The organism is Nostoc sp. (assembly GCF_036917465.1).
Classification (GTDB): domain Bacteria; phylum Cyanobacteriota; class Cyanobacteriia; order Cyanobacteriales; family Nostocaceae; genus Nostoc.
On sequence record NZ_JBALDL010000077.1, the window covers coordinates 1 to 57,671 of the forward strand.

General features: G+C 42.0%; 51 protein-coding genes and 3 pseudogenes (1 of these 54 running past the window's edge). 29 read left to right on the forward strand and 25 right to left on the reverse strand.

Going from position 1 to position 57,671, the window contains the following annotated elements; all coding sequences use genetic code 11:
- Positions 1-253 precede the first annotated feature (253 nt).
- The 3 genes from V7K38_RS18405 to V7K38_RS18415 form a co-directional block, all read right to left on the reverse strand.
- A complete protein-coding gene (locus V7K38_RS18405) occupies positions 254-640 on the reverse strand; it encodes a type II toxin-antitoxin system VapC family toxin (protein ID WP_334859842.1) in 387 nt (128 codons plus the stop codon).
- Entirely contained in the window at positions 640-918 is a 279-nt protein-coding gene (locus V7K38_RS18410; protein WP_334859843.1) for a hypothetical protein, read from the reverse strand. Before V7K38_RS18410 ends, V7K38_RS18405 begins: the two co-directional genes overlap by 1 nt.
- A 139-nt stretch (positions 919-1,057) precedes the next feature.
- On the reverse strand, positions 1,058-4,660 hold the full coding sequence (locus tag V7K38_RS18415) for a helicase-related protein (protein ID WP_334859844.1): 3,603 nt from the start codon (positions 4,658-4,660) through the stop codon (positions 1,058-1,060).
- 661 nt (positions 4,661-5,321) lie between these two features.
- Between V7K38_RS18415 and V7K38_RS18420 the strand changes: the two genes are divergently transcribed.
- On the forward strand, positions 5,322-6,995 hold the full coding sequence (locus tag V7K38_RS18420) for an AIPR family protein (protein WP_334859845.1): 1,674 nt from the start codon (positions 5,322-5,324) through the stop codon (positions 6,993-6,995).
- Positions 6,996-7,033: 38 nt separating this feature from the next.
- Here the strand turns inward: V7K38_RS18420 and V7K38_RS18425 are convergent, their stop codons facing one another.
- Positions 7,034-7,285, reverse strand: coding sequence for an ImmA/IrrE family metallo-endopeptidase (locus tag V7K38_RS18425; protein WP_334859846.1), 252 nt, complete (start codon positions 7,283-7,285; stop codon positions 7,034-7,036).
- 116 nt (positions 7,286-7,401) lie between these two features.
- Between V7K38_RS18425 and V7K38_RS18430 the strand changes: the two genes are divergently transcribed.
- Positions 7,402-9,813, forward strand: coding sequence for an ATP-dependent helicase (locus V7K38_RS18430; RefSeq protein ID WP_334859847.1), 2,412 nt, complete (start codon positions 7,402-7,404; stop codon positions 9,811-9,813).
- A gap of 386 nt (positions 9,814-10,199) precedes the next feature.
- Here the strand turns inward: V7K38_RS18430 and V7K38_RS18435 are convergent, their stop codons facing one another.
- A complete protein-coding gene (locus V7K38_RS18435; RefSeq protein WP_334859848.1) occupies positions 10,200-10,430 on the reverse strand; it encodes a hypothetical protein in 231 nt (76 codons plus the stop codon).
- A gap of 279 nt (positions 10,431-10,709) precedes the next feature.
- On the opposite strand from V7K38_RS18435, the gene V7K38_RS18440 reads away from it, so the two are divergent.
- From V7K38_RS18440 to V7K38_RS18450, 3 genes are all read left to right on the forward strand, one after another.
- Positions 10,710-11,105, forward strand: a complete 396-nt coding sequence (locus tag V7K38_RS18440) for a (R)-mandelonitrile lyase (protein WP_334859849.1) — start codon at positions 10,710-10,712, stop codon at positions 11,103-11,105.
- A gap of 57 nt (positions 11,106-11,162) precedes the next feature.
- The gene (locus V7K38_RS18445; RefSeq protein ID WP_334859850.1) at positions 11,163-11,939 is read left to right on the forward strand and encodes an SDR family oxidoreductase; all 777 of its coding nucleotides are present in this window, start codon (positions 11,163-11,165) and stop codon (positions 11,937-11,939) included.
- Positions 11,940-12,209: 270 nt separating this feature from the next.
- Positions 12,210-12,953, forward strand: coding sequence for an SDR family oxidoreductase (locus V7K38_RS18450; RefSeq protein WP_334859851.1), 744 nt, complete (start codon positions 12,210-12,212; stop codon positions 12,951-12,953).
- A gap of 443 nt (positions 12,954-13,396) precedes the next feature.
- Here V7K38_RS18450 and V7K38_RS18455 read toward each other — a convergent pair whose 3' ends face one another.
- Positions 13,397-14,065 carry a DUF1345 domain-containing protein gene (locus V7K38_RS18455; protein ID WP_334859852.1) on the reverse strand — a complete coding sequence of 223 codons (669 nt, stop codon included), beginning with the start codon at positions 14,063-14,065 and terminating at the stop codon, positions 13,397-13,399.
- A gap of 358 nt (positions 14,066-14,423) precedes the next feature.
- Here V7K38_RS18455 and V7K38_RS18460 point away from each other — a divergent pair, with 358 nt between their 5' ends.
- The 4 genes from V7K38_RS18460 to V7K38_RS18475 all read left to right on the forward strand — a co-directional run bounded on the left by V7K38_RS18460 (position 14,424) and on the right by V7K38_RS18475 (position 15,836).
- The gene (locus V7K38_RS18460) at positions 14,424-14,663 is read left to right on the forward strand and encodes a hypothetical protein (RefSeq protein ID WP_334859853.1); all 240 of its coding nucleotides are present in this window, start codon (positions 14,424-14,426) and stop codon (positions 14,661-14,663) included.
- Positions 14,614-14,928, forward strand: a complete 315-nt coding sequence (locus tag V7K38_RS18465) for a hypothetical protein (RefSeq protein WP_334859854.1) — start codon at positions 14,614-14,616, stop codon at positions 14,926-14,928. Before V7K38_RS18460 ends, V7K38_RS18465 begins: the two co-directional genes overlap by 50 nt.
- Before the next feature lie 45 nt (positions 14,929-14,973).
- On the forward strand, positions 14,974-15,246 hold the full coding sequence (locus V7K38_RS18470) for a hypothetical protein (protein WP_334859855.1): 273 nt from the start codon (positions 14,974-14,976) through the stop codon (positions 15,244-15,246).
- Between the two features lie 149 nt (positions 15,247-15,395).
- Positions 15,396-15,836: a sensor histidine kinase gene (locus tag V7K38_RS18475; RefSeq protein WP_334859856.1), complete on the forward strand. Its 441-nt coding sequence runs from the start codon at positions 15,396-15,398 to the stop codon at positions 15,834-15,836.
- 82 nt (positions 15,837-15,918) lie between these two features.
- On the opposite strand, the gene V7K38_RS18480 is transcribed toward V7K38_RS18475, so the two are convergent.
- Positions 15,919-16,308: a DUF1499 domain-containing protein gene (locus V7K38_RS18480; protein ID WP_334859857.1), complete on the reverse strand. Its 390-nt coding sequence runs from the start codon at positions 16,306-16,308 to the stop codon at positions 15,919-15,921.
- A 164-nt stretch (positions 16,309-16,472) separates the two neighbouring features.
- On the opposite strand from V7K38_RS18480, the gene V7K38_RS18485 reads away from it, so the two are divergent.
- The gene (locus V7K38_RS18485) at positions 16,473-17,621 is read left to right on the forward strand and encodes an alanine--glyoxylate aminotransferase family protein (RefSeq protein WP_334859858.1); all 1,149 of its coding nucleotides are present in this window, start codon (positions 16,473-16,475) and stop codon (positions 17,619-17,621) included.
- Positions 17,622-17,681: 60 nt separating this feature from the next.
- Here V7K38_RS18485 and V7K38_RS18490 read toward each other — a convergent pair whose 3' ends face one another.
- On the reverse strand, positions 17,682-18,086 hold the full coding sequence (locus tag V7K38_RS18490) for a response regulator (protein WP_334859904.1): 405 nt from the start codon (positions 18,084-18,086) through the stop codon (positions 17,682-17,684).
- A gap of 803 nt (positions 18,087-18,889) precedes the next feature.
- On the opposite strand from V7K38_RS18490, the gene V7K38_RS18495 reads away from it, so the two are divergent.
- Positions 18,890-19,516: an EF-hand domain-containing protein gene (locus V7K38_RS18495; protein WP_334859859.1), complete on the forward strand. Its 627-nt coding sequence runs from the start codon at positions 18,890-18,892 to the stop codon at positions 19,514-19,516.
- An 853-nt stretch (positions 19,517-20,369) separates the two neighbouring features.
- Here the strand turns inward: V7K38_RS18495 and V7K38_RS18500 are convergent.
- The 3 genes and pseudogenes from V7K38_RS18500 to V7K38_RS18510 all read right to left on the reverse strand — a co-directional run.
- Positions 20,370-21,152 (reverse strand): annotated as a pseudogene (locus V7K38_RS18500) (hypothetical protein); the annotation flags it as partial.
- A 195-nt stretch (positions 21,153-21,347) separates the two neighbouring features.
- Positions 21,348-21,941 (reverse strand): annotated as a pseudogene (locus V7K38_RS18505) (hypothetical protein); the annotation flags it as partial.
- Positions 21,942-22,248: 307 nt separating this feature from the next.
- Positions 22,249-22,575 carry a hypothetical protein gene (locus V7K38_RS18510; protein WP_334859860.1) on the reverse strand — a complete coding sequence of 109 codons (327 nt, stop codon included), beginning with the start codon at positions 22,573-22,575 and terminating at the stop codon, positions 22,249-22,251.
- 278 nt (positions 22,576-22,853) lie between these two features.
- On the opposite strand from V7K38_RS18510, the gene V7K38_RS18515 reads away from it, so the two are divergent.
- Positions 22,854-23,627: an MlaE family lipid ABC transporter permease subunit gene (locus tag V7K38_RS18515; RefSeq protein ID WP_334859861.1), complete on the forward strand. Its 774-nt coding sequence runs from the start codon at positions 22,854-22,856 to the stop codon at positions 23,625-23,627.
- Between the two features lie 134 nt (positions 23,628-23,761).
- Here the strand turns inward: V7K38_RS18515 and V7K38_RS18520 are convergent, their stop codons facing one another.
- Together V7K38_RS18520 and V7K38_RS18525 are read right to left on the reverse strand one after the other, a co-directional pair.
- Complete coding sequence (locus V7K38_RS18520) at positions 23,762-24,193, reverse strand: hypothetical protein (RefSeq protein ID WP_334859862.1); 432 nt, start codon at positions 24,191-24,193, stop codon at positions 23,762-23,764.
- Positions 24,194-24,468: 275 nt separating this feature from the next.
- On the reverse strand, positions 24,469-25,596 hold the full coding sequence (locus tag V7K38_RS18525) for an ABC transporter ATP-binding protein (RefSeq protein WP_334859863.1): 1,128 nt from the start codon (positions 25,594-25,596) through the stop codon (positions 24,469-24,471).
- Between the two features lie 202 nt (positions 25,597-25,798).
- On the opposite strand from V7K38_RS18525, the gene mrdA reads away from it, so the two are divergent.
- Together mrdA and V7K38_RS18535 are read left to right on the forward strand one after the other, a co-directional pair.
- The gene (gene mrdA / locus V7K38_RS18530) at positions 25,799-27,646 is read left to right on the forward strand and encodes a penicillin-binding protein 2 (protein WP_334859864.1); all 1,848 of its coding nucleotides are present in this window, start codon (positions 25,799-25,801) and stop codon (positions 27,644-27,646) included.
- Between the two features lie 32 nt (positions 27,647-27,678).
- A complete protein-coding gene (locus V7K38_RS18535) occupies positions 27,679-27,942 on the forward strand; it encodes a hypothetical protein (protein WP_334859865.1) in 264 nt (87 codons plus the stop codon).
- Between the two features lie 285 nt (positions 27,943-28,227).
- Here V7K38_RS18535 and V7K38_RS18540 read toward each other — a convergent pair whose 3' ends face one another.
- A complete protein-coding gene (locus V7K38_RS18540) occupies positions 28,228-29,316 on the reverse strand; it encodes a RuBisCO accumulation factor 1 (RefSeq protein ID WP_334859866.1) in 1,089 nt (362 codons plus the stop codon).
- A 619-nt stretch (positions 29,317-29,935) separates the two neighbouring features.
- Between V7K38_RS18540 and V7K38_RS18545 the strand changes: the two genes are divergently transcribed.
- Positions 29,936-30,091 (forward strand): DUF2256 domain-containing protein, encoded by a 156-nt coding sequence (locus tag V7K38_RS18545; RefSeq protein WP_334859867.1) that lies wholly within the window; start codon positions 29,936-29,938, stop codon positions 30,089-30,091.
- Between the two features lie 39 nt (positions 30,092-30,130).
- Positions 30,131-31,084, forward strand: a complete 954-nt coding sequence (locus V7K38_RS18550) for an isoaspartyl peptidase/L-asparaginase (RefSeq protein WP_334859868.1) — start codon at positions 30,131-30,133, stop codon at positions 31,082-31,084.
- On the opposite strand, the gene V7K38_RS18555 is transcribed toward V7K38_RS18550, so the two are convergent.
- From V7K38_RS18555 to V7K38_RS18570, 4 genes and pseudogenes are all read right to left on the reverse strand, one after another.
- Entirely contained in the window at positions 31,075-31,497 is a 423-nt protein-coding gene (locus tag V7K38_RS18555) for a DUF29 family protein (RefSeq protein ID WP_334859869.1), read from the reverse strand. The two genes, V7K38_RS18550 and V7K38_RS18555, sit on opposite strands and share 10 nt — an antisense overlap.
- A gap of 661 nt (positions 31,498-32,158) precedes the next feature.
- Entirely contained in the window at positions 32,159-33,511 is a 1,353-nt protein-coding gene (glmU, locus tag V7K38_RS18560) for a bifunctional UDP-N-acetylglucosamine diphosphorylase/glucosamine-1-phosphate N-acetyltransferase GlmU (RefSeq protein ID WP_334859870.1), read from the reverse strand.
- Between the two features lie 517 nt (positions 33,512-34,028).
- Entirely contained in the window at positions 34,029-35,270 is a 1,242-nt protein-coding gene (locus V7K38_RS18565) for a two-component system response regulator (protein WP_334859871.1), read from the reverse strand.
- A gap of 643 nt (positions 35,271-35,913) precedes the next feature.
- A pseudogene (locus V7K38_RS18570) lies at positions 35,914-36,243 on the reverse strand (hypothetical protein); the annotation flags it as partial.
- A gap of 141 nt (positions 36,244-36,384) precedes the next feature.
- Here V7K38_RS18570 and V7K38_RS18575 point away from each other — a divergent pair.
- Complete coding sequence (locus tag V7K38_RS18575) at positions 36,385-37,206, forward strand: sulfurtransferase (RefSeq protein ID WP_334859873.1); 822 nt, start codon at positions 36,385-36,387, stop codon at positions 37,204-37,206.
- A 69-nt stretch (positions 37,207-37,275) separates the two neighbouring features.
- Here the strand turns inward: V7K38_RS18575 and groL are convergent, their stop codons facing one another.
- Both groL and groES read right to left on the reverse strand, forming a co-directional pair.
- Positions 37,276-38,910, reverse strand: a complete 1,635-nt coding sequence (gene groL / locus V7K38_RS18580) for a chaperonin GroEL (protein WP_334859874.1) — start codon at positions 38,908-38,910, stop codon at positions 37,276-37,278.
- A gap of 74 nt (positions 38,911-38,984) precedes the next feature.
- The gene (groES, locus tag V7K38_RS18585; protein WP_069071443.1) at positions 38,985-39,296 is read right to left on the reverse strand and encodes a co-chaperone GroES; all 312 of its coding nucleotides are present in this window, start codon (positions 39,294-39,296) and stop codon (positions 38,985-38,987) included.
- 667 nt (positions 39,297-39,963) lie between these two features.
- On the opposite strand from groES, the gene V7K38_RS18590 reads away from it, so the two are divergent.
- Together V7K38_RS18590 and V7K38_RS18595 are read left to right on the forward strand one after the other, a co-directional pair.
- Positions 39,964-40,134, forward strand: a complete 171-nt coding sequence (locus tag V7K38_RS18590) for a hypothetical protein (RefSeq protein ID WP_334859875.1) — start codon at positions 39,964-39,966, stop codon at positions 40,132-40,134.
- A 328-nt stretch (positions 40,135-40,462) separates the two neighbouring features.
- On the forward strand, positions 40,463-41,140 hold the full coding sequence (locus V7K38_RS18595; RefSeq protein WP_012407592.1) for a response regulator transcription factor: 678 nt from the start codon (positions 40,463-40,465) through the stop codon (positions 41,138-41,140).
- A gap of 76 nt (positions 41,141-41,216) precedes the next feature.
- Here V7K38_RS18595 and V7K38_RS18600 read toward each other — a convergent pair whose 3' ends face one another.
- Positions 41,217-41,444 carry an NIL domain-containing protein gene (locus V7K38_RS18600; protein WP_334859905.1) on the reverse strand — a complete coding sequence of 76 codons (228 nt, stop codon included), beginning with the start codon at positions 41,442-41,444 and terminating at the stop codon, positions 41,217-41,219.
- An 883-nt stretch (positions 41,445-42,327) separates the two neighbouring features.
- Between V7K38_RS18600 and V7K38_RS18605 the strand changes: the two genes are divergently transcribed.
- From V7K38_RS18605 to V7K38_RS18615, 3 genes are all read left to right on the forward strand, one after another.
- Positions 42,328-44,046: a serine/threonine protein kinase gene (locus V7K38_RS18605; RefSeq protein WP_334859876.1), complete on the forward strand. Its 1,719-nt coding sequence runs from the start codon at positions 42,328-42,330 to the stop codon at positions 44,044-44,046.
- Entirely contained in the window at positions 44,043-44,831 is a 789-nt protein-coding gene (locus V7K38_RS18610) for a hypothetical protein (protein ID WP_334859877.1), read from the forward strand. The genes V7K38_RS18605 and V7K38_RS18610 overlap by 4 nt, the downstream gene beginning before the upstream one ends.
- Positions 44,832-44,945: 114 nt before the next feature.
- A complete protein-coding gene (locus V7K38_RS18615) occupies positions 44,946-45,716 on the forward strand; it encodes an Rpn family recombination-promoting nuclease/putative transposase (RefSeq protein WP_334859878.1) in 771 nt (256 codons plus the stop codon).
- A 150-nt stretch (positions 45,717-45,866) separates the two neighbouring features.
- Here the strand turns inward: V7K38_RS18615 and asnS are convergent, their stop codons facing one another.
- Positions 45,867-47,258, reverse strand: a complete 1,392-nt coding sequence (gene asnS, locus V7K38_RS18620) for an asparagine--tRNA ligase (protein WP_334859879.1) — start codon at positions 47,256-47,258, stop codon at positions 45,867-45,869.
- A 2-nt stretch (positions 47,259-47,260) separates the two neighbouring features.
- Positions 47,261-47,623, reverse strand: a complete 363-nt coding sequence (locus V7K38_RS18625) for a hypothetical protein (RefSeq protein WP_334859880.1) — start codon at positions 47,621-47,623, stop codon at positions 47,261-47,263.
- A 44-nt stretch (positions 47,624-47,667) separates the two neighbouring features.
- Between V7K38_RS18625 and V7K38_RS18630 the strand changes: the two genes are divergently transcribed.
- Both V7K38_RS18630 and V7K38_RS18635 read left to right on the forward strand, forming a co-directional pair.
- The gene (locus V7K38_RS18630; protein WP_094328229.1) at positions 47,668-47,946 is read left to right on the forward strand and encodes a DUF6439 family protein; all 279 of its coding nucleotides are present in this window, start codon (positions 47,668-47,670) and stop codon (positions 47,944-47,946) included.
- Positions 47,946-48,098 carry a hypothetical protein gene (locus tag V7K38_RS18635; RefSeq protein WP_334859881.1) on the forward strand — a complete coding sequence of 51 codons (153 nt, stop codon included), beginning with the start codon at positions 47,946-47,948 and terminating at the stop codon, positions 48,096-48,098. The genes V7K38_RS18630 and V7K38_RS18635 overlap by 1 nt, the downstream gene beginning before the upstream one ends.
- Positions 48,099-48,376: 278 nt before the next feature.
- Here V7K38_RS18635 and V7K38_RS18640 read toward each other — a convergent pair whose 3' ends face one another.
- Together V7K38_RS18640 and rlmD are read right to left on the reverse strand one after the other, a co-directional pair.
- Positions 48,377-48,826, reverse strand: a complete 450-nt coding sequence (locus V7K38_RS18640) for an ATP-binding protein (RefSeq protein ID WP_322641715.1) — start codon at positions 48,824-48,826, stop codon at positions 48,377-48,379.
- 391 nt (positions 48,827-49,217) lie between these two features.
- Positions 49,218-50,624, reverse strand: a complete 1,407-nt coding sequence (gene rlmD, locus V7K38_RS18645; protein ID WP_334859882.1) for a 23S rRNA (uracil(1939)-C(5))-methyltransferase RlmD — start codon at positions 50,622-50,624, stop codon at positions 49,218-49,220.
- Between the two features lie 211 nt (positions 50,625-50,835).
- Here rlmD and V7K38_RS18650 point away from each other — a divergent pair, with 211 nt between their 5' ends.
- The 5 genes from V7K38_RS18650 to V7K38_RS18670 form a co-directional block, all read left to right on the forward strand.
- Positions 50,836-51,321, forward strand: coding sequence for an allophycocyanin subunit alpha-B (locus V7K38_RS18650; RefSeq protein ID WP_094348587.1), 486 nt, complete (start codon positions 50,836-50,838; stop codon positions 51,319-51,321).
- Positions 51,322-52,378: 1,057 nt separating this feature from the next.
- Complete coding sequence (purL, locus tag V7K38_RS18655) at positions 52,379-54,754, forward strand: phosphoribosylformylglycinamidine synthase subunit PurL (protein WP_334859883.1); 2,376 nt, start codon at positions 52,379-52,381, stop codon at positions 54,752-54,754.
- Between the two features lie 349 nt (positions 54,755-55,103).
- Positions 55,104-56,603: an amidophosphoribosyltransferase gene (gene purF / locus V7K38_RS18660; protein ID WP_334859884.1), complete on the forward strand. Its 1,500-nt coding sequence runs from the start codon at positions 55,104-55,106 to the stop codon at positions 56,601-56,603.
- 123 nt (positions 56,604-56,726) lie between these two features.
- Positions 56,727-57,293 (forward strand): Uma2 family endonuclease, encoded by a 567-nt coding sequence (locus V7K38_RS18665; protein WP_334859885.1) that lies wholly within the window; start codon positions 56,727-56,729, stop codon positions 57,291-57,293.
- Positions 57,294-57,363: 70 nt separating this feature from the next.
- Positions 57,364-57,671, forward strand: the 5' portion of a protein-coding gene (locus V7K38_RS18670) for a pentapeptide repeat-containing protein (RefSeq protein WP_334859886.1). The gene runs 181 nt beyond the window's last position; only the first 308 of its 489 coding nucleotides appear in the window; the start codon lies at positions 57,364-57,366; the stop codon falls past the right edge of the window.

Consider the following 57,671-nt stretch of genomic DNA (forward strand, 5'->3'; position numbering starts at 1 on the left):
CTGACGCAAGTCGAGAGAGTAGGCTTTCATTGCCACCAGTTATCAGTAAAATTGCTCTTTTCTATTGTACTGCACTAGACTAATAACCGCTATAACTATCCAATAAAGTAGGTAGATCCAAGAGCGATTACTCTGACAAAATTGCGTAGTTTACCGCCGTAGGCATCGCACCAAAAAACAATCAGCAAATGAAGTAAACCTGTAGCAGTTATTCTAGACAAAGCTAAAGTTCTGAAATTTTGGCATATTTGAGCTACCCGAAATCATCAGAGAATAATGGCACATCATAAAATTTAAACTTTTGGTCTACTGTAATTATTGTTAAACCTTCTACCAAAGCTTGAGCAATTAACATCCGATCAAAAGGATCTTTATGGTGTAGAGGCAAATCAGCAACCTTTATTCCATGTACCAATGTCATAGACAAAACTTCAAACCGACTGAACCGCAAAGCTTCCTCCAAATTACCAGGAGCAATTAACTTTCCTAAAGATTGTTTAATTGAAATCTCCCAAGCACTAATCGTACTGACGAAAATTAAATTCTCAGGATTAATAATTACCTCTCGTACCTGATCTGACAATTTAGAATCATTTTCTAAAAACCACAATAAAATATGAGTATCTAACAAAAAACTCACTACTCATCCCCATAAAATGCTGCAATTACTTCTTCTGGAGTCTCATCAAAATCATCAGCAATCTTAACTTTTCCCTGCCAAAACCCCGCAACTCTTGGCTTTAAGGCATCATTTAAATCAGCTTTAGGAACTGTCGGCTCCGATTGAGCCAAAGGCAAAACTTTTGCCAAAGGGACACCCTGATGGGTTAGGGTAACTTCAACATGATTTTGGATATCTGACAATAAATCAGCTAAATTATCAGATAAGTCAGCAATATCAAAAGTTTTTGGTGACATTTGGCTTATGCCCTACTGATTACCAGCATTATAACCAATAAAACCTACCCTTACTGAAGATGAAATTGAATAGTATTAGAGGATGAAGAATGATTAAAAAATATAAAGAGTGTAATCGTTAATACGGTAAATAATTATTTTAAATCGGCTCAGTTCCCTGTTGCCACAACTCCAGCCAATCATAATTAACACTTGTCACGGCAAAATCTGGCTCTTTATGGAACGGACTGCGTAAGTAGTGAATAGAACAATTACTTTCTATATCTTCTGCTAAAGGCACTTGCACCAATGCCAAAATGAAATTATCTGGCTTATTTAGAGCGGTAATAATTTCATTCTTCGTCACTGTCACAGTTTTAGCACCTGTAATTCGCCCTTTCACTTCAATAAATCGCAACTGTCCCGTTTCTGGAATACGCGATTCAATATCGTAACCGCACTTCTGAATACTCACATCTATTGCTTCATACCCTAAATTGTGTTCTGCTTCCATCACAGCCGTCATTGCTGCCTGTTCTACCCGTTCCGTCTCCCTAGCAAACATCGCTGTTGTTGCCTGTTGTTTGCCTTGCATTCGTTGCAGCAAGCCTACTGAAACTACCAACGCACCCCCAACGACCACAGGCGGTAATGGCGATAATCTACGTTCTTGCTCTAATTCCTCCAAACGTTGCATTAACCGTGCTTGCAAATCATCCGCTCGCTGACGTGCTTTACCTGAGTTAATTTTGGCATTAGGCTTGCCAGCTTCCTCTTGCATTTTCAGTTCTTCTGCCCGATGATCCCAGTAATTAATCTCCTTGGTTAATCTATCTTTTACTGCTGTCATCGTTTTAGCAATCAGTTCCTCCTTGCGCTGCTTAAGTTCTTGAAGATGTTGGGGAACAAGGTAAGCGATCGCATAACTCTTGGCTTTTGCTTCTAAATCTTCTCGTAACCAAGATTCTTCTAAAACTGTTTCCACAACACCCTTTTCCTCGTCTGTTAGCGGACGGTAATTCAGGTAAGGTGCGTAACCTGCATTGTAGGTATTGCCTTCTGGATTGATTTCTACATATTGCATCCGCCGCGAGACTAAACGCCTAGAGCCATTTAGATTTGTCCGTGCATCTTGTATGGAATGTTCTAGATAAACTAAGGCGCGGGTTCCTTCGCTGGAATCATTTTCATCCACTAAGATAGTCCCTTGTTTTAACAAATCCCGGTGTCGTTCCAAAGTCAAGTCAATTGTGGCATCAAGTAGAGAATGTCCAGAACAGATGAAAGCAGCTAGGGGTTTCCCAGAAATGCTGATCAAATCTTTTTCAAAACAGATGCGTTCGTAGCGTAGCAGCAACGGTTCTCCGACACCAATTTGCCGCCCTCGATTGCGAATAACTGCCGGAACATGACTGATTTCGTAACGTTGAGGTTCACGTTGACGCAATGTTCCACCTAATTGGGTAAATGCTTCTAGGAAGAAAGAAGCAATAAAATGAGGTTGCAACCGTCGCGCTTCTGCCCTTTCCATTTCTTCTCGAATTTGCTGCACTTTGGCGATATCCATCGAATCTCGTGCCAAAGCCCTTTCTTCTAAAAGTTCGCGTAGTCGCTGTTGGTCGAGTTTATCATGTACGACTTGATTGAGTCTGTCTCGCACTTCTGGTTGATCGCCATAGCGAATTGCTTCAATTAATAACTCTCGTAATTCCGTCCCTGCGATCGCTTTTCCCAATACATCAAATACTTGACCCCCCAGTGCCTTCTGCTCTGCCTCTATCTTTTTCAATAACGCCAAATAGACATCGCCTTCACGAGTGCCTTTTGCCACTAAATTCCATAAGTGACATACCTCCGTCTGCCCAATCCGGTGAATTCGCCCAAAACGCTGTTCTAGGCGGTTAGGATTCCAAGGTAAATCGTAATTAACCATAAGGTGCGCCCTTTGCAAGTTAATCCCTTCACCCGCAGCATCCGTAGCTATTAAGACTTGTACTTCAATATCTTGGGTAAACGCCTCCTGCGCTTTGCTGCGTTCTTCGCGTCCCATTGCGCCATGTATATTTACCACAGCTTCATTACGTCCAAGTAGCGTCCGAATCCGATCTGTCAAATAATTTAATGTGTCCCGGTACTCGGTAAAAATCACGAGCTTGCGCCGATGTCCTTGGGCGTTGAACATTTCGGCATCATTTTGCAAGAGATTCGAGAGTTCTTCCCATTTTTTATCTTTACCACTACGTCGCACTCGTAGTGCCAGTTGCTCTAATTCTTCTAAAAGCTTAATTTCTGTTTGTAATTCTGCGATCGTCCGTGATGCTGTAGCTAGATCAACTACTTCCTGTTCTGTTGCTTCTCGTTCTTCACCAGGAATATCCTCTAAATCATCTTCTAAGTCTTCCAGATCCAGAACCTGCTTAAATTCAATGATGATTGCATTACTTCCCCGCCTCAAAACTTCTTCTTGCCTCAGCCGTTTTTGCAACCTTTCTCGACGGCGTAGCAGCGATTGATATATAGCTTCTGGGGAAGAAGCAAGCCGACGTTGCAAAATAGTCAAAGCAAAGCCAACATTACCTTTGCGTCCTTCATTTTCTAAAGCATCGGCACGATTAAATTCCTCGCGGACGTACTCAGTGACTCGCTTATAAAGTACCGCTTCTAAATCCGATAGTTCATATTCTATAGTGCTAGCTTGGCGTTCTGGAAATAGCGGTTTTCCATCAAATTTCAGCAAATCTTCTTTAACCAATCGCCGCATCAAGTCAGAAGTATCTGCTACATGAACACCATCGCGGAAGCGTCCTTCAAATCTGTCACCATCCAACAACGCCATAAACAACTGGAAGTCTTCCTCTTTGCCGTTATGTGGTGTCGCTGACATTAATAAAAAATGCCTAGTTAAAGTTGAGAGTAACTTACCAAGTTTGTAGCGTTTCGTCTCTTTAATTTCACCACCGAAAAACGAAGCTGACATTTTATGAGCTTCATCACAAACAATCAAATCCCAGTCTGTCTGTGCTAGCTTTGCTTGTAATTCTTGATTACGGCTGATTTTGTCAAGTCGCACAATCACCAACGGCATTTCAGCAAAAGCATTTCCAGTCACTGCTGATTCAATGCGATCATTAGTAAGAATTTCAAAGCGTAAATGAAACTTTTGTGACAATTCATCTTGCCACTGCGGGGCTAAACTGCCGGGACAAATCACAAGGCAACGATGCAAATCACCTCGGATCAGCAATTCCCGCATCAGCAACCCCGCCATAATAGTTTTACCTGCACCTGGGTCATCTGCTAAGAGAAAACGCAGAGGTTGTCGAGTCAACATTTCCCCGTAAACGGCGGTAATTTGGTGGGGTAAGGGTTCGACTAGAGAGGTGTGAACAGCTAGCAAGGGGTCGAATAGATAAGCTAGACGGATACGGTGCGCTTCTGATGCCAGACGAAAATTAGCTCCATCAGCAGTGAAACTCCAAGCACCACCAGAGGTGATTATTTCTAGGGTAGGTTCTCTGTCTCGAAAGACTAACTCATTCCCTAGCGTGCCGCTAGCATCTTTGTATGTCAATTCCACAACATCAGAGCCATGCCATTGAGCATCGACGATGGCGATAATACTATTTGGCAGGATACCTTGTACTTGCGTACCTTTTGTTAAATCCTCAAGTCTAAGCATATTGCGGTGTTTTCCCTTTTGGCAGATGTCAGTAGCAATGTAGATACCAATGTTTTTTGGTCGGACATTGCTCCTTATGACCATAAGAGACACTAGGCTGGTTAATAGCTAGTATATTTACTGTTTTTGGCTGTGGTAGCTTGATGTTGCTTAGAAAATGGCGTTGCTTAGTTGAGAGATGATTTAAGCGATCGCTCAATGCTACTGGCTATAGGTAAAGTGAAATAGAGTGCGATCGCATCCATCGCAAACTCAACCTATTAATTCAGTTTTGCACTTGGGATGCGTAGGCGCAGCCCGCCGTAGGCATCGCCACTAAATCTTGGAGCAAATATTCCCAAATCCTTACAGGGAATTCGGTTGCAAAATTATACAACTTTTTTATTTGTTTTTGGATGGTAGCATGATGAAATTGTAGAACTTTATTTTTTCAAAACTTCTCAGTAGCTAACGATATAATACTGCTTGTAGCCGCGCAAATTGTACAACTTTTTTAGTTGTTTACATTTTAATGAAAATAGTTTCTGAACAAGTTATGTTACTTGCAGAAGCTATTTTTTATGATTAATTATTACAATTAATGTACGTATTAAAAATTGTTTTTTGTATAAAATTTTACTACAAGAGTTAAATTATCCAAATGCGATCGCATAAACCCTAATGTATTAATGTATATTAATACATTAATACAAGCTTGTAATAATTTGCTCCCATAACATCAAAGTTAATTAAATTTATCAATATTATGAGTGAAATCCATCTACGTCAAATTAAGGCTTACCTTCAAAAAACATTTAATGGTTTAGTTGACGTGTCAGATTATCAAAACAAATCTGAAACAGACAGAGAGTTGATTTTCTTAACAAGAAGTTTAGCTGCATTTACATTGATGGTTTTGGCTGATATTTCTCCTCAAGAAGCATCAAAATCAATAATTGATGGTGGACAGGATAATGGAATAGATTCGCTTTATTTTGACAGACGAGAAAAAATAATGTATGTATTACAATCCAAATGGAAACAAGACAGTAAAGGAAGTGTTAAAACAGATGAGGTAATGAAATTTACTAGAGGCTTTAAAGACTTGGTAAACGCTAGGTATGACAGATTCAACTTAAAATTTAACAATAAAACTCCAGATATTGAAGAAGCACTAAATGATGCAGGAACAAAGTTTGAAATAATTCTTGTCTATTCAGGCCAAACTCCCTTAGCAGATGAACCGAAAAGAGAATTTGATGATCTCTTAAATGAGATGAACGATTCATCAGATATTGTTAGTATGAGAGTTTTTAACCAGGCAAATATATATAATATTATATCTCAAGGAGCATCTGGTAATCCGATAAATTTAGATGTTTGCCTGTTTGAGTGGGGACAAACAAAAGAACCCTATCAATCATATTATGGGCAAGTTTCTGCTAGGGAAGTAGCTGATTGGTGGACTAAACATTCTCCTAAACTATTCTCTTCAAATATTAGACTTTTTGTGAAAGATAGTGAGGTTAATGAAGGTATTATCAATACATTAAAAAAAGAACCAGAAAAACTTTGGTATTATAATAATGGCATAACAGCTTTGTGTTCTAGTATTGGGAAAAAACCCCTCGGAGGGAGTGCAAGAGATACAGGTATATTTGAATGTAAAGATGTCAAAATAGTTAATGGCGCTCAGACTGTTGGATCGATAGCAAGAGCATATCAAAATTCTTGTGAGCAGGTTGAAAAAGCAAGAGTTCTTATCCGTTTTATATCTCTAGAGAACTGTCCCGAAGAATTTGCTACAGAAATAACTAGATTCAACAATACTCAAAATAGAATTGATCGTCGGGAATTTGTGGCTCTCGATCCTGAACAAGAAAGAATCAAAAATGAACTTCACTTGGAGGGAATTATTTATACTTATAAGTCAGGCGAATCAATTCCAGATGGACAAAAAGGTTTTGATTTAAATGAAGCTACGATTAGTCGAGCTTGTAAACAGAATGAGGTTTCTTTTGCCACACGAGTTAAAGATAAAATTGGTGTTTTATGGGAAGACATAGAAAAACCTCCATATAAAACTTTGTTTAATAAATCAGTAAATGGTTCTAACCTTTGGAAATTAGTTCAAATATTAAGAGTGGTAGAGAATAAATTATCAGAAGTACAAAAACAACGAGATGGAAGAGAAAAGTTATTTGCAACTCATAGTAATCGTTTGATATTACACCTTGTTTACAAAGCTTTGCCAGATAATTTTTTTACCATATCAGCTGATTTAACGCCAGTACAGACTGATGATATTCAATCTATGTCCTCAAAATTTTTGGGAAGTATTATGAGTGAAAGTAGTAACCTATTTCCAACTTCTTATCCGGCAAATATCTTCAGAAATGTAACAAAATGCCAAGAAATTATAGAAAGAATTTTAAATTGACATTAGTTTCATAAAAAGCAAAATTTTTTATACAACATTTATCCAATATTTACTCCAGTGACATCGCTACAGAATAGCACTATTTCCTCACTTGCATTAAAATGTACCGCTATTTCTGTCTGTGTCATTTGGCGTTGAACCGCCCAGAGTAGACCCCGCCGAGGAATCTGAAGGCATCCACCTAAATAAGTTGCTTCATTTTCATCGCTCTGTCGGCGCACAGTAAGCCCGGTATTTGAATCAAAGCGGACAATTTTATGACCCAATAACAGGTGTCCAAACTTGTGCATCAATTTTCTGGTTAGTTAGAGCTTAGAAAGATATCAAATTAAGCTAATCTAGCATTAAGATGCCTGAATTGTGAATTCTTACTTAAAGAATTCTTCTTCCAAATATAAAATTTGATATGTCAGACTCTAAATTTAATACTCCTGTGGCTCAAGAATTACTCCACTCAGAATTGTCTGAGCGATCGCCTGTTCCTAATCTGCGAGATAAAATTCTCGCAATCCGCAACAGTCTCCGCCCTGGACAACAACAAATGGCTGACTGGCGATCTGGCCCTTTGGCTATTTCTGCAGTTCCTGGCGCAGGTAAATCTACTGGGATGGCGGCGGCAGCAGCGATCGCGATCGCCCGTCAATATGAACGTTCATCTTCCCGCCGTCACTTGGTAGTTGTTACTTTTACTCGTTCAGCAGCTGCCAATATCAAAGCGAAGATTCGCAAAGATTTAAAGAAATTATCTTTACCTCAGACTGGGTTTTTTGTCTATACTCTACACGGTCTAGCGTTGAACATTGCTAGCCGCCATTCTGATTTATCGGGTTTGCAGTTAGAAAATGTCACATTAATTACGCCAACCCAAAGTCACCGCTTTATCCGAACAGCCGTAGAACAATGGATTGTGAATAATCCCGGAATATATCTGCGGTTATTAGAGGGTCATCAATTTGACGGAGAAGAGACAGAAAGGTTGCGTCGTCAATCGGTGCTGCGAACAGAAGTATTACCAGAATTGGCGAATACAGTAATTCATGAAGCAAAAAGTTCTGGGATATCGCCAGAATTATTACGGGAGTGGAGTAGACAAACCACAGATGAATATACAATTTTGAGCGTAGCGGCGGGATTGTATGAGCAATATCAAAAGTTAATGCGATCGCGTGACTTCATCGATTACGATGATATGATTTTAGCCGCACTGCGCGTTTTAGAAAACGGCAGCGCCCGTCGCATCGAGCAAAACCAAGTTTTCGCCGTCTTTGAAGACGAAGCCCAAGATTCTAGCCCCCTACAGACGCAGTTGTTAGAAATTTTGGCGAGTGATGCGGGAGCAAGGGGAGATGAGGGAGATAATTCTTCACTCCTCACTCCTCACTCCTCACTCAATCTAGTCCGAGTTGGCGACCCGAACCAAGCGATTAACTCTACTTTTACCCCAGCCGATCCAATTTATTTTCGGCAATTTTGCGAAGAGTGCGATCGCATCAAACAATTGGCAACGATGGATCAAGCTGGTCGCAGTAGTAGAATTATCATTGAAGCCGCGAACTTTGCTCTGAAATGGATCAATAATCAGTCTTTAGCAAAAACGAATAACGGACAACAGATTCCTGAGAATCGACAAGTACCATTTCGCTTCCAGACAATTCGCCCTGTTGAAACTGGAGATCCACAAAAGAACGCCAACCCAGCACCAATAGGACGGGGATTAGAACTTTATACTCCACGTGACATTCATCACACCGTTGAATTGTTATCTAAAAGAGTCATCGAGTTATTTGGCGAAGATCCAACACAACATAGTGCAGCAATTTTAGTGCGAGAAAATCGCCAAGGAAGATGGTTAGGAGAAGCTTTAGCACCTGTGTGCAAAGAGCATAACATTACACTTTACGATGTGGGAGAACGCGATCGCCGTTCTCATGTTCCCCAAGAGATTTTAGCATTGCTGCAATTTTGCGATCGCCCCCACTCCCCCGATTACCTCAAAGCTGCATTAGAAGCATTAGTACAGCGCCAGTTAATTCCTACCCAAGACCTCAACGCCCTTGCTAGTCTACCAGAAGAATTTTTGTATCCTGGGCCCCTAGCAGCACCCCAAGTAGAAACAGTCCAAAAAGCCGCTCGTTTGTGTCGCAATTTACTTCGCGCCCGCTTGGAATTGCCTCTATACCAGCTAATTTCCTTTCTCGCCTTAACCTTAAATTACGACCAGGCAGAATTGGCAACTGCTGACAAACTTGCAGAAAGGGTAAACCAGCAAATAGCTGGCAATAGTTCGATGGGAGGAATGCTATCAGCTTTAAGTGAAATCGTCAGTTCCGAACGGTTTGAACCAGTGGAAACCGAAGATTCGGAAGAACGTTATACTCGTCGCGGTCAACTGACTATCATTACCATGCACAAAGCCAAAGGGCTAGATTGGGATTATGTATTTCTTCCCTTTCTCCACGAAAACTTGATTCCTGGGAGATTTTGGGTTCCTCCCCAAAGCCAGTTCTTAGGAGATTTTACCTTATCAGAAGTAGCCCGCGCCCAAATTCGTGCTGCTCTCCACGGAGAATCTACCATCCCAGATGTTACACAAGCATGGGAACAAGCAAAGCACTTGAAAATATCTGAGGAGTACCGTTTACTGTATGTTGCGATGACACGAGCAAAGCGTTTGGTGTGGATGTCAGCAGCGCAGAAAGCCCCCTTTACTTGGAGTAAACCAGAGAATTTGCAAGAGCAAGCACCTTGTCCAGTTTTTCCAGCGTTAAAGCGCCAATTTCCTGAATGTGTGGTGAATTTAGCGGTGATGGCTCGATAAAGGCGATCGCAATTTGATTATTGAATCAAGGGTAGCGGCCAACTGCCTGAATCTTCTGGTATCCAAGCAATCGTACTATCTATATATAACCCTGACCAATGGTAATTGGTTTATTTGCCGCTATTGATCGCTATGCTCAAATGTCCTTTCTTGCAGTGTTACTGCATCCGGTAGCGACCAGTTAGTATGGTCTCCTGCCAACAATGGTCGCCCCTCTACTGGCATTTGTTTGATATATAACTGCATCAATTTCTGTCGCTGTGGTCTGCTATCTTCTAGGGAGCAATGCTCTAGCAGTGAGGTACAAAAAATAGGTAATATAAACTACCTAAATTCTTAGCGATCGCTACTTAGAAAAGGCAAAAACAGGGAACTTCTACATCGGTTTATTGGGAATAAGCCCTGGTAATTGAGAGATAAAATCCAATCTCACATTTTCGCATTGCTCCCGAAACAGCATGACAGGCTTCCATAGGCGAGGAGAATCGATGAAGATGCAAGCCCTTCAGAGGCTCGATCGTCCCATCATGACGAATAGCCTGTGAGATGCGTTCAACCAATTCGTCTCGGTTGGCTTGCACTCTGGAAGCCTCGCGCTTTGCGTGCTGCTCGTTCATTAAATCCATATTGGACTTCTCATTCGTTTTAGTAGCGTTCATTTCTAAGTTTGCAGGATTGTACAACAAACTTAGACGATCGTTTTATTGCTTACCCTTGAAAATTCTTAGAATGAAACTAAAGCAATGAAAGTGATTCCGGCTTATTGTAAGCATTCTGGATTTTTATCTAGGAGAAAACGCTGTTTTGATTCGGCAAGAGATTTACTTCCTGGCAACCATGCAGAGTATCAAGGCTAACCTTGCTTCTTAAAAAGTCTCAAGTGAAGGAATAAAAACATGGACATCAAACGAAGTGGCTCACAGCCTTCCGCCAAAGCACCGGACGAGTATTTTACCGGCACTGTCCGCATTGACCCCCTGTTCGAGGCGCATGATCCAGCACGCACGTCTGGCGCCAGCGTCACGTTCGAGCCAGGCGCTCGGACAGCATGGCACACCCATCCATTAGGACAGACTCTGATCGTGACGGTGGGCTGCGGACTTGTACAGCGATGGGGCGGCGCGATCGAGCAAATTCGTCCGGGAGACGTGATCTGGTTTGAGCCGGGTGAGAAGCATTGGCACGGTGCCACGCCAACCACGGCGATGACGCACATCGCCATTCAGGAATGGTTCGATGGTAAGCCTGTCGATTGGATGGAACAGGTCAATGACGAGCAATATCCCAACTGATCTCCGCATCTGGTGGTTTTAAGACCTTGTTAGGTGAAAAATTGAAGGAGAAAAATAATGACGACAAACGAAAATGGAAACTACACAGGAAAAGTTGCGTTTGTGACCGGAGCAGCGAACGGTATCGGTCGAGCTACGGCGCTGGCGTTTGCACGTGAAGGCGCTAATGTGGTGGTCGCTGACATTTCAGAACAGGGCAATCAAGAAACAGCCCGCATGATCGAGGAACTCGGCAAACAGGCGCTCGCCGTCAGGTGTGACGTGACGCAGTCCGAGGATGTGAAGGCGGCCCTAGCCAAGACGGTTGAGGCTTTTGGGCGGCTGGACTTCGCCTTCAACAACGCGGGCATCGAGCCGAGGAAACCAGCTCCGACCGCGGAGTACGAGGAGGAGGAGTGGAACCGGATCATCGATACCAACCTTCGTAGTGTTTTCCTGTGTATGAAGTACGAGATCCCGCTAATCCTCAAGCAGGGAGGCGGCGCGATCGTTAACACGTCATCGGGCGCGGGAATCATCGGCATCAAGGGTAGCCCCGCGTACACTGCCGCGAAGCACGGCGTGATCGGTCTCACCAAGTCGGCGGCCCTCGACTATGCCGCGCAGAACATCCGCGTCAACGCCGTCTGTCCTGGCTACATCGAGACCCCGATGATGGATCGCTTCACCGGCGGCACGGCCGAAGGGCGCGCGAAGGTGATTGCGGAGGAGCCGATCGGACGGATGGGCAAGCCCGATGAGATCGCCGCAGCCGTCGTCTGGCTGTGCTCAGACGCGGCTGCGTTCGTCGTTGGGCACGCTATGGTTATCGACGGCGGCCAAACGGTGCAGTAATGGTCGGAGCAAAAGAACCTGACTTAGCATATCTGGAGAGAGGAGGAGGAAATTATGTAAAAAACTGAGACAACAATCCTTAATCCAGACCTTTCGGGCAGACTTTTACACATGACATGGCGAAACTTGTTAAGTTGTTTTCTCAATCTTTGGAGTATTACCAGAAAAGTTTTTGCTGATGCCAGATGGAACCGTCGGCCTGCCTTTAGCCCCTGATTGGCAAGTCCGCTCTTGCGGAACTCAGAGTTACTCAACAATAAGAGGAATAAGATGATTAAAGACAAAGTTGTGATTATTACCGGCGCATCATCAGGGATTGGTGAAGCAAGTGCGAAATTGCTTGCAAGCAAAGGAGCTAAAGTCGTATTGGGCGCGCGACGCGAGCAGCAATTGAGACAACTGGTTGATGAAATTCAAAGAGCTGGCGGACAAGCAGTCTATCAAGTGATGGATGTAGCTAATCCATATGATAACGCCCAGATCGTCAAGCTTGCCAAGGAAACATTTGGAGGCGTTGATGTTATTTTCTTGAACGCTGGCATCATGCCCACTTCTTCACTTTCTGCATTAAAAACGGATGAATGGAATCAAACGGTTGATATCAATATCAAGGGTGTACTAAATGGTATCGCTGCTGTGTTGCCAACGTTTATTAGCCAAAAGGCTGGGCATATTATCACAACTTCATCGGTTGCTGGATTAAAAGCTTATCCAGGTGGTGGGGTGTATGGTGGGACGAAATGGTTTGTACGCGATTTCATGGAAGTTCTACGCATGGAGTCTGCTCAAGAGGGGACTAACATTCGTACTGCGACAATTTACCCTGCCGCAATTAACACTGAGTTGTTAGATCAGATTACCGACCAAGATGCGGCTGAAAAAATGACAGCGTTGTATAAGCAATATGGCATCTCACCAGATCGAGTAGCCAATGTTGTGGCGTTTGCAATTGACCAGCCTGAAGACACAAACGTAAACGAATTTACGATTGGCCCAACCACGCAGCCTTGGTAAGGATAGTGCTGGCGGTTAGACTGAGTGCGATCGCTGTCTGATGCGACGTGACGTAGTCCGAGGACGTGAAGGCAGCCCTAGCCAAGACCGTTGAGGCTTTCGGGCGGCTGGAACTTCGCCTTCAATAGGCGATAAAGCCAGGGAACTGTGACGCTGTTGCAGTGAACGCGACGGGCGTGGAGATCCGGACGGAGTGGCGGCGTTTATTCAAGACGCAACAACGTCGCAGCGAGCAGGGATAAGCCTTGCCTCTATGACGATACACAACCCTATTTTTGAAATCTTTCTATTTTTTTAGTTTGCTTCTTTTCAACTCAGCTTCCCTGAGTCATTTCGTGCTGTTTAGTCTAAAGTCCAGTTAGGACTGCTATATATTTTTATAGCCACTAACGCGGTAGGGGAATTTCATAAATTTCCCCTACAGAAGCTGAGTCAAGTGATTTTTAAATCAGCGATGCAATGATATTGATGCTCATCGCTAAAATTGTGGTATTGAAAAAGAAGGATAATATGCTATGTAACAGAGTCAAGCGCCTCATAGCAGGTGATGTCGTCTCCACATCTGAAACTTGACTAGTCATGCCAACTACAAATGAATAATATAAAAACTCCCAATAGTCTGGATAGTCGTTATTAGGAAAATTTAAACCTTTGGTGATTTCTTCACTATTATTACGATTAATATATTTGTAATAACTGTGTGCATATTGCACTGCAAACATCGTATGCACTAGTAACCAGGAACCGACAATGGTCATAATTGCAAGTATGACATGTAAGGTAAGCAGAGTTGTTGACAACCCTTTTTTATCAGTTAGCAAAAACCCAATGGCTAAAACACTCGCACAAGCCGCAGCTATCACTAGCAAGAATATAGCCAAATGTCCTTCATATTCATTCTCTGCATAACGACGAATTTTTTCTGGCGTAGCCTTGCTCATTTTCCACCATGTTATGGCTAAGAAAAAGTCAATACCGGAGTTCCAGGCGCAGAGAATGCGAGTCGGTAAATGTAGCCAAGACGGAAGAATTATTGAAACTAATCCAGCGAGTCCGATAGCAACTATCAGTCGGGGTCGAGAGTCAAAGTTTTTAAATAAGTTAAGTTTCACAGATATCTTGTACCAAGTAATAGAGATTATAAATCGGACTCCAGTTGCTACGCTTTGGAGAACCCGAACCCTTCTTTTCACGTTTTTCCACAAGTTTGTGGCTTACTGATTTTTTGATTGAGTAAGTTTTGACATTATCATCTCCGTTAGAATACAAGCCTTTTTGGGTAACTTAAATAGGAAATCAAACAAATAGTATACTGTGGCGCAAGTTTGCCTACCTTTAATCAGGGGATTTTGCGGTAGGTGGATTTTTACCAAGCTGTACAACGATGACTCACGACGGTGTTTGAGACATCTATAAAAGCTCTTACACCTTTGTTTGTACCTAAAATATTACTTGTTTAAAGGGGACATAATGAATGATCCTACCCATGAATGGCGTTTAGCGATCGCTAAAATTATCCAACCACATCGTCCTAATATCATCCAACGACGGCATTTCCTTAAGCTTTCTGGCTTGGGTGGCTTAGTTTTTTGTTCATTAAGTGCTTGTCGTCCAACAACCAAACCAAGATCATCAGCTACCCAAACCCCTGCAAGCAGATATGTTATTAGAAATACTCTGCGAATATCTCAAGTTGGAATGGGTGTATGAACAACAATCTGAACAAAAAAATCCCGAATCACAACCGTTGATTGAAACATCCTACAATCAACTGATGTCTCCTCCTCCTGAAATCCTCACACAGCTTCATCAATTCAGCGAAGAAGGTGATTTTGATGCGGTGGTAGCAGTAGCAGAGCAATTACAGCACTCCTATCCAAAATCGATCGAATTCACACAAAAATTAATTCAGTTAACCGAAGATTGTCAAATAAAACAAGTGCGGGAGTTAATTTCGCAAGCTCTCAATCCATAAAAATGTCCATTAGCACGAGTCCGTGTACATTTGCAGATGGGAAATATGACGAAAACCTTACAGCAAATCACGGCAACTCTGGAGCAGAAAGTGGCAGAACGCAGCGCTTCATGGCAAAAAGCGCAAGTACAACTGGTACAGCAAGAAAAACTCTCAATTTTGGGTGAATTGGTAGCTGGGGTAGCCCATGAAATCAATAATCCCATCGGTTGTATTAGTAGTAATTTGGCTCCGGCTCAAGAGTATGTCGCCATCCTAGAAAAAGCTTTACGCCTCTATCAAGCAGAGGTAATTCACCCATCCGCTCAAATGCAGTAAGAACTTGAGGAGTTAGATGTCGAATTTGTCCTCGAAGATTTACCAAAGTTACTCGATTCCATGAAATTGAGCAGTGTCCGAATCAAAGACATCTTGTTTCGCTGCGAAACTTTTGCCGTGCAGATGTCGTTGGTAAAGTGCTTTTCGATGTGCATCAAGGACTTGACAGTACGCTTTTGATCCTCCAGCATCGACTTAAAGGCTTGAGCGGGCGATCGCCAATTGAAGTGATTAAAGAGTATGGAAAGCTACCAGAGGTTCAGTGCTATCCCGGACAACTCAATCAGGTGTTGATGAATTTACTTGCTAATGCTATTGATGCGTTGGAAGAATCAAATCAGGAGCGATCGCCAAAGGATATTAAAGCTAATCTAAATCGGATTGAGATTCAGACTCGACTGGATGATTCTCAAAAGTATATTGTGATTTGTATCCGAGATAATGGTATGGGGATGTCACTAGAAATTCAGCAACACATTTTCGATCATTTGTTCACAACCAAAGAGGCTGGGAAAGGAACAGGATTAGGATTAGCGATCGATCGCCCGTCAGATTATAGAGGATACCCAGAAAGGTCAGTTAAGTTGTAATTCTCAACTAGACAAGGGAACGGAATTTGCAATCGTCCTCCCAATTTAACCTTTTAAGAAATTTAAATCCCCAGGATGATAGTTACTTTAACTTGGCTCTAATCGCCTCTATTCGTTGGCGATTCACACCTAAATCGCTTTGACCTAAGCGTGAAGCTGAACGCACTTGGATTGCATTAGCATTCCGGTCTAGATAGAATTCTACATCATCTACAAATCCCAGTAAAGCACTTTTAAATTCTGCATATAAATAATCTTGGCTTTCAGTAATGATTTTAGTTCTTGGTAAAGACTGAATAATTTTTTTCAGATTAGCAATCGCTTTCTCTGGGGTAGATGTAAAAGTCAACGGTGCAATTTTGTGGGTTGCATCTCTACTCTGACTGGAAACACAGTTAGGAGAGTTAGGACAAGATGCTAATTTACCGTTGCTAATACCCAAGTTATTTGGTCGTTTGCCAGCAAAAACCATAATTATCTATCCAGCTAAGGGAATAAATATACTTTCGCACATTTGTTTGAATCACTGTAATACTTTATAGCGCTGACATCTTCTAGCAAATGACAGATTCACTAAAACATCGGTGATGCGTTCGCTCTATGATCCGGTAAGTATCGTCTAGGCGAAGACAAATTATGACGCAAACAATTTCAATCAACGACTCTGGACGGTTGCAACTTACACCGCTAGAAATCCCATCCCGTCTACTGTTAGGGCCAGGGCCATCAAATGCCCATCCCACAGTTCTCCAAGCGATGAATACCTCACCAGTTGGGCATCTTGATCCAGCTTTTCTCGCCCTCATGGATGAAATTCAGTCGTTGCTACGCTACGTATGGCAAACAGAAAACCAACTCACCATTGCAGTCAGTGGTACGGGAACAGCCGCAATGGAAGCAACGATCGCTAATGCTGTTGAACCTGGTGATATAGTTTTGATTGGTGTAGCTGGTTATTTTGGTAATCGCCTCGTAGATATGGCTGGACGTTATGGTGCTGATGTCCGAACCATTACCAAACCTTGGGGACAAGTTTTCAAGCTTGATGAACTCAAAACTGCCCTAGAAACTCATCGTCCCGCTATTTTAGCTCTAGTTCATGCCGAAACTTCCACCGGCGCACGGCAACCTTTAGAAGGAGTTGCTGATTTGTGTCGTGAATTTGGCACTTTGCTGTTGGTGGATACTGTAACAAGTTTGGGTGGTGTCCCCATATTTTTGGATGCTTGGGGAGTTGACTTAGCTTATAGTTGTAGCCAAAAAGGATTGGGTTGTCCGCCTGGTGCTTCGCCTTTTACTATGAGTGCGCGCGCAGCTGAGAAATTGCAACAGCGCCAAACAAAGGTAGCAAACTGGTATTTGGATATGTTGTTACTGGGTAAGTATTGGGGTGCTGAACGCACCTATCACCACACAGCACCGATTAATTTATATTATGCACTGCGGGAAGCATTACGTTTGCTGGCAGAAGAGGGATTAGCCAACTCGTGGCAGCGACATCAGAAGAATGTAGAATATCTCTGGGAAGGGTTGGAGAATTTAGGACTGAGTATGCACGTCGAGCTTGAGTATAGACTACCAACCCTTACCACTGTCTGCATTCCCACAGGAGTAGATGGGAAAGCGATCGCACGGCAGTTACTCAATGAACATAATATTGAAATTGGCGGTGGTCTTGGCGAACTAGCTGGTAAGGTCTGGCGCGTTGGATTAATGGGCTTTAATAGTCGAAAGGAGAGTGTTGACCAACTTTTAGCAGCACTGCGGCAAGTTTTACCTAAATAGTCTATCGGATAAAATAGTGCGTTAACAGTAGCTTAACGCACTTATCAGCTACTACAATCATTACCAATTACAAGAAGCAACCAAGCTAGCTACTATCTCAACTAATTCTTCTGGATCAACGGGTTTAGATACATGAGTGTCAAAACCACCTTCCAAGGCACGGATACGAGCCTCACTATCAGCATAAGCTGTTAAAGCAATAGCTGGGACTCGTCCACAATTATTTGGTTTAAGCGCACGAAATTTGCGGATGAAAGTGTAGCCATCCTCTCCAGGCAATCCAATATCAGAAATTAAAACATCAGGCTGCAATTCAGATAATACTTCGCGTGCCGCATCTGCTGATATTACTGGTATAACTTTTGCTCCATCCATTTCCAACACAGTAGTGATGAAAAAGCGAGTATCGTTATCATCCTCAATTACCAGAATATCTAAACCAGCAAGAGTTCCAGAAGGTTCCATAAATAAAATTTTATCGTAAATTAAAGGGTTAAAATCCCCTTTGCAAATGTCTTTATCGACTTCCAACAAATAAATTATCCAATCTTGTGGGCTGGGCATCTTGCCATAGGTGTCAACTTAAGGTGAAAGCCCTGTACGATCTACACACAAGTTGAATTATCCCCCTTGGAAAGAGTGGAAATAGAAAATCCAGTTCCCTCCCCTTTATAAGGCTACGGTGTACACACAAGTCTTTGAGAGTGGCCTCATAGGCTTTTGATCCCCCCAACCCCCCGATAAATTGGGGGGCAAAAGTCTCTCAAAGTCCCCCAATTTATCGGGGGATTTAGGGGGATCTCCAACGATTTTGGGTTTGTACAAAGATGTATGTACACCGTAGCTACGGTACACACACAAGTCTTTGAGAGTGGCCTCATAGGCTTTTGATCCCCCCAACCCCCCGATAAATTGGGGGGCAAAAGTCTCTCAAAGTCCCCCTTTTTATCGGGGGATTTAGGGGGATCTAAAACAATTTTGGGTGTGTACACTGTAGCTTTATAAGGGGAGGGTTAGGGTGGGGTAAAAGGTATGTGGAATAAGCGTTTGAGCTTAACTTGACACCAATGGCAAGATGCCGATCCCATGATAAGTAGTTGAGTATTTTTTATTTGGAAGTCGGCTTCTATGTATGGCGCATCCAAAAGACCGATTCCTTATTGTTCCTGTTCCTCGACTTCCCCCAGAAATTCCTGGTTCTGATATTGAATAACAGATTAAAGTCATTCGCAATAGAATTGATTGATCGAGCGAGTAATAATGAACTCTTGGCTGACAAAGAAGCGATGCAGCTGCTTTGTGAAATTGTCCCAGATCAAAATATCATCACCTACGCGTTTAATTTCAAAAATACTGACGGTTCTCTCAATACAGATTTAGCTCTAGCTAACCGCCTGAATAGAGCTTTTTATAGCAAATTAAGTATTAAGCCAGGTGAAGATATCTCAGGTTATAAGCTCATCGTCAGTACCACAGATTTTGATGCTGCTCATTACGGAGAAGTTTTTATTGAACATTATAAGCAACATCTTTTAGGAGTATCTGGAGCTAATGGTTCTTCAATCACGGTACTACGGTCTACTGTACTCGATCCGTGGTTGGCAGAAACATCAAAAGGTTCATTTCTTAATGTTCTCCAACATGAGTTTCGTCAGGCAGGATCTGATTCTCTATTCCGCAATGCTCTTGTTCAAGTGTTTGAAGATATTGACAAGAATAAAGATGGAGTTTTGGAAGTAGCTGAGATTGAAGCAAAATTCAAATCATTGGGTTATCAAGATGAGGAAATAACTATGTTCTGGGATATGAGCGATGTTAACAAAGATAGTATCTTGTCGATGGAGGAATTTATTCAGCACTTGTCAGAATTTTTAGTTATGACATCTCGAAACTAATAGACAAAATCCAGTCAGAGCGATCGTTTTACAACCCCACACTTAATTCACCTCTCAAGCAGTTATTTTGACTTTATTTATAGTTTAATAGGACTCATATTTGATTTTTGAAATATACGTAGGGTGTGTTAGCGAAGCGTAACGCACCATCTGAAGGCTTTGGTACGTTACGCACTCCGTCCTAATGCACCCTACAGGTACTTAGATTTTTTCAAGAATCAAATCAGACTCCTATATATATAAGACTTAGGCAAAATATCTCTCAAACTCTCATTTCTCCGTGTCCTCTGCGCCTCTGCGGTTCGTTATTCCGTGACTATTGCGTAAGTCCTAATCTTATATTATATATTTGGTATTCCTCACCAAACAAGGCAAAAGTTAAAAGAAAGATGAATTTAATATTTTTACTTTTTAATAGCTCACTGCGAGAAAAAACCAACAAACAGTAGGGGCAATAGTATTAGTAGGGACACAATTAATACCAGGGTTGCTGGCTCGATTTTAATGTGGTTCTTTTGTGGATCGCGCATTTGGCTTTCTCTCGAAAAATAAGTATATTAATTCAGGCTAAAGGATGTTTATTGATTTTTCCAAGCCTAATCAGGTTGAAAAATGTAAATTTTTAGACCTTTATCGCCCTATCAGCTTATTTCTTCCAAGGCAATTTAGTTCCCATTTCAGTCAATGCTGAGAAGATGAGATAGAAAATGAGTAACCCAGCACCTGCAAGGAAAGCGAGTAAATCGTTATCCATAAATGCTATTTGCTAAAACTTCGCTAATCATAGCGAAATCTACTAATCTTTGGCATTTTTCTGAGTCTGCAATCTTCGATCTTCTGGATTAAAACTGTACTAGCCATACCAGTGACGAACTGCTGAAAGCAAACCCGCTAGGCTGAGGGTGAGGCCGCTAAAGGGTACTAATAATCCAAAGATGGGTAATACAGCTCCAGAAATAGTACAGATAATTGCAGCTAAAGAAGCACTGCGACTGGCTCCCAATCCCCATGTCAAAAATAGTAAAATGATGGAAATTAAAGTCCAAGCTAACTGAGCATTGATGACACGAGCCAGATAGGTCAAAATCAACAGACAAGCAAAGAAAATACTAGCAGCGATCGCCACATTTCTAAAACTCATTGGCAGCGACAAATATAACAGCAAGATCCACCACAAAAATATTGCTGGTGCTAGTAATAAAAGGCGCGGAATTATCCCCGTATGCTGAATCGGTTCGGTATTGGTAAAGACTCCAAATGGATTTTTGACTGAAACATTCTCGTCAAATTTCCAAGTAAATTGCGTACTGCGTCCGTCAGATTTAATCTCATCAGGTTCAATACCACTGACAAAATTAGCCGGAGCAAAGTTAGCAATGGCTATGAGACGGAAGTTAGATAGTATCTGTCCCCCTGCACTATAAACCCAGCGAGGCCCACCTCTAGCCTGATAGGTGACTCGAAAGGTAGTTTCTTCCCCTGGTTGCAGCCGGAAGGGAAAACCATAGTCTCCTGGATTAGTTTGTTGCAACCTTGTCCCGTCACGCTCGATTTTGTAGCTAGAAAGCAATGTGTAGCCATTGGGTGGCGGTGCTTCAAAGAAAAAATTATTAATATCCTTAAGTTGGTTAATTACTTAGGACTTAGGCACTGTACAAATTAGTCATAGTATGCTTTCACCGAAATAGCTTGTTTCAGACTTTGACTAATTATATTTTTACCGAGAAATTAACCCTGGAGTAGGGGTTTAGCATTGCTAAACCCTTACGAGAAATATGGTTTTTCCGCGACATATATTTATTGTTTTCTGTCAATGCGTAAGTCCTATTACTTTATAATCGGCGGTATAATTAGCCCGATAAATTGAGCTACGATCTGGAACATCTACGCTTTGGTCAAGCTTGACTTGAATTTGCGAACCAGCCAACGTCAAGAAGCGGTTAATTTGTCTTGTCTCATTCACCTTAACTATTTTGCCACCGACTTGAGTGTTATATGAGTATGGCTCTTGAATAGAGTAGCAGATTTGGGGGGCAAGTTGTTCGAGCTTTTCACCTGCAACACTTTCAGCCACTTGAGCCACTTTTGCTTGTTCCCAGTAGTGGTAACGATTGCTTAAAGTTGAACAGAGAAAAAATCCTGGTACTAAGAGAATTAATACTAGAGTTAAATGCTGTAATCCCCGCAATAGTTGAGAATAATCAACAGCCCATTCGCCAATGAATATAAGTTGTTCCGGCTGGCTGCGACGCAGAGAAAAACTTATCAGTGCGATGCCTACGGTGGCAAGCTACGCAATTCCTAAAGCTACGATCAAAAACACTAATAAAAGTGAAGCTTTGAGCGCCTGGGTTCCAAATTGAACAAGCTCAATCGGATGCGTCAAATCGGGTAATCCGGGAATACCTTGAGCAGAAGATGACATTGGCTAATTTTTGCAGAGTTTGCAGAACCAGACCGATAAAATCTCTTAAAAGTTTCTGCAAAGGGGTATAAATTATTTCCCAATCTCCAATTCAACTTTGTGTTTTTAGAATTTTCTTTAATTTTTTCTCATATAAAAATTCTTTTTCTCCCATAGCTGGAACAAGCCACTGGTAGCATCAGCGTGTAGGATTGAAAAATATTGATTTTCCGGCTTTTGCTGATGAATAATGCATTTGGTAGCTGGCAAGAATGGTTAACAGTATTCGCCTATCTAGGTTTCACCGCCTTTATTATCTGGCGCGTGTTTACCGCCGAGAAGAATTAAAGAAGCTACATATCATTTCACCAGGGTCTTTTTGCTCAAAGGGCAAAATAGTCCCATTATTTTGAACCTTAACTCGCTCACGACAATTGTAAACCTCAGTCGGTCTTTTTACCCCATCGACACTAACGGCTGCTCTGTATTCCCAATAATTTTTAGCACTTCGGTTTATGCTGATAATGCAAATCTGGTGTTGGTGTAGTCTGTCGTCAACATCGTAATTGCGGCATACAGATGCAAAAGCCGGATATGTTGCGGATAAAGTAAGTATTAAAACTAACATTAATGCTACTGATTTTATCCCGGTCATAAAAAATTATTTAAGAAAATTTAGGGACTCACGTAAAAATAAAATACCAGTTAGACACTTTGTATTTAGCAGAAAAGTCTCAAACTTGATTGTGTTCATGTACCATACGCTAATACCAATTCGTAATATCCTGCGGGAAGCCGGACTTCGTGCGTCTACGTAATTGAGAAAGTCAGATTACATCTGGCTGGGTTGCCACCATTTGTATCTGTAGTCTTATTTTGGAGAATTGATATAAAAATATTTGCACAAAAAAGCCAGTCTTAAGGACGATAAAATTGCGACTAAAAACAAATTTTGAGCAATCTCACATTGCACGTTGTTGTGCGGCATTACTGCTTTTCGGTCAAGTATGGCTGCATTTACTCCAGGGAAAAACTTACTACCGTAAAATTATGCAACATCTGGTGACTGCTGGGCCCGGTTCTATCTCACCAGTTCTCCTTGTTAGCGGTTTTGCAGGAATGATTTTTACTATTCAGACGGCGAGAGAATTAGTCAAATTTGGGGCTGTCAATGCTGTGGGAGGTGCTTTTGCCTTAGCTTTTTGTAGAGAATTGGCTCCAATTTTGACTGCTAGTATTATGGCGGGACAAGTAGGCTCTGCTTTTGCAGCAGAAATAGGTGCAATGCAGGTAACAGAACAAATTGATGCACTTTATATGCTCAAAACCGATCCCATTGATTATCTAATACTTCCTAGAGTAATTGCTTGTTGTTTGATGGTGCCTTTAATGACGATTTTGGCTTTAGTTACTGGCATTATTGGCGGAGTTTTTGCCGGAGCGTACTTTTATCAAATTCTTCCCGAAACATTTTTAGAATCAGTCAGAAATTTTTTAGAACCATCAGATTTGTTTATTATTTTGCTAAAAGGGTTTATTTTTGGACTGCTAGTTGCTGTCATTGGTTGTAGTTGGGGTTTAACTACGAAGGGGGGAGCCAAAGAAGTAGGAGAATCGGCAACAAAAGCAGTTGTTACTAGTTGGGTATCCATTTTTATCATGGATTTTTTCCTTTCTATACTGCTATTTGACCAGCCTGCATTTTGAACCAAAGCAACTATTTAAAAAGATTCCTGACTTTTTCAAAAAGCTGGTAATTTTAACCAAAAAGAAATCTTTAGATAATACCAATTATGCATTAATAAGTGCCAACCTTTAAGTATAAGTAACGTTAACCTAATTTAAGAATATATTAACTTGTAGATTAGTCCACCCAAAGCTAAACCTGTCAATGAAAAAATGGATGTAGTCAAAAAAGCTAGCCCTTCCCTAAGACCTGCTCTTTGAAAGTCTATTCTGACTAATATAGTTGCCGAAATGATGAGTAAAGTATCGAGAAATACCCGAAACCAGGCAATCATAATAAAAAAGAAGAAAGCTGCTAAGACGGCAATGCCGAAAGACCTAGTATTTGATTTAAATAAAGTATTCAAATAATATGTCATTTTTACTCCAGGGATGGTCAACGTTACTATTAAAAGCAAGATACCAACTACAGTTAGTAGCCACACAAACAGAGGAGTATGTGTTTCAGATATTACCCAGCCCAAGGTACTGTAACTAAGCAGTACTAGCGCCAGGGACACCCAAGGAACTGTTTTCAAAATGGGCATGGGTTAATATTCCTAATACAGGGTTCAAGGTATAGCGATTTCCAATTGCGTGGAATACAGATAATTTGTAGGGGCGTACAGGTGTGCGCCCCTACTATTCATTAAAATGAAAATCGCTATATTATTCCATTATTAAATTTTATATAAGAATGCGCTTTGATTTCTAAAATTACTTGACTTAAAAGGCAAGAGGCAATGTAAAAGAAAGCATTTTGAGTTGTACTGAGTTTTTCAGGCAACAAAATATGAGTTATATAGAAGGCGGATTATTATAACTATTGACTAATAGCTAAACAATCATTTTCTGCCCACCAAGCGTAGATGGGGGTGTCGCGGTCTGGTAAAGCGCCAAAAGTATTAGGCTGCAACACATTTATCCTAATGCCATTTGTTAATTCCACAATGTAATTAACGTGTGTGCCCAAGTACATGACATTGAAAAGCCTTCCTTCAAAGCAGTTAGCCTGTAAATTGGGTGGATAAAGCGAAAGCTGTATTTTTTCTGGGCGCACACTCACTACTACCGCTTGTGATAATTGAGACGGTGTATCTTCGGCGCGGCTAATGACAATTGAGAGTCCGGTTTTGGTTGAAATTTTAACACTAGAAGAGTCTACTGCTACGATTTCACCACTGAATAAATTAGTATCGCCAATAAAATCAGCAACAAAAGATGTCTGGGGACGTTCGTAAATTTGGCTGGGAGTGCCAACTTGTTCAATTTTGCCTTGGTTCATGACGGCAATGCGATCGCTCAAAGATAATGCTTCTTCTTGGTCGTGTGTCACCATCACAAAGGTTACTCCCAAATCTTTGTGTAAATTTGATAACTCAACCTGCATTTCTTTACGTAGTTTTAAATCTAACGCCCCTAAAGGTTCATCCAGTAATACGACGGTGGGACGGTTGACTAAAGCCCTTGCTAAGGCGACTCGCTGCTGTTGACCACCAGAAAGTTGACTGGGAAAGCGCGATCGCAAACTTTCCATTTTCACTAGTTTTAAAGCGTCTTGGATTCTAATTTCAATTTCCGGTTTGGGGATTTTTTTTAACCGCAGTCCAAAGGCGATGTTATCCCAGACATTCAAGTGGTTGAATAGAGCATAACTTTGAAATACAGTATTGACGGGTCGGCGGTAAGGCGGCACATTAGTCATAGACTGACCCTGAATCAACACTTTGCCAGCATCAGCGATTTCAAAGCCAGCAATTAAGCGCAGTGTTGTTGTTTTACCACAACCGGAGGGGCCTAAAATACTAAAAAATTCTCCCTGTCTGACATCCAAATCTATTCCATGTACTGCTGGTTCTTGGTTAAAAAACTTGAACACGTTACGCAGTTCAACATCAAGTGGCTGAAAATTTGTTATCCCCCTCTGATTCTGCATGACGATTTGGGCCATAATCCTTAGTAGAATGCCGTGATCTTACGTAATTTTGTCAGTAGTCTATTGGGCAGACTAGATTTGACACTTTGGTTTATTGTATCCGCCAAAAACAATTGTTCAAGAATATACTTGCCTAATTATTTCATACCCAGTCTTGGGCATGAGTTTAGGGTAATTGTATACAGATAATACCGCTCTTAGAATCATTATTTGTCTTATGTCTTTATTCCCATCAATTGGCAGCAAAAAAGATACACGTACAGTTGGACGTGGTTCCCAATCAATATTTTTAATTGTATTTACCCTATTAATGACTGCTGGTATTGGGGCGCGTTTGGCTTATTTGCAAATTGTTGAAGGGTCAAAACTCCGAGAACGAGCCGAAGCAAACCGTATTCGGATGATTTCTAAACAACCGGAACGGGGTAATATTTTTGACCGCAACGGTAAACTTTTAGCCAGTACTCGCTATCCTAGCTCTGTATATTTGTGGCCGATGGCACATACTAAGCCTTCCTGGTCTGTAGTCGGGCCGCGTCTAGCGCAAATTCTCAATATCCCGCAAGATGAAATGGAAAAAAAATTAGAACAAGCGGGTGCTAATTCTTCTTCACTCATCCGAATTGCTCGCGATCTCAATGAAGCAGAAATCACGGCATTAAAGGAGTATAAAAATGAACTGCCGGAAGTGGAAATTAATACAGATTCTGTCCGCTATTATCCTCACGGTAGGGGATTAGCTCATGTATTAGGTTATACGCGAGAGTTGACCGCCGACCAGTTAAAGGATAAGAAGCAGCAAGGCTACCGACTAGGAGATGTCATCGGTCAGATGGGGGTAGAAAGAGCTTATGAGAAAGTGCTGCGGGGCGAATGGGGCGGTCAGCAAGTGGAAGTGGATGGTGCGGGTAGACCAATCCGGGTTATAGGGGAGAAACAGGCAAAAGCTGGTAATGATTTGCACCTGACTATAGATTTGGATGTGCAGAAGGCAGCAGAAAAAGCTTTGGGAAATCAAAGAGGCGCGATCGCAGCACTCGATCCCAATAATGGTGCTGTTTTAGCCCTGGTATCCTACCCCACCTTTGATCCGAATATCTTCTCCAAACAAAAACTCTCCCAGAAAGATTGGGAAAGCTTGCAAGGTAAAGATCATCCCTTGGTTAATCGGGCTTTGAGTGCCTTTCCACCCGCCAGTACTTTCAAAATTGTCACCACGACAGCCGGACTCGAATCAGGTGAATTCTCTCCTGATTCAATATTACAAACCTTTGGTTCTCTTACCGTTGGTAGGGTGACTTTTGGTGAGTGGAACCACGCCGGATTCGGGCCATTAGGATTTCCCAGAGCGATCGCTATGAGCAGTGACACTTTCTTTTATCAAGTTGGTAGAAAAGTTGGTGGCCCAACTTTAATCAAATGGAGCCGCAAATACGGATTTGGGCAAAAAACTGGTATTGAATTTCCCAATGAAGAATCAATAGGCTTGGTTCCAGATGAAACATGGAAGCAAAAAGTTTTGAAGACACCTTGGACTGTAGGCGATACCATTAATATGTCAATTGGTCAAGGTGCTTTACAAGTTACACCCTTGCAATCGGCGATTATGTTTTCTGTCCCTGCTAATGGCGGGTATCGAGTTCAGCCGCATTTACTCAAAGACAACGAACAAGCAAAAAGTTGGCGAGAATCTTTAAATATGAAGCCGGAAACTATCAAAGTTCTCCGTGATGGATTGCGGAGGGTGGTGAGTGAGGGTACTGGTAAGCGCTTGGATGTTCCCACAATTGCCCCAGCGTCTGGAAAAAGTGGCACTGCTGAAGCTGGTGTTGGTCGCCCAAATCATACTTGGTTTGGTGCTTATGCCCCTACTAATAAGCCGGAAATTGTGGTTGTCGCCTTTGGTGAAAACTCCGGCGAACATGGCGGTACTGTTTGTGGGCCTATGGTTTTACAAGTGCTAGAAGCTTATTTTCAGCACAAATATCCAGGTAAGTATAAAAAACCTCAGCCCGATCCATCAGAAGCTAAAACTCAGAATTCAGGACATGGTACTGGAGACTAGTACCGCAAGGCGGAATTCAAAATTAAAATGATTTGATGTGGACTCCTCATTTTCCCAATCAGGGCGATGATTGGGAAAATTTGAGATATGTTGCAGGTTTAGGTTGGTGGGTATTCAATTATGGCGATCGCCGAGTAGTTGGTCATAATGGTTCGATACTAGGATTCGCAAGTAACATTACCCGCTTTATTGATGACAAAATCACCGTGATTTTACTTTGCAATCTAGATAAAATTTCCCAACCAGACGCGATCGCTAAGAAAATTGGTGAATACTACTATCCAGTTCTCACGTAACTAGCGCTTCAGCCTCCATTAGTGGTGAGGGAGTAAAACTAATTACTCCTGACTCTGCTAACCCTCAGAACTAATTAGACAGACTACTAGTGTGCAAAGTTCAAAATTAAAAAAGCCTTTGGGCGATATTAGGTATGATTTTACAAATTATGGAAGAATATTTTCAGCGCAAGTATCCAGCTAAGTATTAGAAACCAGTGTCTGAGAAACCATGAAATTGGGCATTGGGTATGATTTTCTTACCCAGATCCCAATCCCTAATTCCCAGTCTCTAGTTCCTTTTACTTATTCATCAATCTGCCAGGAATCCTTAGTTAATTCTTCATCCAGAATTTTCTTAGGACGCACAATGATAATAATTTGTCCTAATAAGGGAATTTCTGGCTCAGTTTCAAACCACTGAAACTCTAATTCACCACCATTTTCAACCACAAAATAGCTTGAGGCATCCCATTCTCGTTTGGCACGATCTACCACAACGACAACGGGCCCCAGTTGGTTTTGGGTTTGCATGGGGAAGCGATCGCTTTTCGCTAAAATCACTACTGGATCTTCTGCCGCTAACAGCACTTGCCAACCTGGTAATGGAACCCAAGCTTGCTCTCCAGAAAACTTAACCAGGCGAAATGGTTCAATTTCTGTCAAAATCGGCACAGATTGCAAATCTTGTCGTGATAATGGCAACTCGCCTACTACTGGCAAAATTCGGGGTAATTGTTCTTCAAATTCCAGGCGGTAAAAGGGTAAAATTGGCGCTGGACGCTGGGGAACGGTAGTAAAATCAGTCAGTAGCTGTTCGATTTTTTGCCTTGCTGCTGGCGTGTGAGCAAAACGCAAACCTTTAGCGATCAGACGCGATCGCTGTTGTAAATCTGCATTTTGGCGTGCCAGTTTCCAAACTTGGTGAGCAACGGCATCTCCAGGATGGGCAGAAAACCCTTCTGGCAAAGTGCGGAAATAGGAGAACTCTTTAATTGCTTTTGCCACTTCCTTCACCTCATCAGCATCGATTTTGTGGAGGAAAATCAGTTCGGCGGCGGCGGCGCGTTCTTCTTGGGTGAGCAAACGTAGTTCGTATAAAACATCACTACCACGTGTTGCGTAGTGCGATTGCGTTTCTGCCGATACTCCAGAGTTTTCCAAAGAATTGTAAACTTGGGAACCAACAACCACCTGATTTTGTTGAATTGGCTCAAATCCAGTCGCCTCAAAAATTTCTTGGGGATTGTAACCGGTTTTTAGCAACGAGGCGATCGCTGTTCCCCATTCCACCCAGTTGCCTTGTTTTTGCCTCAGTCTTCGCAGTAACTCTTGTGCTACATCATTGGTAGCATTTTCTTCGGGATTCTGAGCGTTGGGTGGTAGATCAGTCATAAGAATACGCAGTATGCAAGAAACTCAGCGTCTTTAAACCTGAGAGGGAAGCGACATGAACGGTTTTAACCGCAGTTAATTTTAGGACTTACGCAAAACCAAGCGCTGTAGAAGCAATTCATGAATTGCCCTAAGAAGAAAATCTTTCTTTTCGGCTATTGTTTGCGTAAGCCCTGAATTTGAGAAGTGGATTAACACTTCATCAGCAAGTTTAATTCTAATCTAATGCAATTAGTCATTAGTACCAATGACTAACGCTCTTCTATGACTCTCACGAGATAAAAATCAGAAACCTTTGTTGTCACTATTTTCTATAAATCTATGGGTAGGTTGGGTTGAGGAACGAAACCCAACGCCAATAATCCCTGCTTCTGTTGGGTAACACGAATGTTCAACCCAACCTACAAATATTTTATTTTTTCAAAGTAATAAAAGAGCGCTAATGACTAATGACCAACTAGAGTTTTGTATTCCCAGATACATAGAGAAAAAATAAATCTTAGGAGAGATTGACATTACATTTTTTCTGTGAAACTTTACTTCCTTTGTAGGAAACTGGTTATAATTATTTTCCATCTCTCTCAGAAATCAAATTTTCATATACACACACAGTATTTATATGGCACGTGTTCGTTCTAAATCTGACCTACCGACAAAAATATGTCCGGTATGTCAACGTCCTTTCACATGGCGTAAAAAGTGGCAAGATTGCTGGGACGATGTGAAATACTGCTCAGAACGTTGTCGTCGTCGCCGTTCTGATAGCTCAAAATGAAACTAACCGCAACATAGACGCAAATAGCGCAGGGGATTAATGGAGTTACAGGTGCAACCTAAATTAATTATTCATGGGGGGGCTGGTAGTTCTCTCCACGGTAAAGGAGGATTAGAGGCGGTGCGCCGATCGCTCCATACAGTAATAGAAGAAGTCTATTCTCTGCTATTATCAGGAGCAACTGCTTCTGAGGCGGTGGTGCATGGTTGCCAAATGCTCGAAGATAACCCCCGTTTTAATGCTGGTACTGGTTCAGTACTACAATCCGATGGGCAAATCCGCATGAGTGCTTCTCTGATGGATGGCGCATTAGGACGGTTTAGTGGTGTGATTAATATCTCGCGCGTGAAAAATCCCATTGAGTTGGCACAATTTTTACAAAACTCGCCAGATCGAGTGTTATCAGATTTTGGATCGGCTGAGTTGGCGCGGGAAATGCAACTTCCTAGCTATAACGCTTTAACTGATTTGCGGTTGCAAGAGTGGATACAAGAGCGCCAGGATAATTTTAAAAGTGCAATGGCTGGTGTGGTAGCAGAACCGGAACTGGTAGAAACCAGTAATGTCGGACGCGGGACTATTGGTGTCGTAGCTTTAGATGTATCTGGTAGCCTAGCTGCTGGCACTTCCACTGGTGGTAAGGGATTTGAGCGGATTGGCAGAGTAAGTGATTCGGCGATGCCAGCAGGTAATTACGCTACTAGTAATGCTGGTGTTAGCTGTACTGGGATTGGAGAAGATATCATCGATGAGTGTTTAGCTCCCCGGATTGTAGTGCGTGTGACTGATGGGATGTCCTTACAGGAGGCTATGGAGCGATCCTTTAGGGAAGCGCACCAGAATAAACGGGATTTGGGAGCGATCGCTTTAGATGTGAGTGGAGCGATCGCTTGGGGCAAAACTAGCGAAATTTTACTCGCTGCTTACCACAACGGCGAAAAAGTTGGTGACACCTTGGAATGGACTGGTAACGAACTGATTGGCTATTGTTGAATCAGTTTCAGCGCTTCGGCTAAAGTTTCTTGCTGATTAACTATTGCTGCTAATTCTTGGGCTTCATAACGCCCCTCAAAAGCTTCTAGCGCCGCTCTTTTCAGTGCCACTTGATATCCTTGTTGCAGAATATCAATTAATTCTGCTTGATTCAAGTAAAAACCACCAGATTTGCGGCGCTTGTTTATTTTGTTGATTTCCCGCACTGTATTTTCTATCGAAACATCCCAAGAGCGAGTAGAACGTTTTTCAGCGTTTTGTTTAATTAAATGGATGAGCAGAATTACACCATAACTATCAATTTTATTGATTTTGTCACCGAGGCTCATTTCTTCTAACTCATCCACCAACAGTAGCGCTTCATAGATTTTGCCTTGTTCTAGAAGTTGCCTAAGTTCTAGCAGTTCTTCCATACTAAATTTTGTCTTACAGTTTATGTCCCTCGCTTACCTCACCCTCAATCCCTCTCCTTATAAAGGCTATGGTGTACACACAAGTTATCGAATCACTACCAATCCTTGAATTACCCCACCCTGACCCTCCCCTTAGAAAGGTGAGGGAAAGAAATTCTCTTGTTTCCCACCTTTCCAAGGGGGGATTAAGGGGGGTAATTTGACTTGTCTGTACACCGTAGCCTTATACAGCACTTACGGCAGCTATGAGGTACATTCTCAAAGCTGAAAGCTATGATAGAAGAGGGGCAAGAGGAAAACTGTATTGCATAATAGCCGGAAGCGCTGTAAAGGAGAGGGAAGCTAGAGATAGGATGAAGTTTTGCATTTTATTTAATCCGCGTTCCTTACCCAAAACTTACCTCTAAGCGCGTAATAAATACTTCTGTAATTAGCCTATCTTGGACTTCAGATGGGTCATCTGTCTCAAAAAATAATTCCAACGCCTCAACTAAATTACTGCGTGCTTCTTCGATGGTGTCACCTTGGCTAGCAATATCGAATTCTGGACAAAGCGATACATAGCCATTTTCCTCACGCTCAATAATCGCGGCCAGTTATTTTATTTTCCTCATCTTTTACCTGTACTTGAATCAGCTAATCTGATGATTTAATTATCGCTTTATTGGCTCTTCTTGCGCCAACCTAATTTCACTACCTGACGACTACGGGCAATCACCAGAGAATCATCAGGAACATCTTCTGTGACTGTAGAACCAGCTGCGATGTAGACATCATCTCCCAAGGTGAGTGGAGCCACTAAAACGGTATTGGCACCGGTTTTTGTGCGATCGCCTATTTTGGTACGATGTTTCTTCACGCCGTCATAATTGGCAGTAATTGTCCCTGCACCAATATTTACCTGATTGCCGACAACGCTATCACCTATATAAGACAAATGTGCTGCATTGGTGCGATCGCCTAATTGAGTGTTTTTTAATTCCACAAAATTCCCCACACGGCAATTAGCACCCACTTGTACCTGACCGCGTAAATGGGCATAAGGGCCAATTCGGCTTCCTGCTTGCACACTACTATCTGTTACTACTGAATACTGCACCATGACATTTTCAGCTAACTGACTATTTTCAATTAAACTCCCCGGCCCAATGTGACTTCCTGTTTGAATCACTGTATTTCCCCGCAGGTGAGTTTGGGGTTCAATAATTACATCCGGTTGCAATTCTACAGTTTCATCAATGGTGATGCTTGTAGGGTCGATGAGGGTGACACCTGCTAACATCCATTTTTCCTTAACTCGTTTTTGCAAAATTTCAGATGCTGTTGCTAGTTGCAGGCGATCGTTGATGCCGAGAATTTCTTGATAATCTTCCACATCCACGGCCATCACTTTTCCCACTTGAGTTACGGCATCAGTAAGATAGTATTCTTTTTGGGAATTGTTTGCCTGGAGGTGGGGCAGCACCTTTGCCAAATCTGGCCAGCGAAAGCAGTAAACTCCAGCATTAATCCGGTGATTTTGTCTTTGGGCAGCAGTACAATCCTTATGTTCAACCATAAGCTGCACAATATTTTCATCGTTACAAAAAACCCGCCCGTAGCCTGTAGGGTCGGCTAGATGCGAGGTCAGAATGGTGGCAGCATTCTGATTTTGGGTGTGAGTTTGTAACATCTGCTTGAGGGTTTCGCTGCGTATCAACGGTAAATCGCCGTTAAGGATCAGCAAATCTCCAGTGTAGTCTTCCAAGTGTGGAAGTAATTGCTGGATAGCATGACCTGTCCCTAATTGCACAGTCTGTTCGACAAACTCCAAACTAGGAATTGAATGCATGGCGGCTTGCACTTCTTCGGATTGATATCCCACAATTACGATTCGCCGTGAGGGGGAAAGTGGTTCTACACTTTCGAGAACTCTCTCCACTAGCGTGAGCCCACCCAAAGAATGTAAAACCTTGGGTAAGCTTGATTTCATCCGTGTGCCGCGTCCCGCCGCTAGAATTGCTACAACTACCATAATTAGCTATCAGCTATCAGTGAAAGTGTGATTAATGCTGTTGGTACTTTAAGATTTAGGCTCAAATCATACCAGCTAATCATAGAAGACTGAAATATACAATTAATCAGGAAAATTACTTTGGTTCGTAATAGGTGGAGACTATAGTTTGAACCTCGCATTGACGTGAAGTCACGCGATTCCTGCTTCACAGATCCCTGCCTGAATTACTTCAGGTCTTACAGGTTCTCCACAGGCGTTTTTTAAAGTCTCCGACGCACCGGCGGCGACTTTTGAACAAGTACCAAAAAGGATGTCCAACCTCATTACCTTAAAGATTTTACTTCCCAGAGGATGCGGCACAATGTACCTATTTCCTGGTAGAACTACTTATATGACAGTTGTCGTGGTTCAGTTAGCTTGATTTTCGCTATGTATCTATTGTATGAGAATATGGAGCGCCTAACTTATGACTCAAAGTCACGAGTCTGCGGCTTGTAGAAATCAAATGAAGGCTCACTACAGCAGTGATAAATCATTATCCGATACCTTTTCCTTCATACGATAGAATAAACTCTGCAAACTGCTGCATTAGTTTAGGATTACGCCAACCGGAATCCACTTCTTCTTGCATCACACCAAGGGCATCTGCAAAAGTAAAAGCTTTTTTGTAAGGTCGTTCGCTGGTTAAAGCATCGTAAATATCAATTAACTGAAATACTTGCGCCAGATAGGGAATATCATCTCCCTTGAGTCCATCAGGGTATCCTGAGCCATCCCAGCGTTCATGGTGATGGCGAATAATGGGAATTACACCCCGCATACTGCGTAGTGGCTGGCAGATTTTTTCTCCAATCAAAACATGCTGCTTCATGATCTCCCAATCTTGGGAGGTGAGTTGGCCTTTTTTCAGTAGCACTGCATCAGGAATACCCACCTTGCCGATATCGTGGAGATAACCACCCCACCTCAAATCTCGAATTTGGTAACGTGAGAGGTTGAGGTATTCACCAAAAACTTGTCCGAGTTTTAAGAGGCGTTCACAATGGTCGCCAGTGTTGGGATCGCGACTTTCAATAGACATGGCGATGGAAAATAGTACTTGTTCGGCATGATCTAAATCTTCGTTCAGACGCTTCTGCCGTACCAACGACTTTACACGCGCCGCCAGTTCCACGCGATCAAAAGGTTTGGTGAGAAAATCATCTGCCCCAACTTCAATTCCCCGAATCCGCGATCGCCTGTCATTTAATGCTGTAATAAAAATTACTGGAATTAGCCTAGTCTGCTCATCGTGTTTGAGCAATTGGCAAACTTCAAATCCATCCATTCCTGGCATCATCACATCCAGCAAAATCAAATCTGGTTGTTTTTGAGTTACCAATCCTACAACCGTAGAACCCCTGTCTGCCTCAATCACGTCATATCCTTCCATCCCCAATAGGGCAACAGCAGTCATCCGACTGGCGGCATGATCGTCAACTACTAAAACCTTTGGGGGATCTAAATCAAACCCATTCACTTTAGAACCTTTAACTTGTAGTGTTCTAGAGACCAATAAATCATCACCACAATTAACATCAACTTTTATCCAAGAAGACACAGCTTGGCTATCTTCAAGCATAAGGTTTTCTTGAGATAAGCCTAAAGGACAAGCCTCCACACTATTTTGCAATCTTACAGCATGATTTGAACCGATACTCTTTACTGTGCTAATGAGGTTTGACCCACTAACAATTTGTTCTGTAAAGCCTGTATGGTTGGATTTCCATTGAATCACAAAGACACTCCAAGTTTTTGCACAAGTTAACAGTGTCAGATTTCCAAAATAAATTTAATATTTAGCTGTATCTGAGGCCGAGTTTTCATAGGGATTATGAATGATGTAAATCGCCTATCTGAGTTTTTCGCAGTATGTATCTTTTATCTTACGAACAAGGGATATCTTGTTGTAAAATTTTTTGCTTCTAATTCCAGTATGATGAATTGGCACAAATCTTAAAACAGGTTTATTACGGAGCTTTTTTGAAAAAAAAGCGCTAGAAAGCACTGGAATTGCTTGCTTTCTATCAAAATATAGGGTTTTTAGTTAGAAGTCTTTATCGTAATCATTAAGTATACATATTTTTACTTACTCAGTTATCGTAATATCCAAGCAATTACTAAAGTGTATGTAAAATTAGATACTAACATAATTTTATTTATTTGTATCGGAAAAAATTGTTGCCTTAGCATTTGGAAAGGAAATCAGAATTTTTGGAAAATAAAATATAGATAATTTCTCTGGAATTAAGGAATGAAGAATTAGTTTTTCGTTGCGATCGCTTAATAGCAATTCTTTGTGAAACTGTACAAAATCAGCCTGGATCGGACTTGGGGTAAAATCCCCTTGTCTTCATATAGAACCTCAGTAAACGGTAGAACTACAAACTACCTCCCATAAAATCCCTGCTTTGTGTTCCCAATAGCCACCTTTTTCGCCAATGGGAGGTAGGTTCGAGTGAAGAGATTTTTTGTTCTTGTTGTCGCCGCATCACCATGACTTCGGTTGAATCACTCAATTTTGGATCGCGATAGGGAATAGCAGCACGGGTTAGCAAGTGTTCTTTTTCAGCTTGCGAGAGGGAAGGGAGTACTGGGTAATTTTGAAATCTGGTACTTATTAGGATGGGCTGCCATAGTACCAGGCGATCGCCTACCACCAAACCAGCAGACAAAAGTGCTGTGCGGACAGCAGCAGCACAAGAATAGGAAACTTTCCTGCTTCGATCCATAATAACTGTGAAAGGATTCACTAAACTCTTGAGAGACAAAGGTGAAAGAACCATCTGCTGTGGGCTTAGGTGTAAAATTTTCTAAGTCTGACATTTTATAAAAAAACTGAATAATGAGCAATGCCCAATAACCAATTTGTTGTTTCACCAGCTTGGCTATTTGAACATCTAGAAGATCCGCAAGTCGTGATTGTGGATTGTCGCTTTTCTTTAGCCGATCCACAATTCGGACAACAACAGTACCAAACTAGCCATATTAAAGGGTCATATTACCTAGATTTGAATCAGGATCTTTCCAGTCCAGTGGATAAGCATGGCGGGAGACATCCTTTACCTGACCATAATGATATCGCTAACAAATTTGCTGCCATTGGGGTAAATTACCAAAAAAGTTTAGTTGTCGCTTATGATGATTCGCGCTTTGCCTTTGCATCTCGTTTATGGTGGCTGTTGCGCTATCTCGGACATGAGCAAGTTGCGGTACTAGATGGAGGCTTTACTGGATGGCAAAAAGCTGGCTATCCGGTTACGGATGTCGTTTCTCAGTCTGAGATAGGTGCTTTTGTCGCTCAAGTACAACCAGAAAAGGTGGTAGATATTAATGTGGTGAAAAGTCGCAAGGATAGCGACGAGGTAGTGTTAGTAGATTCGAGAGAAAGCGATCGCTATCGAGGTGAACGAGAGCCAATTGATAAAATTGCTGGACATATTCCTGGTGCAGTCAACTATCCTTGGCAAGAAGTTACAGACTCGAATGGCTATCTACTCCCTCAAGAGGAACAATGCCGTCGCTGGGAACAGCTAAAAACAGCCGAAGAAATCTTGGTTTATTGCGGTTCTGGCGTTACTGCTTGCGTAAATTTACTTTCTTTAGAATTAGGTGGTATAAGCAAAGGTAAACTTTATGCTGGTAGCTGGAGTGATTGGATTTCTTATTTATAGTCATTGACACAAAAAAAACAGCCACCTCCATAAAGGAAGCAGCTGTTTTACAAATTATGTAACTACATATTAGTAATCGAAGTCGCCGCCACCAGCACCAGCGCCAGCAGGAGCGCCATCTTTAGGTTCAGGCTTGTCAACTATAATACATTCGGTTGTCAACACCATACCAGCGATGGAAGCAGCGTTTTGCAGAGCAGAACGAGTTACCTTAGCAGGGTCAACAATACCAGCAGCTAACAAATCGACGAATTCGTTTGTCGCAGCATTGTAGCCAACATTAAATTCTTTCTCTTTCACGCGTTCAGCAATCACAGCACCATTCTGACCGGCGTTTTCAGCAATCCGCTTCAGAGGTGCAGGTAAGGCGCGAACGACAATCAACGCACCAATCAACTCTTCATCCTTAAGATTGCTCTTTGCCCAAACTTCCAATTCAGGAGCCAGGTGAGCCAGAGTTGTACCACCGCCAGGAACGATACCTTCTTCCACAGCAGCTTTAGTAGCGTTGATAGCGTCTTCTAGGCGCAGCTTCTTGTCTTTCATTTCGGTTTCGGTCGCTGCACCAACTTTCACCACAGCAACACCACCAGAGAGTTTAGCAAGACGCTCTTGCAGTTTCTCTTTGTCGTAAGAAGATTCGGTTTCATCGATTTGACGACGAATCTGTTCGACACGAGCCTTTACAGCAGCTTCGTTACCTTCGGCAACAATTGTGGTGCTGTCCTTGGTAATGGTGATCCGACGAGCTTTACCCAGGCTATCCAGCTTGGTGTTATCTAGCTTCAGACCAGCATCTTCGGTAACTAATTGACCACCAGTTAAAACAGCGATGTCTTCTAGTAGTGCTTTGCGGCGATCGCCAAAGCCAGGAGCTTTAACAGCAGCTACGTTGAGTACACCGCGCAAACGGTTTACCACTAAGGTTGCCAAAGCTTCTTTTTCAATATCTTCGGCGATAATTACCAAAGGACGACCAGCACGAGCTACTTGCTCTAACACTGGTACAAGGTCTTGCACTAAAGCAATTTTCTTATCAGTCAACAATAGGAAAGGCTCATCAAAAACCGCTTCCATGCGTTCAGCGTCGGTGGCAAAATAGGGAGAGATGTAGCCTTTGTCAAAGCGCATCCCTTCGGTGATTTCCAATTCGGTGAACATAGATTTCCCTTCTTCTAGGGAAATTACGCCTTCTTTGCCCACTTTGTCCATTGCTTGGGCAATCATCTGACCAACTTCTTCGTCATTACCAGCCGAGATCGCACCAACTTGGGCAATGGCTTTGGAATCTTCCACCGGACGGGCGTGTTCTTTAATTTTCTCTACCAAGAAGGCAGTAGCTTTGTCAATACCGCGCTTCAGGGAAATTGCGTTAGCACCAGCTGCAACGTTCCGCAAGCCTTCTTTGACGATCGCATGAGCTAAAACGGTGGCAGTAGTGGTACCATCGCCCGCAGCATCATTGGTCTTAGAAGCAGCTTGACGAATCAAAGCTACGCCAGTGTTTTCAATGTGGTCTTCTAATTCGATTTCTTTGGCGATGGTTACACCATCATTAACAATTTGCGGTGCGCCAAATTTCTTTTCTAGAACTACGTTACGACCTTTTGGGCCAAGGGTAACAGCTACAGCTTCAGCCAAGATATCAATGCCTCGTTCCAAGGCGCGACGGGCGTTTTCGTTGTAGATAATGCGCTTTGCCATATTATTTGTCCTTTGTCCTTTGTTTTTTGTTTTTTGTCATTGGCTAATGACTAATGACCAGTAACTAATGACAATTAGATAACGACTGCTAAAATATCTTTTTCAGAAAGCAGTACATATTCTTCTGTGCCGAGTTTGATGTCAGTGCCGGCGTACTTTGAGTACAGCACCTTATCGCCAACTTTAATTTCCAATTCTTGACGGCTACCGTCGTCGTTACGCTTGCCAGGACCAAGGGCAACTACTTCCCCAACCTGGGGCTTTTCCTTGGCGGTATCAGGCAAATACAGACCACCTGCGGTCTTTTCCTCTGAGGCGTTCACTTTTACGAAAACGCGATCGCTCAAAGGTTTAACTGTAGAAACGCTTAAAGATAAAGCTGCCATAATTATTTTCTCCAGAGATTAGCACTCTCAACCCTTGAGTGCTAATTTACCGAAAATTGGCATCCAATGGCAAGAATTCCTTTAGTACGGGTTCCCGAACTAGAATAGGGTTGTACTTAAGTATAAATGCCTAATTATTTTTAATCTGCGGGTTTTGTTCTGTAAGTTACGTATACTTTTATATGGTCAAAGAAAGTCGGGAGGCGAGAGCAGTGAAGAGGTTTCCCAATTCCCAATGACGGCAGTTGCTCCACTTGGGGAAACCCCAAGACCGCACTGCCTCCTCAATGCCCTATTTCCTTGTCAGTCAACTTTATTTGCAAAGCTTGGAAATTGTTATAGAACTGTAATCAGGGAGTTGCTCGATAAGTAATAATACAGCGATCCAATCAAGCCATCAAATCCCCAAAGCCACTAAGTTTCTAGAATATAAAGCCCTGAGTAATTGTGTAGAAAGTTTAGGACTTGCAAAAATTCAGCGACACATTTTTATTTGCGCTGACCAGACAATTGCTAATTGCTGCTCAAAACGAGCTAGTCTGGAATCCTGGGAATACTTAAAAAAGCGAATTAAAGAGTTAAAACTTGATGAGCCGCAACAGAATTATTCCTTATGCATCTATGAACTAAAGCCAACTGCTTGCGCGTTTGTTGTTCTGGACTCATAATGGTGATTTACCCTGATGGTGTCTGGTATCGCCAAGCAAACCTGGAAGTTATTGAGCGGATCGTCCAAGAACACTTAATAGGCAATAAGGTGGTAGAAGAATATGTCTTTTTAACCCATCCTTTGCCAGAAACTTCCCTAGTTTCTTGTGAACACCTCATAGAGGCTTAACAACCAAAGGATATGGAATAGCAGTAGGCTTTAAGAAAGTGCGGGTTGGTTTTAAGGTAGGGTCATCTTTAAGCCAATACTTACTTGTGAGTCAGAAGGATTATTATTTAATCAGTGTTTTTTCGCCCGCCACTTTCAATGCGATATATAATAGCGCATTATAGATACTACTGCTATACGTATCCTTGCTGGACTTTTGCTATCGAGCTATTAGTCTCTTGAAAATGCTCGGCATTTTTAAGACTTCGAAACAGCAAAGGCAAGTTAAGTAGGAAAAAGGACACATCTCGAAATAACCCACCATAGAGGATAAATATTCAAGACTTTGATGGACCGAAGCGCGACAAGTGCCACTGCTATGAAAGAGCCCAGCATGAAAGATCACAAACGACTTCTATTGATTGATGATGACCCTAACCTCATCTTGCTGGTGAAGGATTACTTAGAATTCCGGGGATACGAAGTCATCACCGCCGAAAATGGACGTGAAGCTCTGGAAATTTTAGAGCAAGATGTTCCAGACATGATTATCTGCGACGTGATGATGCCAGAAATGGACGGATATACTTTTGTAGAACAAGTCCGGCAAAACGAACGCACCAGTTGGATTCCGGTTCTTTTCCTTTCAGCTAAGGGACAAAGTGCAGACCGAGTTAAGGGTCTCAATAAAGGTGCTGATGTTTATATGGTCAAGCCCTTTGAACCAGAAGAACTCGTAGCCCAAGTTGAATCCTCGCTGAAACAAACTATCCGTTGGAAAGAACACCAAGCTAAAGGAGGCGAAAACGGTTCCCGCATCCAGGTTCCCTTCGATGTGCAATTAACCCCAACCGAACTGAAAGTAGTCCAGTTTGTCGCTAGGGGTTTAGCTAACCGAGAAATTGCTGAAGAACTAAATGTTAGTCAGCGCACGGTTGAAAGCCATGTGTCCAATATGTTGGGCAAAACCAATCTCCACAACCGCACTGAACTAGCGCGGTGGGCGATTGAAAATCAAATGGCTTAAACAAAGTTAAGAATTAAGAGTTAAAAGTTAGGAGTTATGAATTTTTTAACTCCTAACTCCTAACTCCTAACTAAATCTACCAACCATCTTCTTCAGGGCTAGATTGGTGCAAAACTTCTAAATCCAGTTCATCCAGGTAGGTTAGAGCGCTTTCAATCTGAGAAACAGTACCTCGCAGTTCCAGATCGAAGCAGCTATATTGTGGCACGTTTGCGCTTACCTGAGCATCAGCAATAATGACTATGACTCCATAATGAGAAACCAGTCGTGAAATGACCGATTCCTCGTGTAAGTCTTTAGGAATGCGAACCTAGATACGAGTTTGGGTGCGTCTATTATCTAAAATATCAGTATTAGATTTTACTTGTTTTTTTTGTATCGCCATTCTAGCTTTCTACTCGACTTCTGGGATAAGGGTTTTGCTTTGCACAATTCTTTTAAGACTATCCTCACTTATCCCACGCAAGCAAGCAGAAAGTATTTACCTTGGCAAACTATTAATCTAGATGTAATAAATGTGAAAAATTGCTCGTAATTCGGCAGTTATGAGCTTAATTGTAATTATATAGTGGTTTTCGAGCAGATTTAATATAGCTAATCTATAGGGTTACAACAATTGTTGTAACCCTAATTTGTTGTGTATGAAATTTAAATTTTACCCCTAACCCCTCTCCTTAGCAAGGCTACGGTGTACACACAAGTCGTATTACCCCCCTTATAAAGGGGGGTAATAGCAAATTCGGTTCCCTCCCCTTTATAAGGCTACGGTGTACACACAAGTCTTTGAGAGTTGCTTCGTAGGCTTTTGATCCCCCCAACCCCCCTTAAAAAGGGGGGCAAAAGTCTTTTAAAGTCCCCCTTTTTAAGGGGATCTCCAACTATTTTGGGTTTGTACAAAGATGTGTGTACACCGTAGCCTTTATAAGGGGAGGGTTAGGGTGGGGTAAAACCTTGGTTAGTCAGCTATTTTCAGACTTGTGTATATACCCTAGCCTTAGCAAGGAGAGAGGAGTGTTTGCGTCAGCAAATACGGGGTGAAGTTCAGACTGCATTGCATTGAAGTTAGAACTGCTATATATGTTACTTTGTCAACGTTTTAGGGAACTCTATTAATAGAACCTTATAGGTTTAGCGCTCTGTTTAAATATCAATAAAAATCGATTCTTTAGGATATTTACTTCTGTGTAATGACCTATTGCATAAATCCCCATTGTCCAAAACCTGTTTACCCAATGAATGCAAATAATCTTATTTGCCGTAACTGTGGGTCAGAAATGCTGTTGCAAGGTCGCTATCAGGTACTCAAACAACTAGGACAAGGTGGCTTTGGTAACACTTTTGAAGTTGACGAGCGTGGGAAAACTAAAGTTTTAAAAGTGCTAACCGACAATAACCCCAAAGCTATTGAACTGTTTCAGCAGGAAGCAAGGGTTTTGAGTCAGCTAAACAGTGCGGGTATTCCCAAGGTAGAACCAGATGGTTATTTTACTGTTTTACCTAAAAATAGCTCTCTACCATTGCACTGTTTAGCAATGGAGAAAATTGAAGGCGTAAATTTAGAGCAGTGGATGGAATTTCGTAATTATCAACGTATTTCTGAAGCTAAAGCTCTCAATTGGCTTAAACAACTTGTAGAAATTCTCGCATTAGTACACGCGCATCAATATTTTCATCGTGATATTAAGCCTCAAAATATCATGCTGCGACCAAATGGGCAGCTTGTCTTAATTGATTTTGGTGCAGTTCGACAAGTCACGACGACCATTTTGGCAGGAAATTCCCATACCAGAATTATTTCACAGGGTTATTCCCCGCCAGAGCAACAAAACGGTTATTCAGTACAGCAGTCAGACTTTTTTGCATTGGGACGGACTTTTATTTTTATGCTCACAGGTAAGGAACCCCAGGATAAAGAAATTTATGACCCTTTGACTAACGAGTTGCACTGGCGAAAATATGCCCTCAATCTCTCTCCCCTTTTGGCAGATTTAATCGACCATTTGATAGCTCCTACTGCAAATCATCGTCCTCAAAATACACAAGTGATTTTGCAGAAATTGAGCGAAATAGAAAAAGCGTTAAAAATTCCTAAAATACTATGGCAACAAACGGCAATTCAATCAAACAATGGGTCTAAATCTGCTGCGTCATCTAGTTCTATAGCTACTGTATCAGTCGGTGGAGCTAAATCAGTCAATGCACCTTCTAGCCAGACTCCGAAAAGCCAAAATTTTTGGCAAGTTTTCATCGGCTTAGGAGTCGGATGTTTTGCCGTTTTTATTGCTGCTCTTAACCTACCAAACAATAAAAACCCGGTTTCTGTTTCTCCTGAAGTAAATATCCCAGTAGCTATTCCTAGTTCAGTTCCCTCACCAGTTACCAAAATTTATGAAATCCCAACAAACGCTCAACCTCAACCCACAATAAGCCCTCTAAGTTTGCCTACATCTGACAAACTAGAAACTGAACAAACTCAAATAGAAGAGATAGAAAAACAAAAACTCAAGGCTGCTTTGAAAGCAGAGCAAGAGAGACAAGCGGCTATTCAAAAAGAAGCTGCTGCTACAGCAGAAAGGGAACAGCTAGAAGCTGTGATAAGAGAAAATGAAAATCAAAATGCTTTAGCGCAAAAAGGACAACAAGCTGATAAAGACCGACAGACAAAAATTAAACTTGAAAAGGCTAAACAGGTTTATTTGCAAATTAAGCAACAACCAAAAACAACTGTAATAACCTCAGATATACGGAAATTAACACCTAAACAAGAAGTTCCCAAAAAACAACCAAAAAACACAATAGATACAAAAAGTGATGGGGCTAATATCCCTAATCCTTGGGAATCTACATATCCCATCCCTAAAACTTCTGATGAATTAGAACAAGTAATAAGAGAAGGAAATGAATGATAAATTTTACAGTGAAAAGCTTAATAGCTTTGGTAGGAACTAGCTCGGCTTTGTTGTTAACACCAATGAGAAGTGATGCACAGGTAAATATGAATAGGCTAGCTCAGGTAGCGAAAAGCTGCCAAGAAGATGTACTTTCTTCTAACTATTACGAGCGAATGGAATTTGATCAAAATGTTATTAATTTATTAGTGATTAATAACAAAAATTACAATCAAAAAGTAATCGCATATTGTATAGATAGTCGATATCATTATTCCTTACTTTTAACTAAATATCCTTGGCTTGCTTCAACAGGAGAAATACTGCCTGGATATCCTGGTTCTGTTGTTGTTGGAACTCTAGCAAAGCACATTGGTGCTTATAATAAAACTTCTATTTTAGAGTGTATTACAAATGAAGATGTATCAAGTGAAGAATGCTCTTTTACTAGAAAATTTATTGCTTGGGGAGAACCCTTTCGATATTGGAAAAATAATCCGTCTACTTTAATTGAGAATGAGAATTATCCTGTTATTGTTTGCCCTTCTTGTGTTGTTGCTCATGATCAGGTCTCTGGATCAAAAGAAGAAATTTTAACAGCTTTTATCAAGTGGTTTATTACACTTGATAAACCACAAAGAAGAGAATTGATTTCTCTTTTAGGAGATGGCGATGAAGCTAGTCACTTAAGGCAAGTACTAATAAATCAATCTTCAGAAGCAGTAAATGAATATTCAAGAGTACGCGCAAGAGTTCAGGAGCAGGAACAGGAGCAGCGTAGACAACAGTTACTTGGTAATTAGGTGGTGTTTAAAACAGTGAAGTAGTAAAATTATGTTGGGTTTCCCCTACCTCAACCCAACACCAAAAAATTTAATTTTCTCAAAAATACTCGATACCCTTACTCTACGGTTGCCATGTATGACAATATCTGTAAATTCATTGCCGAAAACTTCAAAGATGACTTAGCAACTTGGTTACTAGGTTCACCGATTAAATTAACAGAACTTAGCCCTACTGAATTATCAAGCGAACCAATTCGCGCCGATTCATTAATTTTATTGCAATCTGATAATTTAGTTCTACATACCGAATTTCAAACTGATGCCGATGAAGACATCCCCTTTCGGATGTTAGATTATCGGGTTAGGGTTTATCGCCGCTTTCCTAACAAAGAAATGCGTCAAGTAGTAATCTATTTGAGAAAAACAAGTTCAGAATTAGTCAATGAAAACAGTTTTAAATTAAACAACACTTATCATCAGTTTGAGGTAATACGCCTGTGGGAACAACCGACAGACAAGTTTATGAGTGTTCCAGGTTTATTACCCTTTGCCGTGCTAAGTCAGACAAACGATCCTACAATGGTATTAACCCAAGTAGCCAAAGCAGTTGAAGCAATTACCGATCGCCAGCTACAAAGAAATATAGCTGCCGCTAGTGGGATTTTAGCAGGTCTGGTGTTAGATAAAAATGTAATTACCAAGATTTTAAGAAGTGAGATTATGCGTGAATCAGTCATTTATCAACAAATCCTAGAAGAAGGCGAAGCCAAGGGTGAAGCTAAAGGTAAAGCAGAAACAACAAGAAAGTTGGCTTTAAATTTGTTGCGAATTGGAATGAGTTTGGAGCAAATTGCTCAAGTTACTGAATTACCTATTGAGCAAATTCAAGCTTTACAAGAGTAAATTCAAAAATCTTAATTTTAACTAATCGCTTTATAAAATACGCGGCTATACAAGCAAAACCCGCATTTGCGGGCTTCAAAGTTTTTATGAGTCCGCACAGACGGACTTTGTTTGTGTAGGCGCGATTTCTAATTGCATGGGTTTCAAATTCTAAAAATCAGCACTTTGTGGTGTACGCGGAAAAGGAATCACATCGCGGATATTCCCCATACCCGTTATAAATTGCACAAGTCGTTCAAAACCTAGTCCGAAACCAGCATGGGGAACAGTACCATAACGACGCAAATCAAGATACCACCACAAATCTTCTGGGTTTAATCCTTGTGCTAACACGCGGCGTTCTAAAACATCTAAACGTTCTTCGCGTTGGGAACCGCCGACAATTTCGCCAATTTTAGGTGCAAGAATATCCATTGCGCGGACGGTTTTTTCATCGTCGTTTAAACGCATATAAAATGCCTTGATTTGCGCTGGATAATCTGTAACGATCGCAGGCTTCTTGAAAAGCTGTTCAGCCAAGTATCGTTCGTGTTCTGATTGTAAATCTAAACCCCAACTCACAGGATATTCAAATTTAACATCGGCTTTTTCTAAAAGTTTGATGGCTTCTGTATAAGTTAAGCGTTCAAATTTATTATTAATAATATTTTCAGCTGTCGCCAACACAGATTTATCAATACGTTCATTGAAAAATTCCATATCTTCTGGACAAGTTTCCAACACATATTTAAATATGTGTTGGAGAAACGCCTCAGCTAAGTCCATATCGCCTTCTAGATCGCAAAAAGCCATTTCCGGCTCAACCATCCAAAATTCTGCTAAGTGGCGCGAAGTGTTGGAATTTTCTGCACGGAAGGTAGGGCCAAAGGTATAGACGTTACTAAACGCCATCGCCATCACTTCTGCTTCCAACTGGCCGCTAACTGTTAAATATGTGGGTTTAGCAAAAAAGTCTTGGCTGTAATCTACTGCTTGGTTTTCTGTGCGGGGAATATTCTTTAAATCTAAACTGGTAACGCTAAACAGTTCACCCGCACCTTCGCAATCGCTAGCGGTGATGATGGGGGTGTGTACCCACAAAAAGCCTCGTTCTTGGAAGAATTGGTGAATTGCTGTCGAACAAGCATTTCTGACGCGGAAAATTGCACCAAAGGAATTAGTCCGCGATCGCAAATGTCCAATGGTTCGCAGAAACTCAAAGGAATGACGTTTCTTTTGCAGGGGATATGTATCGGGATCAGCCTCGCCGTAAACTTTCACTGACTCGGCTTTCAACTCAATCCGTTGTCCTTTACCAAGAGAAGCCACCAATACCCCAGTCACCTCGACAGCCGCACCTGTATTTAATTTTTTCAAGATAGCTTCGTAATCTGGCAAATCCTGATTGATCACGGCTTGCAAATTCGCTAGTGATGAGCCGTCATTGACTTCAATAAAAGCAAACCCTTTGGACTCGCGTTTCGTCCGCACCCAGCCTTGCACTTGGAGAGACTCATCAGGTTGGCCACTTCGCAATATTTCTGCAATCCGTCGATTTACCATATTTATCCAGCATAAGACTTTAATATCCAGCCTATGATAACGCCCATTCCACCAAAGCGGACGACTTGCCAGAAAGGTTTTTTCAGGCTACGCCAAGAAAATAACTGGCTTTCTAAGTTGAGTTCTAGCATTTCCAACTGCTTTTGAATTTGCCGTAACTCTGCTTTGATTTCTGGTGTCTGAGACTTATTGTGCTTTAGTCGATCCCTATGCTGTTGCCATTGTGCCTGTTGCTGGCGATCGCGTTGCACTTGATCGTAACGTTCTTTTAAGGATAGGAGCGATCGCTCTACTTCCTCTAGTTCTTGTTCAAAATTTGGTTCGGGATTTTCTGGTGACGGCTGTGATTGTTTTGGCGGCTTCATTTACAAGTAGTAAAGTAGAAGTAAATGCTTATGTGCCAATAGTTATGTCCCAATCTACCCAGCTGCCGAAAACCAGTCAACTGAATGAACTTAGTACTCTGGAACTAGCTCAAGCCCTCATGGAAAGACTGAGTATTTCCCCTAACGATTGGCATCGCCTCAAGTCTAACCGCAATTCCCGCGCTAATGAACAAGTGGCAGCAGCTATTGTGTATCTTTTGAAGAATCAGCCACAAGAAGCTCAAGCTAGATTAGAACAGGCAATTGGTTGGTTAGATCGCTCCATTTCTGCCCCTCCCTGCCCAACTCACGGAAAAAGTTAATGGATCGAGAAGCTTTAGAAAAACGTAATCGTTCTGAGGCTTTGATTTTGCTAGCAGAACGATTACTTCAAAAGTTAGAGCGAGGTTTCAACTCACAGTTTCCTTTTAATCATCGCCAGCGCATCAAAACCCTAATTCGGGAACTATCTTAGTCTCTAGCGCAAGACAATGACCAGAAAATTGACCAATCTTATAACAATCTTAAGGTTGTATTACAACTAGATCATTTGGATCAACATGAGGATGATCCGTGGGAGTCAGACGATGATATTTCTGGAGGTTCTACTGCAATTCCAAATCCACAAAAACCAAGTCCAAAACCAGGAACAAATGACTCAGAAGAGTTACCGCCAATAGACAATACTTTTTATTGAATCCTAAAATGAGGAGTTAAGACTTTAAAACTTCTAACTCCTCACTCCTGAGTAAGTCACCGTCGCAGAGATAGTCCTCGGCGATTTTCCATTTGTTTACAAAGCCTCAATTCTGTGCCTTTGCGGTTCCACTCTACCCGATCAAAAATTTGATGGAGAAGACATAAACCACGACCACTTTCTGATTCATCTGGTGGTAAATAGTCTGTTGGTTCTTCTTCGATCGTAGATGAAGGACTAAAGCCGCTACCCTGGTCTGATATTATCCACCAATATTGATTATCTATTAAGGAAAAACGGACTAGAACTGTTTTACTTGGATCGAGATTATTGCCATGTTTAGCCGCATTTACTAGGGCTTCTTGAAGTCCTAGCCGCAGTTCAGCTTGTAATTTAGCTGGGATTTCTGCCAACAGTAAATCTAGGATTGGACAAAGGTAGAGGGTTGAGGCAAAACTAATAGTGCCCCAATAACGTGCAACTGGACGGAGTGAAATTGTAATCACAAGAGAAACCCCATAGCTTTCAGTTAGCTAGACATCAGTTTGCTATTACAGGCACCCTGATAAAACTTGAGGTGGTCATGCTGCCTTCAAACTTGCGTCTTTAAAACTAAATTTTGAAAATGCTAGGGAGCATTAGCTTTATAGTATGAGTTGGAATTGCTTAGATATATAACGGCTGGAATAGTTTTGATAATGAATTCTAGCAACTTAAAAAGGTGCGAGTAATTTGACAGAGTATTGGAGTACTCTATTTGATTGCCGATTTTTAATTTACACAATCCAATTCATATTTCTAATAACCTATGCAACTTGAATTTATTTAAACAAAAAGAATTTTTATTTTTAGCTTAATTCAATTTTAGCATCTTTAGTATGCACTAGACTAAAAATTTCAAATTTCAGTTTTTGTAAAGGAATTACTATCGTTGTGCAAATGCGATCGCACAAGAAAGGCGGCAGCTTCAACATGAGCAGTTTGAGGAAAAAAATCAGCAGGTTGTACCCGTGTGATAGTATATTGCCCATCTTGACAAAGCAATTTCAGGTCGCGTGCGAGGGTAGCTACTTTACAGCTGACGTAAACTATCCGAGATGGTTTCAATTGCCGTAAAGTGTCTATGACAGCACGATCGCACCCCTTACGTGGCGGATCGAGTATTACTACTTCTGGTATTGTGCCCATTTTTGGAAGCAATTTCTCTACTGCCCCGACTTGGAATGTCACATTATCAATTCCGTTGCGGTGGGCATTCAAAATAGCTTGTTCTACTGCTGCTGGTTGCACTTCTAATCCTGTAGCAATACGAACTTTTTTGGCGAGGGGTAAAGTTAAAGTCCCAATACCACAATAGGCATCAACTAGCAACTCATGCCCTTGAAGATTGAGTTCTGATTGAATTATCTGCAATAGTGCTTCTGCTGTTTCTGTGTACACCTGGAAAAAGGTATCTGGGCGCACTTGAAATTCCAGTCCAGCAAAATTCTCACGCAGGTGTGGGACTCCAGCGATGCAACGGGTTTCTGATCCAAAGATAGCATTTGTGCGATCGCCATTGCGATTGAGTGACACTCCCACTAACTGGGGATAGCGCTTTAACCATTCCTGGGCTTGGGTTTCAATTCCTGATAAATTCCAGTCTTTTACCACCAAAGTCAGCAGCATTTCCCCGGTGTGTCGGCCAATGCGTAAACCGAGATGGCGAATTTGTCCAAGATGGCGTTGTTCGTCATAGATTCGCCAACCCTTTTGTTGAATATCCTGCTTGACTTCGGCAAGTAAAGGATTTAATCGCCCATCTTGGACTGGACATTGATTTAAGTTAATTAATTGGTGACTACCTTTTTGGTAATAACCAGCTTGTACCTGTCCTGTTGCCGATATCCCCAGAGGATATGTAGATTTATTACGATAACCTAAAGCTGAAGGGGCGGCGAGTACCGGATCTACCGGTGGTTGGACAAAACCGCCAATACGTTCTAAAGCTTGGATAACTTGATTTTGCTTGGCTACTAACTGGTAGTCATAATTAATATGCTGCCACTGGCAACCACCGCATTTATCCGCCACAATACAATTGGGTCGGATACGGTGGGAGGATGGCTCTAATAGCTGCTGGAGCTTCCCGTGGGCGTATTTTGGTTTAACATGAACCAAGCGGATAATGGCGCGATCGCCTGGTACAGTATCTGGGACAAACACAACACGCTCATCAGCACGTCCCACTCCATCGCCTGTATCACTCAGATTAGCGATCGTCACTTCAATTAATTCGCCCTGTTGCCAAATTGTTTTAGTCATTAGTCATTAGTCATTAGTCATTAGTCATTAGTCATTGGGCATTGGGCATTGGGCATTGGGAATTAGTTATTTTTTCTTGCTCCCCCTGCTCCGTCTGCTCCCCCTGCTCCCCAAACAGATAAATTCAATACATAAGTAACTCCTATCTCTTCACTTGTGTACCTCCAACTCGCTAAACTAACAGATAATATTTCAGGTGATTTCAATCATCATGACTGTAATTAGCCAAGTTATTCTCAAAGCCGACGACGAACTGCGTTATCCCAGCAGTGGCGAACTGAAAAATATCAAAGACTTTTTGCAAACCGGCGTACAACGGACGCGGATTGCGGCTACCTTAGCCGAAAATGAAAAAAAGATAGTTCAGGAAGCAACTAAACAACTTTGGCAAAAGCGTCCTGACTTTATCTCCCCCGGAGGTAATGCTTACGGAGAACGCCAGCGCTCTCTATGTATCCGCGATTTTGGCTGGTACTTACGTCTAATTACTTATGGTGTGCTTGCTGGCGACAAAGAACCAATTGAAAAAATCGGTTTGATTGGTGTGCGAGAAATGTACAATTCATTGGGCGTTCCCGTACCTGGAATGGTAGAAGCAATCAATTCCCTCAAAACAGCTTCCCTTAGCTTACTGAGTGCGGAAGACGCTGCTGAAGCAGCACCTTACTTTGATTACATCATTCAAGCAATGTCTTAATACAAAGTATGTGCTAGTTCTAAGAGTATACTTCCGGTCTAATAGAGTGAGTGCAGAATATTAGCACTCGATAGACATAAGATACCGAATTTGATCGTACACTCCCCACATTTGGTAGTGGCTGTGGCAAAGTTTTTGTCAAGTTACTAACCAGTTGTGGGGAAATTTATCTAAGTATATTTATGGGATTATGGGACATTTCTCAAAGGATCGAGGATATACAGACATAAAAAACCGACACTCCTTAGATAAAGGCTGTCGGCAATTAAGTGTGTTCCCTATTAATGACTCGGCTAGAGTTCAGTTACTATTAATTATGCTTAGTTAGCGATTGCTGGGAGACGATCCTAATCATAGATATGTGTGATTCTCGTCACTTGATAGTTACAACAAAACTGCATGTACCCGAATAATCTCTAAGTCTAAGTAGATATTGATGATTTAAAGTGTCTGAGTTTGCATCTAGCCTACGTAGCTAAGTTTATAACATCAAGACTATCTGATTGTGAACCATTCGGTAAATTAGTCTCGTCATAACTCACCAGACGCAACTTGTAAATAAAATTACCTAAGTAAGTTGGCACAATAAAACCAAACTGTGTGAAGAAAAGTAAATAAGGCTCAAACCCTTTTCCCCCTGCTCCCTGCCTTATCCAAACGATACTTATTTACGCCGACTTACTTACTCTTGTTCATCCATCCCCGCGTTCATTTCAAAATCATTCAACAATAGAAAACTTTCATTGCAGGGCGATCAATGGGTTTATTACCATCAATGAAAGGATGGTTTTTTATTGGGGAAAACCAATCGCAGAAGCTTTTTTAACTATTGTAGGGTAAAGTAACTCACCAGTAAACGTCATTTGTGGTTGAGCGATCGCTTAAATCGCTTAAACCGCTACAGTTTAAACTGAACGCAAGAGCAAGCTCATAACTTGGTTAGTCAAATAGTTCAGAAAGAAATATTCAAAAAAGAGTTATCTGCATTTCTATAACTACACCTACAGAGCAACTAAATCGGTAGAATAATGCTCTGTACAATTGGTGCATTATTTCCATGACCGCCACATCTCCTACTCCCTTTTCTCCCCAAGAAATCGCTGCTGAAGGTTTGAAGCCAGAAGAATACGCAGAAATTGTCCGTCGATTAGGGCGTGAACCCAACAAAGCTGAATTAGGAATGTTTGGGGTAATGTGGTCAGAGCATTGCTGTTACAAAAATTCTCGACCTCTACTCAAACAATTTCCTACTGAGGGGCCCCGCATCCTCGTGGGCCCCGGTGAAAATGCTGGTGTTGTAGATTTGGGTGACGGACTCCAACTAGCTTTTAAGATTGAATCGCACAACCACCCCTCAGCTGTAGAACCATTTCAAGGTGCAGCAACGGGAGTAGGCGGTATTCTCAGAGATATTTTTACAATGGGTGCGCGTCCCATTGCTCTATTAAATTCCCTACGCTTCGGTTCCCTAGAAGATGCCAAAACTCAAAGGCTGTTCCAAGGGGTAGTGGCGGGGATTTCACATTATGGAAATTGCGTTGGCGTACCCACCATTGGCGGTGAAGTTTACTTTGATCCGGCTTATTCTGGTAATCCCCTGGTGAATGTTATGGCACTAGGGTTGATGGAAACATCAGAAATCGTCAAATCTGGGGCATCTGGCTTAGGAAACCCGGTGCTGTATGTTGGTTCCACCACCGGGCGCGACGGTATGGGAGGTGCAAGTTTTGCCAGTGCAGAATTGAGCGATCGCTCAATAGACAATCGCCCCGCAGTGCAAGTGGGCGATCCATTTTTGGAAAAGTCTTTAATTGAAGCTTGTCTGGAGGCATTTAAGACGGGTGCGGTTGTCGCCGCCCAAGATATGGGAGCAGCCGGTATCACCTGTTCTACATCAGAGATGGCGGCAAAAGGCGGTGTGGGAATTGAACTAGATTTAGATAAGATTCCTGCAAGAGAAATGGGGATGGTTCCTTATGAATATCTGCTTTCAGAATCTCAAGAACGAATGCTGTTTGTTGCCCACAAGGGGCGTGAGCAGGAGTTAATCGATATTTTCCACCGTTGGGGACTTCAAGCCGTTGTCGCTGGTACTGTTATCGCTGAACCCATTGTGCGGATTCTCTTTCAGGGTGAAGTCGCAGCAGAAATTCCTGCTGAGGCTTTGGCGGAGAATACCCCACTATATAATCGGGAATTGTTGACAGAACCGCCAGAATATGCACGTCAAGCTTGGGAATGGACACCTGATTCCTTACCTCCTTGCACAACTACTGGAATAGAACTGCAAGAAGGCGGGCAAAGTTGGAATGATATTCTGTTAACTTTGCTCGATACACCCACGATCGCATCTAAAAACTGGGTATATCGTCAGTATGACCATCAAGTACAAAATAATACAGTAATACTACCAGGTGGCGCTGATGCAGCTGTTATCCGTTTGCGCCCCCTTGAAGAAATCCCCAATCTAAAATCTAAAATCCCAAATCTAAAATTAGGGGTGGCGGCAACAGTAGATTGCAATCCTCGTTATGTTTATCTTGACCCTTACGAGGGAGCTAAGGCAGTGGTGGCAGAAGCTGCACGCAATCTTAGTTGTGTGGGTGCAGAACCTCTAGCAGTGACGGATAACCTAAATTTTGGCTCTCCAGAAAAACCGATTGGTTATTGGCAATTAGCAGAAGCTTGTCGCGGTTTGGCAGAAGGTTGCCGAGAATTGGCAACACCAGTCACAGGTGGAAATGTCTCTTTGTACAATGAAACTCTCGATTCTCAAGGCATTCCACAACCTATTTATCCCACTCCTGTAGTGGGCATGGTGGGCTTGATTCCCGATATCACCAAAATTTGTGGACAAGGTTGGCAAGAATCCGGCGATGTTATTTATCTTCTCGGATTGCCTCTGGCATCCAAAATCAGTTTGGGAGCATCTGAGTATTTAGCCGCTATCCACGGGACTGTTGCTGGAAAACCGCCACGGGTAGATTTTGACTTGGAACGCCGCGTCCAAAAAGTTTGTCGTGAAGGAATTCGTAATGGTTGGATACGTTCAGCCCATGATTCTGCTGAGGGGGGAGTAGCGATCGCATTAGCAGAATGTTGTATCGCTGGCAACCTTGGTGCCGAAATCAATTTAGAAATAACACCAACCCAGTTAAACCGAGTGGATGAGGTGCTGTTTGCCGAAGGTGGTGCCAGGATTATAGTTTCTGTAACATCGACACACCAAGCAATTTGGGAATCATACTTACAGGAACATCTCGGTCAACAGTGGCAATTACTAGGTACAGTTGGCAATTTTGAGACGGGTTTGGGGGTTTTCACCACTGATAATCAGGTCTTAATCAAAGTTAGTATCGAAGATATGAGCGATCGCTATTTCCATGCGATCGTCAGGCGGCTCACCACCCACACCACTATTTCTGAGTCCTGAGTATTTAAACTTCACTCAGAAATCACCACTAATCACTCAGAACTTTTAGCGTCTCTGGGCATAATTACGGTACTGTTTTAATAGATGGTTAAAGATTTATTAAGAAATCAATAACAATCTATACACATAATCCCTGTGACTAACTAATTCGTAATTCGTAATTCGTAATTGAAGCATACAAGCTCCTTGATTGGTGAATGAAAACACAAAAGCTCGTAGCGCCCTATTTCAAGCCTTGTAAGGATTTAGCAATGCTAAATCCCTGCAATCATGGGGTAATAATTACGAATTATGAATTATCAATTACGAATTATTTTGACTTGACCCCCCCACCAGGAGCAAAGCTAGCATGACCTCTATTCATTCTGTCACTTCGGATGAATACCCCGACCCTACCAACAACCCAATCAATAGTCATGAAAATCAGCCTGACAAGCCAGAAGAAGCTTGTGGTGTTTTTGGCATCTACGCACCAAAAGAAAACGTTGCTAAACTGACCTACTTTGGATTGTACGCCCTCCAGCATCGGGGTCAAGAATCAGCTGGAATTGCTACTTTTGAGGGAACACAAGTCCATCTCCACAAAGATATGGGCTTAGTGTCTCAAGTCTTCAATGAATCCGTTTTGGATCAATTACCTGGTAGCCTTGCTGTTGGTCACACTCGTTATTCCACCACAGGTTCTAGCCGCAAAGTTAATGCCCAACCCGCAGTTCTGGAAACTCGTTTAGGTTCATTAGCTCTTGCACACAATGGTAATTTAGTCAATACAGTGCAACTGCGTCAAGAGTTGCTTGAGAAAAAATACAACTTAGTTACCACAACAGACTCAGAAATGATTGCTTTTGCGATCGCAGAAGCCGTCAACGCTGGTGCAGATTGGCTAGAAGGTTCAATTCAGGCATTTCACCGTTGCCAAGGAGCCTTTAGTTTAGTTATTGGCACTCCTAACGGAGTTATGGGTGTCCGTGACACCAATGGTATTCGTCCCCTGGTAATTGGGACTTTAGCCGGTAATCCAGTTCGTTACGTTTTGGCATCTGAGACTTGTGGTTTAGACATCATTGGAGCGGAATACCTGCGAGATGTAGAACCAGGCGAATTAGTTTGGATTACTGAAGAAGGTTTGGCTTCCTATCATTGGAGTCAACAGCCTCAAAGGAAATTGTGTATTTTTGAGATGATTTACTTTGCCCGCCCTGATAGCATCATGCACAACGAGAGTTTGTACAGCTATCGGATGCGGTTAGGACATAAACTAGCTAAAGAATCTTGTGTTGATGCCGATATAGTCTTTGGTGTTCCTGATTCTGGTATCCCTGCTGCGATCGGATTTTCCCAAGCTTCTGGTGTAGCTTACGCCGAAGGACTGATTAAAAATCGCTATGTTGGACGAACTTTTATTCAGCCAACCCAAACCATGCGCGAGTCAGGTATCCGCATGAAACTTAACCCACTTAAAGATGTGTTGGCGGGTAAACGAGTAATTATTGTTGATGACTCTATTGTTCGCGGTACTACCAGCCGTAAACTAGTCAAAACCTTGCGTGAAGCGGGTGCAGTGGAAGTACACATGCGAATCTCCTCTCCGCCAGTAACTCACCCCTGCTTCTATGGCATTGATACCGATTCTCAGGATCAGCTGATTGCTGCTACCAAGTCAGTAGCGGAAATTGCCAAGCAACTGGAAGTAGATAGCCTCGCCTATCTGAGTTGGGAAGGAATGCTAGAAGCGACAAGAGAAGACACCAATAGTTTCTGCTCTGCTTGCTTTACTGGAGATTATCCCGTAGCGATTCCTGAGCCAGTGAAGCGTTCTAAGTTGAGTTTAGAAAAGGTAGTGGTGTAGACGCTGGGAGCATTAGGGAGATGAGGGAGTTAGGAGGAGAAAGGCGTGAATAATTCCTAACTCCTAACTAATGCCCCATTTTCACTCAGGCTAAAATAAGTAAATCCTTAATAAAGATGGTTTATGAACCAGCCGATATCTGAGAGAGTGCGCTGGACTACCGCCGATTTAGAGTTGTTTCCAGATAACGGGAATCGCTATGAAATTATTGACGGAGAATTGTTTGTGACCAGAGCGCCTCACTGGAATCATCAAAAAGTCTGTGTGAGAATTATGGCTCCATTGGATATCTGGTCACAAGCTACTTCTTTGGGACAAGTTGTACCTGCTCCAGGCTTAATCTTTGGCGATAATGATAATGTGATTCCTGATGTTGTCTGGGTTAGTAATCAAAGATTGTCCCTACTTTTAGACGAGGCGGGGCATTTGACTGGTGCGCCAGAACTGGTAATAGAGGTACTGTCTGCTGGGATTGAAAACGAAAAGCGTGACAGGGAATTTAAACTAAAGCTTTACTCAGCAAGAGGTGTTAGAGAATATTGGATTGTGGATTGGCGCAACCAACAGGTGGAAGTTTATCGACGCGAACAAGCGAGTTTAAAGTTAGTTGCTACCTTGTTCAATGGTGATGAGTTGAACTCACCCATATTGCCTGATTTTACTTGTGCGATCGCATCTCTCTTTGCTTAACAAAATAGCAAGCGATCGGTGAAGGTGAGTGCGCTATCTTTTAATATATTAATTAATGCGGAATTGAGGTATGGATGCTGAGGAATTACTCAGACGTTATGCTGCTGGAGATAGAGATTTTACTGGGGTTGATTTGAGTAACGCTAACTTGAGTAGAACCGACTTGCGGGGTATTAATCTGAGTAGAGCTTACTTGGATGGTGCAAACCTAAGGGATGCTAACCTCTGTGGGGCTTGTTTGGTAGGTACTCACTTCGAGGCTACTGAAATGATTAATACTGATCTCAGACAGGCTAATCTAAGTGATAGTTATCTGAGTGCGGATCTGAGTGGGGCTAATCTCAGTGGTGCTGACCTAAATAGGGCTGACCTGTATAG

What these genes read in the sequence shown, in the direction of transcription:
- V7K38_RS18650 (WP_094348587.1), top strand. Translation starts at nt 50,836, where the DNA reads ATGACTGTAATTAGCCAAGTTATTCTCAAAGCCGACGACGAACTGCGT.
- V7K38_RS18460 (WP_334859853.1), top strand. Translation starts at nt 14,424, where the DNA reads ATGAATGATCCTACCCATGAATGGCGTTTAGCGATCGCTAAAATTATC.
- V7K38_RS18440 (WP_334859849.1), top strand. Translation starts at nt 10,710, where the DNA reads ATGGACATCAAACGAAGTGGCTCACAGCCTTCCGCCAAAGCACCGGAC.
- V7K38_RS18490 (WP_334859904.1), bottom strand. Translation starts at nt 18,086, where the DNA reads ATGGAACCTTCTGGAACTCTTGCTGGTTTAGATATTCTGGTAATTGAG.
- V7K38_RS18425 (WP_334859846.1), bottom strand. Translation starts at nt 7,285, where the DNA reads ATGCACAAGTTTGGACACCTGTTATTGGGTCATAAAATTGTCCGCTTT.
- V7K38_RS18410 (WP_334859843.1), bottom strand. Translation starts at nt 918, where the DNA reads ATGTCACCAAAAACTTTTGATATTGCTGACTTATCTGATAATTTAGCT.
- V7K38_RS18635 (WP_334859881.1), top strand. Translation starts at nt 47,946, where the DNA reads ATGGATCGAGAAGCTTTAGAAAAACGTAATCGTTCTGAGGCTTTGATT.
- V7K38_RS18545 (WP_334859867.1), top strand. Translation starts at nt 29,936, where the DNA reads ATGGCACGTGTTCGTTCTAAATCTGACCTACCGACAAAAATATGTCCG.
- V7K38_RS18430 (WP_334859847.1), top strand. Translation starts at nt 7,402, where the DNA reads ATGTCAGACTCTAAATTTAATACTCCTGTGGCTCAAGAATTACTCCAC.
- glmU (WP_334859870.1), bottom strand. Translation starts at nt 33,511, where the DNA reads ATGGTAGTTGTAGCAATTCTAGCGGCGGGACGCGGCACACGGATGAAA.
- purF (WP_334859884.1), top strand. Translation starts at nt 55,104, where the DNA reads ATGACCTCTATTCATTCTGTCACTTCGGATGAATACCCCGACCCTACC.
- V7K38_RS18485 (WP_334859858.1), top strand. Translation starts at nt 16,473, where the DNA reads ATGACGCAAACAATTTCAATCAACGACTCTGGACGGTTGCAACTTACA.
- V7K38_RS18595 (WP_012407592.1), top strand. Translation starts at nt 40,463, where the DNA reads ATGGACCGAAGCGCGACAAGTGCCACTGCTATGAAAGAGCCCAGCATG.
- V7K38_RS18465 (WP_334859854.1), top strand. Translation starts at nt 14,614, where the DNA reads ATGTTATTAGAAATACTCTGCGAATATCTCAAGTTGGAATGGGTGTAT.
- V7K38_RS18555 (WP_334859869.1), bottom strand. Translation starts at nt 31,497, where the DNA reads ATGGAAGAACTGCTAGAACTTAGGCAACTTCTAGAACAAGGCAAAATC.
- V7K38_RS18520 (WP_334859862.1), bottom strand. Translation starts at nt 24,193, where the DNA reads ATGCCCATTTTGAAAACAGTTCCTTGGGTGTCCCTGGCGCTAGTACTG.
- V7K38_RS18480 (WP_334859857.1), bottom strand. Translation starts at nt 16,308, where the DNA reads ATGGTTTTTGCTGGCAAACGACCAAATAACTTGGGTATTAGCAACGGT.
- mrdA (WP_334859864.1), top strand. Translation starts at nt 25,799, where the DNA reads ATGTCTTTATTCCCATCAATTGGCAGCAAAAAAGATACACGTACAGTT.
- V7K38_RS18550 (WP_334859868.1), top strand. Translation starts at nt 30,131, where the DNA reads ATGGAGTTACAGGTGCAACCTAAATTAATTATTCATGGGGGGGCTGGT.
- V7K38_RS18665 (WP_334859885.1), top strand. Translation starts at nt 56,727, where the DNA reads ATGAACCAGCCGATATCTGAGAGAGTGCGCTGGACTACCGCCGATTTA.
- V7K38_RS18525 (WP_334859863.1), bottom strand. Translation starts at nt 25,596, where the DNA reads ATGGCCCAAATCGTCATGCAGAATCAGAGGGGGATAACAAATTTTCAG.
- asnS (WP_334859879.1), bottom strand. Translation starts at nt 47,258, where the DNA reads ATGGTAAATCGACGGATTGCAGAAATATTGCGAAGTGGCCAACCTGAT.
- V7K38_RS18435 (WP_334859848.1), bottom strand. Translation starts at nt 10,430, where the DNA reads ATGAACGAGCAGCACGCAAAGCGCGAGGCTTCCAGAGTGCAAGCCAAC.
- groL (WP_334859874.1), bottom strand. Translation starts at nt 38,910, where the DNA reads ATGGCAAAGCGCATTATCTACAACGAAAACGCCCGTCGCGCCTTGGAA.
- V7K38_RS18630 (WP_094328229.1), top strand. Translation starts at nt 47,668, where the DNA reads ATGTCCCAATCTACCCAGCTGCCGAAAACCAGTCAACTGAATGAACTT.
- V7K38_RS18540 (WP_334859866.1), bottom strand. Translation starts at nt 29,316, where the DNA reads ATGACTGATCTACCACCCAACGCTCAGAATCCCGAAGAAAATGCTACC.
- rlmD (WP_334859882.1), bottom strand. Translation starts at nt 50,624, where the DNA reads ATGACTAAAACAATTTGGCAACAGGGCGAATTAATTGAAGTGACGATC.
- V7K38_RS18590 (WP_334859875.1), top strand. Translation starts at nt 39,964, where the DNA reads ATGGTGATTTACCCTGATGGTGTCTGGTATCGCCAAGCAAACCTGGAA.
- V7K38_RS18625 (WP_334859880.1), bottom strand. Translation starts at nt 47,623, where the DNA reads ATGAAGCCGCCAAAACAATCACAGCCGTCACCAGAAAATCCCGAACCA.
- V7K38_RS18575 (WP_334859873.1), top strand. Translation starts at nt 36,385, where the DNA reads ATGCCCAATAACCAATTTGTTGTTTCACCAGCTTGGCTATTTGAACAT.
- V7K38_RS18615 (WP_334859878.1), top strand. Translation starts at nt 44,946, where the DNA reads ATGTATGACAATATCTGTAAATTCATTGCCGAAAACTTCAAAGATGAC.
- V7K38_RS18610 (WP_334859877.1), top strand. Translation starts at nt 44,043, where the DNA reads ATGATAAATTTTACAGTGAAAAGCTTAATAGCTTTGGTAGGAACTAGC.
- V7K38_RS18510 (WP_334859860.1), bottom strand. Translation starts at nt 22,575, where the DNA reads ATGACCGGGATAAAATCAGTAGCATTAATGTTAGTTTTAATACTTACT.
- V7K38_RS18605 (WP_334859876.1), top strand. Translation starts at nt 42,328, where the DNA reads ATGACCTATTGCATAAATCCCCATTGTCCAAAACCTGTTTACCCAATG.
- V7K38_RS18415 (WP_334859844.1), bottom strand. Translation starts at nt 4,660, where the DNA reads ATGGTCATAAGGAGCAATGTCCGACCAAAAAACATTGGTATCTACATT.
- purL (WP_334859883.1), top strand. Translation starts at nt 52,379, where the DNA reads ATGACCGCCACATCTCCTACTCCCTTTTCTCCCCAAGAAATCGCTGCT.
- V7K38_RS18445 (WP_334859850.1), top strand. Translation starts at nt 11,163, where the DNA reads ATGACGACAAACGAAAATGGAAACTACACAGGAAAAGTTGCGTTTGTG.
- V7K38_RS18470 (WP_334859855.1), top strand. Translation starts at nt 14,974, where the DNA reads ATGACGAAAACCTTACAGCAAATCACGGCAACTCTGGAGCAGAAAGTG.
- V7K38_RS18450 (WP_334859851.1), top strand. Translation starts at nt 12,210, where the DNA reads ATGATTAAAGACAAAGTTGTGATTATTACCGGCGCATCATCAGGGATT.
- V7K38_RS18420 (WP_334859845.1), top strand. Translation starts at nt 5,322, where the DNA reads ATGAGTGAAATCCATCTACGTCAAATTAAGGCTTACCTTCAAAAAACA.
- groES (WP_069071443.1), bottom strand. Translation starts at nt 39,296, where the DNA reads ATGGCAGCTTTATCTTTAAGCGTTTCTACAGTTAAACCTTTGAGCGAT.